This is a genomic window from Planctopirus sp. SH287 (assembly GCF_056500625.1).
Genome location: NZ_CM151403.1, coordinates 1 through 57,671, shown reverse-complemented (window position 1 = coordinate 57,671; position 57,671 = coordinate 1). Strand labels below are relative to the sequence as shown.

Below are 57,671 nucleotides of genomic sequence, written 5' to 3'. Positions count from 1 at the left end.
CTGGGCCAACGCGAGGTGTCGTTTTCTCAACAGGGGCAGGGGCAGCCGCAGACTTGCCTTTCACGAGAGGGCCTAACCCATCCAGTAAAGCGGGCAGGACTCCCAACGGTTGTTCCCCGGGAGCCTGTTTTGCAGCAAGAGCAGAACGGGAGAGCTGAAAGGTCTCCGCATTGATACCTCGCCAGTCCCGAGGTTGCTTGGGGAGTGGTTTCTCAAAGGCGACCATGCCGGGTGCCAGATCCAGTTCTCTCAGGTCATTTTGCTTCCAGAGTCGTTTCCAACGCTGGGCATCCACGGGAACATCAGCACTCCATGTCCGCACCAGAACATCTGGAGCAGGGCCTAGAGCGGTTTGAAGACTGAACCACTCGACCTTAGATGCCAGCTTGGTCAGCTCAGGAATTTCGATCAGTGCCATGGGTTGTTTTGGCCGGCCAAAGCCTTCTAATCGGCCAAGAATCGACCGCTCAAAATAGAGTCTGACACGGCCACCATCCCACATGGGGTCGTTGGCATCGACTGTTCGCGTAATCGGGGGATAGCGAAAATCGTCGGTGGATCCAAACAAACGTGTAATGCTTTCGCCAGCCAGCAGTGTGGACTGCCTGACATCTACCTGATGCCAATCCTTGCCAGATGAAGGGGCCGGTTCAATCTGTACTGTGGAGACACCACTGAGCACGCCAGACTGCTGCAGAAGGAGAGACGACTGAATCCCTGTGATCGAAGCGAAGCGGCCGGGCGATTGCGCTATCGACTGCATGAACGCCGCACCAAGTTCCCCTTTCCCGCTCCCTTCAATGTGCAGGACATCGCGTGGTTGCCAATCGTCGGTCATGCCGCCGTCAATCTCGACGTTGCGGCAGATCAGTGTGCCCCTTCTGGCGAAAAAATAAGCAGACGGAGCCGGACGAGAGGAGCCAACGCCTCGGAAAGTCGCATGTCGGATTTCCAGCGAGCCTCCGTCAATCTCGATTAACGCGCGCTTATCGCCTGAAGGTTTGGGCTGGAGGATCAGCGGAGCTTTATCGCTGGGGCGTGTGAATGTGAGAATTAACTGACGATTCTTCAAGACAACGGGAGTCATGGGGCGAATCCCGAAGCCACTGATTTCCAGATGTCCATTTTGAGGCAAATCAGTTCTTGAAAGAAGTTGCCCCAGGTCATTCCCATAATTTGCCAGATCTAACTGGGTGGGCTTGGGATCTGGCCGCTGATCCAGTTGCTGGCGAAGTCCTTGAATGGGGGCCAGTCCTCGTAACCAACCGCGATCAGACATCGCCGGTACGGAAAGCAGCGACATATCACAACCAAGAACCGAGCCATCTTTGGGATGAGGAAGATTGGGCAAAGAGGCTGTCTCGAGCCACGCCGTTGTCCATTGATCCGCAGGCTGGTTTTCCAGGTCGGCTTCTGGCCAGGGCAATGTCTGAACGGAACCCTGAAAGTCTGTGGAAAAGAAGCGCCGCCAGGTTCCTGAATCGTTCACTTGCAGGCCATTTGCATCTCCAGATTCATAGAGCTTCGATAGCCCTTGTGTGAGCACCTGCTGGCATTCCACGGTCATCCCGATCAGACGTGAATCTTCCAGCTTTCGATTGGGATTTTGTGGCCAGCGCAAGGCCTGAATCATGGCGCTGTTTTTACGATCGCCGGGGTTTCCGAAAATACTGTCTGCCAGGCCGATCCAAAGACCTGAGATGGCCGTCGGTGAGGCGGGGGAGGCGACATCAATCGCGGCGCCACCTGTCACGGCTGTGACATGACGAAGTTCCAGTGCCCGCTGGATGATCGAAGGAGCTTCTATCTGACCTGAGGTGCTTAATGTCGAATTCTCGTTATTGACAACAATCAGCGGGGAATTCAGTGATAGCAGTGCTGACTGGCGGATCACGGCATGCCAGGACTCCCCCGAAAGAGTCAGTCCTGTGAGATTCGTCCCACGAGTGATGGTGGATTCGATCAGGCATTCACCACCACGTTCAAAAGTGGCACCTTTCGCGGAACTCTTCCAGGAAATTGCACCAAGATGGGGCGAACGGGATGACGATTGATTTGTGACTGAGTCGGGAGTTGTTGAAGAATCGGTGTTATTGTTCGCCGCCTGATTCTCAGGGGAAAGAGCGGTCAATGAACATCGCGTCACGGCCAGACGAGGGGCCGACACTTCAATCAGTGAGCGTAAGGAGGAACGATTGGAGGCGGAATCGATCATCCAGTGGATCTGGTCGATTTTGACCATTTCGGCGTTGAGACTTAAGCCGATGGTCTCTGCGCGAGTTGCTTCAATCCCTGCTTGAGATGTGGCTCCGGCGCGTGATCCCGTGGCACTACCCGGCGCGACAGGTCGGACAAACTGGACGGTGGCTGGCCCGTCATCGCCCATGATCAGAAAGCGATTGGTGCGGATTTCCAAACCCATTGGCAAGTCATGTCGTTCTTTGGATGACAAACGAATGACAGCACCGGCTGGTGTGACCTTTCGTAGAGCTTCATGGAGGGTTTTTGCCGTTCCTGCCCCTTTGGCATTCGCCGAAACCGTAATCACCGGTAAACCTGTGATCGAAAACGGTTCAAGCACCCATCGTGGCAGTGTTTCTAATTGAGGAATCGCAGCTACGGGAGTTGCCGGGGAGTTTCCAGGAGCATTCTGAATGACTGGCGGCTTTGTCGTGGCCACTGCCGAAGGATCAGTGCTGTTGTTACCGGAAGGCGTGGTTGTTTCACCTGCCGAAGGATTCATCGCGTTACCGTCCGATGGCGCGCCATTAATCTGGACGACACCATCGGCTGGAGTACCCGCTTCAGGGGCAAACGGGGAGTCACTCCGGGCGATGCTCCCATTGCTGGGGCCGAACCCCAGGTTCCCACCAAATTCTGCAATGGTTTTGCCAAACCAGAAGACTAAACCCAGACCAACAATCACACCCAATGGAACCAGTAGTTTTTTCACATCAAATGAGACAACGGCCTCATCAGCAGGAGCGGTGGCTGGTTGTCGGCGAGGGGGCAATGTCGATTGCCGGCCGGTTTCAGTGACAGTTCGTGTGCCGCCACTGGCCCCTTTGGTCTCGCCTCCCGTTCCTTTGGCATCGCCACTGGTGTTGCTGACGCGCTGCCGGCTTGATGAACTTGCTGCCGCGACTGCTAATTCATCAGATTCACGTTCTTTCGCAACTTCACGGGCAATTTCTTCTGCCGCGCTGGTGCGTTTTATTGCGGGAGAATTGAGATCGTCGAGCAGATCTGCCGGTGTCTGATACCGATCGGCAGGCTTTTTGGACATCATTCTCTGAATGACTGCCACAAATCCTTCCGGAATTTCCGGATTCAAATCACGAGGATCCGGGATCGGTTGCGTGGCATGCGCGTGCAGCTTGTTCGTTACGGCGCCAGCAGGATAAGGAGCCTGCCCCGTGAGCATGTGATACCACGTGCATCCCAGCGAATAGATATCACTTCGGGTATCGGCCAGCTTACTGTTGCGGGCTTGTTCCGGCGCCATGTAATCAACAGTTCCGACCGTCGTACCTGCCCGCGTGATATTTGTTTCCAGCGTTTCATCGATGGAGCGGGCCAACCCCAGGTCTGTCAATTTGACGACCCCATCCCGACGGATCATCAGATTGGATGGCTTGATATCGCGGTGAACGATGTTTTTTTCATGCGCATGCTGGAGCGCCTGTGCAGTTTGCTTGATGATCTCCCAGGATCTGCGTGGCGAGATTCTGCCTCGCTTTTGAATCAGATCAAACACATCTGGCCCGTCGACAAACTCCATCGCGATGTAAAGCAGCCCTTCGAGTTCACCGCTGTCATAGACCGTGACGATGTTGTCATGCCGCAGCTGGGCGGCAGCCTGCGCTTCGGCGCGAAATCGCTTTACAAGAATGGGATTCTGCGCTTTGTCTTCGGGCAGAATCTTGATGGCGGCCAGCCGTTTAAGCTCAGTGTCTTTTGCCAGAAAGACAGTGCCCATGCCTCCCTGGCCCAACTTCCGTTCAATTTTGTAGCGACCAAGCTCTTTCAGATGATCTAAACGTTCGCGGGCCGAGTAAATCGGGATCGCGATCGGTGTCGCATCTTTGGGCGACATCTCGGCAGAATTTGGCGGAGACGCTGGTTTATCGCCGGACATGACTCGTCCAGAGGAGAAAAAAGGAGGATAGCGGGATGTGAATGACCCCGATGAATCCACCTGTCAAATCAGATGAAAGACAGTTTTGTTGGCATTCATTCATCAGTCTGTTCTACTTGGCGGTTTGAAACAAGCTCCTCATCTCAGGAAGTCTTGAATCAGGCGGGACAGCAAATATTTTTGTCGCAGAAAACACACATGATCCCGAGGGTTCTCTGGGTAAAAAAGAACCTTAAGAAATCGTTGGCAAGTCTCAGTAACAAGAGATGATCCAGCCGGGTTCCCACTGCGTTCACCTTCTCAATCGCCGGAAACACACTCTTTTTTTGGTGTTATTTTTCTCACGGGACATTTGTGAGTGTCACTCGGAGAGAGGCTGCCCCTCAGCGAAAGAGGAGTTCTTCTGAATGGGCCGGCTGGAATACTTGAGCCAATTTTCCCGTGAGATGCAAAAAAACGGAAAGACAGGTCTCTTCCCAAGGGCATTCCCTACGTCTGCTGCAATCTCCCAAGATGTTGCGGCTGCTAAAATGACGCCGTAATTCTTGATTGTGCCAATACTTACATTTCTTGAGATTGTGGCTGCCGTGTTGATTTGTGAAAATTGGCCGAGAGTCACTTCGTGTTGCGATTCGGCAACGTATGCTGGTAGCACAGAGGCTTCGTGGGCGTCGCTATCGATATTTGCGAGGAGTAGACAAAGTGAGACACTACTGGCTGGTCCTTGGTCTTGTTGTCGCTATCGCACCGGCGTATCAGCCTGCGATTGCTCAGAATCTGCCGACCGATCTTGGTCTCCCGCTTGCCATTGAGCAGTTGGCGATTGCCCAGGTGCCAGCAGGTCTTTCGGCTTCGGGACAGTTCTATAACCGCGAAATTAAAGACGAGGCTGGCACTCATAAATACAGCGTCTTTTTGCCCAAAGGCTATAATCCCAGCCAACGCTACCCGACAGTCCTCTTTCTTCATGGAGCGGGAGAGTTAGGGAACGATGGGCTGCGCCAGTTGACTGTGGGTCTGGGGCCTGTGGTGGCTTCCCGTCGCGACACATTTCCGATGATTGTCGTCTTTCCCCAGAGTGATGATGACTCGGGACGCCTGACCGGAGGCTGGCTGGCAGGAACCCCCAGTGCTGAACGTGCCATGGCGATCTTGAATGCTGCCAGCAAAGACTTTGCGATTGATCCCAAGAAGGTGACATTGGCCGGTTGGTCGATGGGTGGCTTTGGTGCCTGGTCGCTGGCAGAAAAGTACCCGGAAAAGTTTCAGGGGTTGCTCGCCGTTTCTGCGGGAGGAGATCCTGCTCAGGTCGGTTCGTTGAAAAAGCTGCCGGTCTGGGCGTTGCATGGTGCTAAGGACAAGCTTGTGCCGCTCGCCAGTGGCAAAGCGTTGGCCGACGCCTTAAACGCGGATGGTGGTGACGCCACGTTCACAGAACTTCCCGATTCAGGGCATGACCTGACCAACGAAGTTTTTAATAATGAGACGGTTCTTGCCTGGCTTCAGAATCCTGCGTCGAAGCCGGTGTATGCTCCGACGACTAAAGCGGCTCAGGCCCGTCTGGTGGCTACGCAGGCCGCTCGTCCTTTTGTCCCCGCGATTGAAATCCCTCAGGCACTTTCGGTTCGCCTGGGGAATCATGTCCTGGATAGTATTGGAGCCACGGCCCCTCAACTGGTGGGCAACAACGGCATGATCGTGGGCCGGATCCGCGATCTATTCGATTCGACGACCGCTTCCGGGCGACAGTTCAGCGTCCAGTTTTCTAACCTCAGCTATAGCGGGCGGTTAGAGCGTGCCGTCATTCAAGGGGTGGCACCGGAACGACTGCGAATTCAGCTGGCCCTGAGAAACATGGCGCTGACGATTGGTGGGACGTATATCACTGGTGCCCGTCATTCGGCCCAGGCCAGTCCCATTGGAATTTACATCGGCTACAATCGCCCCGAATGGCTGACTGTCGATGTTCGCCCTTTCATTGAAAATGGCCGCATTCGTTTTCAGCCCTTAAACGTTTTCTTCAGTATTGCTCCTGACAACTGGGCGATCTCTCAGCCCGGCAACGTCACCGCTCGCGGATTTGGTCTGACTGAAGAGATGGTTCGCGAAAACCTGATGAGTGGTCTGTATCGCAGCCGGGGACGAATTGAAAACGAAGTCCGTGGTGCGGCTCCTACGATCATTGCCGAATTGGAAAACCAACTGAATCTCAACTCTTTTGGTGATGCCAGTGCTCTGGTTTCTTCGGCATGGCCACTCCCTACGGCTGCTCCTCAAGTCCGGTTGTTGCCTCAGGAAATTAGCACTGATGCTCAGGGGATTTCACTGGTGATGGCGGTTCAGGCCGCCTCGTTGGATCCACTGGCCAAACCAAAGACAATTCAGAAGGAAGCCAGCGGCGAATTAACCGCGGCAAAGATCGAAATGTCTCCTGACCTGCGAGTCAGTGTTTCACCCAAGGTGCTTGGGCCGCTGACGCAGCTCGCCATTGACGCGGGTCTGTCACGGGTCAACGTGCTGGATACACCGGAACCCTCTTTTGCCAAGCTGGCTGATCAGGAATTTCTCAAAACCATCATGCCGGATCTGGCCCGCCTCCCCGCCGGTTGGGAAGCCAATACAGAGTTTGTGCTAACGGAACCGATTCAACTGGTGACTGCGGGGAAGATCGAGGGAGCTTTGGAACCCTCGGATTCAGTCTCGCCCCCGTTGCTGTTAAAGATCAATCACGCCTTGTTGAAAGTCTCGACAAGGCCAGGATCGACCGGGAAATTCCAGCCCGTGGCGCAGTTTGATCTCCAGATCGCCATGCCTGTGCAGGTCATTCTGAACGATCTCCCCAATGGAACGACAACGCTTACTTTAAGCTATCCGGGCATGTCGACCGTCAAAGCTGAAGGAACATTCGCCAGCAGCTATCAACCGGAAAACAAGGACATTGATAACGCCTTGCTGGCGGATCAACTCTCCTCCTCCTGGACGAAATGGATTTCCACTGGTGACGGTTCCGCCACCATGGTTCCAAAGATGCAATTGGGTCTGGCCAGCTATCAACTTCGCAAAGTGAGTGCCTCTGACCAGGAGATTTCCGGTACGCTCGAGATGCCAAGCATTCGCATCGCGAATAAAGCGGCTATCCCCTTCACTTATGAAACCAAAGCACCCACAGGGCCATGGGGCGGCCCCTTCACTCTGAAGCCAGGCGAGACTCATCGCTACCGCATTCCCTATCCGTTGACCTATCGCAGCCTGGTCGACTCGAAATATGAAACGTACACCCTGGGAACCGGTTCACGGTCGGAGTATCGCGAGCCTCGCGGCGGTGGCCAACCTCGACTGTTTGAAGCCGCAAAGTAACCCCGTGCATCTGTGGTATGCCTTCAACTCCGGGCTTTCGTGCCATGCTCACGGCTCAAAGCCGCAAGCATGGCACGAAAGCAGTTCAGATTGGGAATAAGTCGCGCTGAATTCTGTTGGGATGGATGTCAAATCAGCGTTCGATCGATCAGCGTTCGATCGATCATGGGCTTTAAGTCGGTGCCTCGAATGGGTGACATCTCAATTTGTGTGGCCTTCAAATCACGAAGCGCCCATTCCAACGGAGCCAGTCGTTCATCTCCGATGAGAATCAGGCTGGCCTGAGGATGCCGTCGCCGCAGATCTTCCATCAAAAGGAGGCATCGTTCCGGGCGGTTGCGAAGATCGACAATGGCACATCGGACGCTTTTCTCGAAGTCAGCCGGCTCGGTCATTGTGGCTGGCCGATCATCAGAGAGACCTTTCCCACGCGATTCTTTTCCAGCAAGAATTATGATCGGGCTTCCTGCGTATTGACGCTTCAGCTCCGGGAGAAACCATGGTTTCGGTTCGTACACCAAAACATGTGTCATTTCTCATTCCTCTCGTTTTTAAGACCGTCTGAAGATTGTCATCGCGGGATGTCAGCCGAGAAACTCGTTTCTGGCTCTGTCTGACAATAGCCAAGACTTGCTGTGCATGGCAAAATCACGCCAGTCGATTGACGCATCGATTTCTAAAGACTTCTCCAGACACGGTGACTTCCCCTGACACGAGAGAGAGAAGACCGCGTGGTCAGCTACGTTGTCATTCAGCGCAATCCTCACTCAGGCACGCGCCGCAGATCACATCATATCCTGGAATTGATCCAGGGGCTGAAAGCAGCGGGTCTGATTCCACGTCTGTTTTCAAGCCGTGCGCGACTGGATGCTTTCGTGGAGGCACATACAGGAACATCTTCCCTGCGGGCGATGGTCGCCGCAGGGGGTGACGGAACGGTTGATGATCTCCTGAATCGCCATCCAGAAATTCCGCTGGCGATATTGCCATTGGGAACCGAAAACCTGCTGGCCAAGTATCTGGGATTTCGTCGAGATGGCACATGGCTGTCACAGCAAATTGCCCGTGGAGCCGTTCGCCAGATGGATTTAGCCCGGGCGAATGGCCGGCTGTTCTGCACTGTGGCCAGCATTGGATTTGATGCCTCAATCGTGCATGACGTGCATGCCAACCGTGCCGGACATGCCAACCGCTGGAGTTATTTTTTTGCATTTCTCAGGCATCTGTTTTCCTATCGTCTGACGCCGCTGCTGGTCACAGTCCAGACACGAGAAGGAACGCAGACGTTTCCTGCGACACAGGTTTTCATCAGCAATGTGCCCCAATATGCGATGCAATTACCGGTCGGGAGGGGCGGAGACGAGGCGGATGGTCTGCTGGAAGTTCAAATCATGAACCTGCCCCATCTGCCGGCGTTACTCTGGGCGCTGGCCTGGCTGTTTCTTGGGCGCAACTCAGGTGTTCGGCGACAAGCGACAGATGTCATGGTCACGGTTCAATCATCCCAATCGCCTTCAATTGCATTGGCAACGAATAAAAAAAACGACCAGGTTGCCGCGGAAGTTGATGGAGATCCCGCAGAAACCACGCCTGTCCACCTGACCATATTGCCCCAGGCACTTACGATGATTGAAACTCGTGCTGCCGTCAATCAGCCCCAGACTTCCCATTCTTTACTTCGGTTGCAACAGGGAACTGGCCAGAACCTTTCCATTGAAGTTCCGGCTCACTCGCTATCGCCTGCACCTCCTTCGTTATAGATTCTCCCCGTTGTTGCGATTTAATTCTCAAGAGCAGCTTTATACAGGCAAGGATGCAAGGTATGTCAAAACCTGTGAACAACCCGATTTCGATCGGTTCGTACCGCTGTGGCAAAGGTCAGCCACTCCTGTTCGTGATTGGGCCTTGCGTGATTGAAACGCAGGATTTGATTGATCGCGTCTCAGGAACACTGGCCGAACTGGTCGCCAAAAAAAACCTGCAGATCGTCTTCAAATCCAGTTTTGATAAAGCCAATCGCACCAGCGGCGACAGTTTCCGTGGCCCTGGTTTGAAAAACGGTCTGGAGATTCTGGCCCGCGTCAAAGAAAAGACGGGTTTGCCAATCACAACCGATCTGCATGAACCTTCCCACGCGATTCCCGCAGCGGAGGTTTGTGACATTTTGCAGATTCCGGCTTTTCTGGCTCGTCAGACGGATTTAGTGGAAGCTGCTGCTCAGGCTGCCGCTATTCGCGCACGGGTTATCAATGTGAAGAAGCCCCAGTTTGTGGCGCCTGAAGATATGATCCATGCGGTCAATAAGTGCCGGTCGGTCGGTTGCGACAACGTGATTCTTACTGATCGGGGAACGATGTTCGGGTATGGGCGACTTGTCAATGACTTTCGCTGTGTGCCGGTCATGCAGGACTTTGGTGTCCCGGTCATGTTCGACGCGACGCATAGCGTGCAGATGCCCGGAGGGAGCACGACAGGCGGGAAAAGAGAGCTGGTGCCGTTCCTGGCCCGCGCCGCTGTGGCGTGTGGAGTGGATGCCGTCTTTATGGAGACGCATACGAACCCGAATGAAGCACTCAGCGATGGCCCCAATCAGGTCTTTCTCTCGGAACTCCCCGGCATTATCGATCAACTGGTTCGTATGAGAGAGTTGACTTTGGAACTCACCTCGGCCTGATAATGCCTGACACAGCCAGTGATGCCTTTTAGAAACGCCCTGTCAGCCTGGCAAGATCTGTACGCACAGAGACTGTGTGTGAGATCTCCAGGCTTAGCCCATGGCTTCGAGTGCGCTCAGCGAGATTTCCGAATCATCCATGACCGGCATGGTGCTAAGCCCTTTGGGTTCCAGCCGCCAGAGTCCGTCTGGCTGTTGTTCAAAGAACTGACGGAACCACAACATGCTCTGCACATTGGGCTGAGGATTGAGCAGATAAAACTGCACTTTCCGTTTTTCAAACCAGTCAAAGAGCATTCCAAAGAAGCCGCTGGGGATGTACTTCACAAAAGTCATATCCACAGCGATGTCGCGGTCGCGATCGCGTTCGATGATCTGAGTCAGACCTTCCCGCAGGAGTGCGAGGTCGGCCCCGTCCCAGATTTCCATTTCACCGATATGCAGCAGGGTATGTCCGGCTTGCGATTCGATTCGCATCCGTTTGAAGAAGCGCTCAACCTTCATGGTGGCGTCGTCCGTCACGTGTCCCGCCTTGCGTATTCGTTCATTTGAGCGAGCAATCATGGAATTTCCTGAACAGCAAACGTTGGGCCAGAACAACACAAGACACCAATTGCCAACAAAAATGTCGCTGGCATGCAACTTTAGCATTGGAATTGAGGCGTGTCGGAAAACACTGCATTTGTTGCGTGTTGAATTTGCCGAACAGATTGTTGTGACAGGCAAACAGCCGCACTTAATCGCTCGAAGTGTTCCTCTCTGTATTTACGGCTTATTCCGCAAAACTGTTGGGGACTGCGAAATTGATTCAGATCGCATAAACTCTTTAAGCAGGTCATCTCTCAGGCAATGATCTGCCAATCGGCTTACGATGAAATCGCTGAGGATCAGCGGGTGGGTCGATGGGCCGGGAGGAATCCTAAACGTCTGAAGTATCAGGGAGATCGTGATGCCGCGCGGCCAACGTCTTACGGATTCCAACCCGGAATTTTCCCGCAGGCTGGCGTCACTGACAATGGAGCAAGCGCAGGAGCTTCTGGGGCCGGCCGGAGAACAGCTTCTCAAAGAAATTGCGGGAGAGACCCTCGATAGCGAACAGGCTTATCTCACTGATGGTCTTTATCGGGTCATGCTGCCTTACAAACGCAGTGACGGAAAAAACTCCCGTCGTAAGGTCGTGGTGGCGCTCAGGCCCGATCGTCGGCAGCCGCTGGGGATCAGCCTGACCTGCACAGCCTGTAGTGATGGCTGTGCTCATCAGGCCCTGGCATTGAACCATTTACTGACACATAAAGTGGAACTGGGATTGGAGGCTCCCTCCGCCGATACGGTCGTGCAGGTTGTTCCCGAATTGAGTGAGGATGAACTTCAAACGCGTGCCATCGCCGATCGCAAGGAGCGTGCTCGTGTTGAATCCATGGAAATCCGGGCCTTGCAACCTCAGTCGATCTGGAGTGATTACCTTGTCACCAGCAAGAAAAGCAGCCGCACCTACCGGGTGGCCTTGCGAGGGATGGAACCCGGTGACTCTTATTGCAACTGTCCCGATTTTCGCACCAATACGTTGGGACTCTGCAAGCATCTGTTGCGGGTGCAGGATCACGTCAAAAGAGTTTTCAAGGCCGAAGAGCGTACGCTCCGGTTTGTGCCGGAGGAAATTGCTGTCCATCTGGTCTATGGGGAGCAAATCGAAGTCCGTCTGTTGATCCCAACGGGATTGCCGCCAGAACTCGACACGTTATTAGAACCTTACCGAGGGAAACCTGTGGCTGATTTGAGCCATCTGGTTCAGACGCTGGCCAAAATTCGTGTGGCCAATGTTCCCTTCGTCATCTTTCCAGACGCTGAAGAATATTTGCAACAATGCTTTGATCGTCGCCGCATGGAAACGATCACGGATTCGATTCGCACTGCCGCGGAAACTCATCCCTGGTGCGAGGAATTGCTGTCATCCCCGCTGCTACCTTATCAACTGGAAGGAGCGGCGTTTCTGGCATGCGCGGGCCGGGCGATCCTCGCAGATGAAATGGGATTGGGCAAAACGGTTCAGGCTTTGGCCGCGATTGAAATTCTGTTTCGAGAGCTGGAGATTTCCAAAGTTCTGGTGGTCTGTCCTGCTTCTGTCAAAGCTCAATGGCGCAATGAAATTCAACGCTTCACCCCTCATGAAGTGCAAGTGGTGGGTGGCACTGCCGAATTGCGGAGTGAGCAGTATGGCCAGGCGATGTTCACAATTTGCAACTATGAGCAAGTCTTAAGAGATCATGCGGCTATCTCATCGCACCGCTGGGATGTTGTCCTGCTTGATGAAGGGCAACGGATCAAGAACTGGGAAACTCGCACGTCGCAGGTGATTAAAAGTTTGCGATCCCGCTTCGCCTTTGTGCTGACCGGAACCCCGCTGGAAAACCGGCTGGATGATCTTTATTCGATCATGCAGTTTATTGATGGCCGTCGGCTTTCCCCGGCATTCCGCTTCTTCTCACGTCACAAAATGATCGACCAGAAGGGGCGCTTTGTTGGCTATCGGAACCTCGATGAACTTCGTGAGCGGCTTTCCCCCGTTCTGCTGCGGCGCACTCGCCTACAGGTTCGCCAGCAGTTACCACCCTGCCGCGTTGACCAGATTCTCATTGCTCCCACGCCACAGCAGCGGCAGGTTCACGCCCGGCATCTGGCGCAGGTCTCGCGGATTGCCCGCAAACCCCATCTCCATGAACTTGATCTCATGCTGCTCAGGAAGGAATTGCTCTATTGCCGTCTGGCGGCCGATAGTCCGGAACTGGTTGATGATCAGGTGGTTGGAGAATCTTCCAAGCTGGATCGGCTGGCGGAAATGTTCGACGAGATGTTTGAAGGACATTTTGAAAAGGCGATTGTCTTTTCCGAATGGACACGCATGCTTGACTTGATTGAACCGCTGCTGGATACCCGCCAGTTGCCGTATGTCCGAATTGATGGCAGTGTTCCTCAGCGGGAACGAGCGGCAATCATCACTCAGTTTGAAGATGACCCTGGCACGCGGTTGCTTCTGGCAACAAACGCGGCAGCGACTGGTTTGAATCTTCAAGCCGCAACGATTGTGGTGAATGTTGATCTTCCCTGGAACCCGGCTGTCCTGGCACAGCGGATTGCGCGTGCCCATCGCATGGGGCAAGATAAGCCGGTGCAGGTGTATGTTCTGGTGACAGAAGAGACGTTTGAAGAGCGCCTGCTGAAAACGCTGGATGATAAAGAACAGCTCGCGCGCGCTGCGCTGGATGAAAACGCTGAAATCAATGAAGTCTGGCTGACATCATCAGCTGACTCTCTTCGCCGGGAAATCCAGAGTCTTCTGGAAGATGAGCCTGCCAACGAAACCCGGCAAGGCACGGGGCAACAGGCACCGTTTGGTTCGATGGTGGAAAGTGCCACCTCAGCCCAAATTTTAGCGATTCGTCGCCGCTTGCAGCATTATCTGGAAAAAGATTCACAAGGCCGTTGGCAGCTGAGAATCCCGCTGGCCAGTGATCAGGCACTGGATGAACTTGCGACGACATTCCAGCAATGGGTGGGAGAAGCCGTGGAGTAATACGCTTTCCAGAAACCAACTGCGAGTTGAAGGATGCATCCCCTTGCGGCCCCTTGCGTCCCCTTGCGGGGTTTGGGCCTATCGGCCGGGACGTGGGCAAAGATCCGCAGGCTCGTTGGCCTGCTAGCCGGTTGTTGATTCGCGTTTGGGTCTTACGCCGTCCCCTCTCGGGGTTTGGGGCGGCGTATAAGGGTCAGTCGTTCATCCACGAATGGGGCTTACGCCGCCAGGACGGTGGTTCTTGTTGGGGGTGAGGGCGAGCCGGAGCTTAAATAGCGATTCGAAGATACTCCAAATCAATAGGCATCCCAGGCACGCTTCTCTATTGAGAACGCCCATTGAAAAATCCCTCACCCGGCCCCTGTCGGGGTTTGGGGCGGCGTATGAAGGCCGGTTGTTTGTTCACGAATGGGGCTTACGCCGCCAGGGGGCCGGAATGGGGAAGAAGGGTACGATTTCGCGCAACAAGGGGTGATGGGGTAGAGAGGCTTCGTTTTGGGTGCACCTCGCAGGTTGAGGTCTTTTTCGCCTGTGATTCCGGACAGAAGGCTCTCTCTCGGCTCGGTCAGGGCCACCCTTTGCCAATGGGGAGTCATTCCTATTGGCGGAAGCGCCGATTGTGGACGCTTCCCTCGAATTCGAGACTGACAAACAGTTCATCAAAGGTGAGTTGCTCACGCAAAACGCTTCTGATCAAAACTGAATGTTTTTTATTGGCACTTATTCATTCGCCACTTCTTGTGACGGGGGAATGCCAACACAATCACGTTTGATTCAGATAACACTGAATCAGACAGGCCGACGGCATCATGCCTGCGAGGGCGACTTCGTGGAGTGATGTTTCGTGGTGGCCCTGATCGATGCTTGAGGTTGTAGGGAGATGGTGGGTTGCGCAAAGCCTTAACCCACCCTACTGTTTAATAACGGTCTCTGGCTGCTTGAGCGTTGGGAGTTGGTGCATTGCGCTGCGCTTCATGCACCCTGCTTAGATACTTATGACAGGTTACTTGGCACCTGCTGTTTGCTGGACTTTCCCGCCATCGTTCATCCGGGGATCAATTCCCAGTGGATAGTCGGTCTCAATGATGGCGCTGGCCAGGATTTCGTCGAGGACTTTCTTCGGGTCAGGCAGATGGGTCGGCTCGATTTTTTTGTAGATTTCCTGCTGGACATCAGCAAACGACTTCATCCCGGCGGTTTCGCGGTCTTCCACGAGAATGGCGTGGTAAGCCCGACCAGAAATAAAGACATCGCTCAACTCGCCAACCTTGGTTGTAAAGAGCAAATTTTCCAGAGTGGAATCGCTGAGACTTCCTTTTTGTGTCCAGTCCCATGCCCCGCCTTCTTTAGCAGTGACGCCGTCGGAATACCTGGCGGCGACTTCAGCGAACGGGGTGCCTGACGCGATGTCTTCCAGAGCCTGTTTCATCTTCTGGCGAGCCTGTTCCTGGTCATTCTTCAAGAATGAGCATTGAATCTGTCGCCACTTGACGCGTGCCGAGATGCGGAACTCCTCGGGATGTGATTCGTAGTATTCAATGAGATGTTTGCGGTCGATGGGTTCGGGTTTGCCAGATTTGACCGCCAGATATTCCATGGCGATGCGATTGTTATGAAACGACTGGCGGACATCATCCAGGCAGGTGCCGCGTTTGTTGAGTTCGTATTCCAGCTCGGGCTTGGTCTGAACGTTGAGTTGTGCCTTCAGCTTGGCCATTTCCTTTTCAAAGGCTCCGTCGAGATAGCCGACCAGCTGTTTTTGCTGTTCCGGTTTGAGGTCGGCCTTCATCCGTTCGACAATGAGCTGTCGTTCCACATGTGCCCGCAGGTTCTGAGCGATGATATTCTCGCGGAGAACGGCGAACTTCTCGGGAGGGAGTTTGGTGCGTGCCTGTGCCAGGACTTCGCCATAACGCTCGAGAACTTCACTGGCAAAGATGGGGGCGCCATTCACACGAGCGACAATTTGAGCGCCGTAAACGACATCATCGTTCTGGGCCAGAATCGTGTCTTCTGCGGAAACCTGCACAATCTCGTTGGCAGCCGCTTCTTTAATCTTCATCGAGCCATCGGCCAGAGCACGGTCAGCGGCATCAGCTCGCTGGTCGTTGAATGAAACACGCCGGGGCGGTGGCGCCATCACGGGGTTGTCGTACTTCTTCGTAAACGTATTACAGCCAGCCAACGCGACCAGCGAGATGGTCGTCATCATCAGGCAGAGCAGTAAGGGCAGCGGTCGACATCGCATGGGAAGGCGCAGCCCGTCAAGTGTTCATGGGAAAGGGGGAAACGTGACCGAACGGCTGTTCGGGAAGGTGGGGGATCGTAGATCGATCAAAAAAACCTTGCAATCCCGAGTTTTGGGTCGCAAAGCCTGATGTTTCAGCCGTTTCTGCCGATTCCTGTCAATTTCTGGCCTGAAGTTAAGCACTTAACGAGTGAACCACCCAATGATGCGGTGTTTCCCGTAATCAACAGGCTGTTGAAAAAAAACGTCATTCTGTTCCGCGATCCTCAGAAATGTGAACTAGGGTTTCTGCGTACTTGCGGCAGACTTCACCGGGCATTTCGTTCTTGTATGCACTTCAATCAATGCCATGTTTCATGCTGGTGGCGATGGTAGCGACTGTGAGGGTCGCTCTCAGATTCACGACAAACAGGCTTAGTGGGGTTGTATCTCACCCCAGATTGAAATTGCATTCGGCAGGAAGTTCCGGTCGAAGCCAGAAGCGAGACTTTGTATTCAACAGGACGACCGCGCAGGCGCATTTTCCCATCGCGTATGGCGGGCCAAGCAGATGACGGAGCGCTTTCAACCCCCGAAAGGCATTGTGCGATGACGAGAATCAACACGAATATTGATGCGCTGCGTGGTTTGCGAAACTTGCAGAAAGCAACCGGCCAGCAGAACACCGCCTTGACCCGGTTGTCAACCGGTGTGAAGGTCAACGGTGGTCGGGACAACCCCGCCGGTCTGTTTGCAGGTGAGCGTCTGCGGCTTCAGACGACAACGATCGAAAAATCGATCTCCAACAGCAATCGCGCCAACAACGTTCTTTCCACAGCCGATGCGGCTCTGGGAGAAATCAGCGGTCAGCTCAACAAGCTCCGCGGGCTGGTTCAGGAAGGCTTGAACGTGGGCGCTCTGTCATCGAGCGAAACCACCGCCAACCAGGGGGAAATCGACGAAATCCTCTCAGCGATCAACCGGATCTCGTCGAACACCACATTCGCTGGTGACAAGCTGATTGACGGCAGCAAAGGCTTCCAGACATCGGTCGCGGTTTCCGACCTGAACAAGTTCAGTGATTTTCAGGTCAATCAGGCCGTTTTCGGTTCACGAACCAGCATCGCTCTGAACGCCACTGTGAACAGTGCTGCCGAGAAGGCCTCACTTCGTTACAGCGGTGGTGCTTTGACTGCGGCTGCGACCGTGGAAATTGGTGGTTCCAAAGGGAACCAGGCCATCTCCCTGGGCGGCAGCAGCAACGTCACGAACGTTGCTGACGCGATTAATGACGTCGCTGATACCACCGGTGTTAAGGCCACCGTTGTTGGCGGTTATGAACTGACCGTCAACGCCACTGCTAACACCGTCACCCAGGGATCTGTCCTCTTCACCGATGCCCGTCGCACCGACGAGTTGGGAACCAACGCCTCACTCGGCGGCACTGTTTCAATCACTTACGTTGAAGCGACTGTTGCTAACACGGGTACAAGCGTTGCCGTTACGGGAACGACGAACCGCACCATCACAGTGACACTGGGAACAGACAACACCAATACTGTGATTGGTAACGCGGATCATGTCATAGCCGCCATCGCTGCCGATGAAACGGCCAGTTCACTGGTTACGGCTTCTGTTGCTCCAACCTTCGCCGGTACTGATGTCCAATCAGCTGCTGCTGCGGCAACGCTCACTGGCGGTGTTGACCAGGGTGTGCTGCGACTGGGCGATAACCGCACCGTGGGTTCCAATGGCACTCTCAGCGTGGTGGTTGATGCCACCGGGAACAGCCAGACTGCCGGGGTCTCGGTGGGTGCCGCTGACAACGACGGCAACCAGGTGATTACCATTACTGCCGCGACAGACGGAACCGGTAACGTTCTTTCAACGCTGGCCGACATCGCAGCTCTGATCAATGACGACGAAGATGCTTCGGCAATTCTGTTGGCTTCGACACGAGGTGATTCCACATCACTTGCCTCGGAAGTCACCAGCACCGCCCTGAGCACGACCAACGGGGACATTATCCTCGAAAGTTCTGAATACGGTTCCAAGGCCAAGGTCAACGTCACGTCCCTCTCTGGCAGCTTCCAGACGACAGGCAAGAACGACACCACCTACACGACTCGTGATTTCGGAACAGATATCGCTGTCACAATCAACGGTCAGGCGGCTCTGGGAGATGGTTTGAAAGCCAGCTTCCGCACAGCCAGCGTGGCGGCCTCGCTGACGTTCTCATCAACCTCGAACGTTGAAGATGAGACAGCCACTTTGAACATTGTGGGTGGTGGGGCACTCTTCCAGATTGGTGAGCAAGCCACCACGGCCGGTCAGGTTGGTCTGGGGATTGAAGCCGTCAATACTTCCCGCCTGGGTGGTATCACCGGCAAGCTCTCTGAACTTGGTTCAGGTGGCGGGAAGAGCCTTGAAGATGTTCGCAAGAGCCTCGATGGTTCCGGCCCGAAGATCTCCTACGAAGATCTGGTCAGCATCATTGATGAATCTCTCGAACGCGTGACAACCCTCCGCTCGCAGATTGGTGCCGTTCAGTCGAACGTGATTGACACCAACATCTCGACTCTGGGTGTGGCTCTGGAAAACATTTCTGCTTCTCGCAGCGAAATTATCGATACCGACTTCGCCGCAGAAACGGCTGCTCTTCAGAAGGCCCAGGTACTGGTTCAGGCTGGTATCTCGGTGCTCTCAATTGCCAATCAGGGGCCGAGCACGATCGCCCAGCTTCTCCGATAATACCTTTCATCCGGCTTTGGCCGGTGAATTGGGCAAGACAATCCATAAGGCACGCACTCCTGTTCTCAGGGATGCGTGCCTTGTGGCATTTATGAGATTCCATGAGGCCTCACTCTCATTGGAGGTAAGGCAAAATCAGCGGGAATCTCAGGGAACCTCGGTGCCCTCGCCTGATGGTTTGCGGAGTTTTCTGTCTGATGTTCTCCCTGATGGACTGGCTGTAACGGCTTTCGCTGTCATGAGATGGGGAGATTTGAAAATTCGTGGGGATCAAAAATACTGGGCAATCGCCATTTTTAATTGACACTGAGACTCAGTCTCATTAATGTTATGGCGGCTCTGCTGTCATGTCTCCTAAAATGAGTAAGCCCATCGCTGAAAACACTTCAAAACTGTTGATAGGCACTCATTCGGCAATGTTTGAGTTACGCCACACGTTGCCTCACAACGGTATTTGATGCCAGCAAAACCATGACAACAAGTGGCCTCCCCCGGAATAACTTTCTACAGAGAGACAGGAGAAACTGGATGTTGATGTTGACTCCCCGGCACTTGCTGGATTTCTGTGATTGCGACTGTTTGCTCAAAACCGCCGAGACTCTCTTCGCCAACGGTCACTACCCCCAGGCTCATCGTGAATTGCATCGTTTGCTGGCGGCTGATCGCTCCTCATCAATCGGTTGGCACTTACTGGGTCGGATCTATCTGAAGTGGGAGCAGTACCCGACAGCCATCAATTGTTTTGATGAATCTCTGAAGATTTCGGAACAACTGGTGGTTCATCTGGATCGCGCCGAGGCTTATTGTCTGGCGGGACAGCATGAGCAGGCTCGGGAAATCTATCGGTCAATCACTTCAATTGAGACCGACGACCCGCAGGCTCTTTTGCGAGTGGCTCGTGGCATGTTTGTCACCGGGGACACAGGCCAGGCGATTATCCATGCGCGCAGAGCTTCTGTGATCGATAATTCCTGCTCTGACGCGTTTTTTGACCTGTCCTGTTATCTCGCTGTGGTCGGGGCGCCACCGGCGCTTGTCGAGGCCAATGGTCGCCATGCGATATTCCTGGATGGGGAAAATCCCACTTATCGCATCGGCCTGGCGCACTATCTCCGCCGGCTGGGACGGTTGTTTGATGCTTCGTCGCTCATTCGCGTTTTAACGGGCGAGCAGATACGTCAGCAGACATGCCGCTGTTGCCTGGAATTGCTGGAAGATCTCTTTGGAATTCTGGCTGACAACCGCTTACGACTGGTCTGTCAATCGCGGCTTCGGGAACTGGGCTATGGCAACATGAGCCTGGGTCTCTCAGGGGATCTTAATGTCACTGGCTCATCCCACCGTCTGAATTGAAAACACGGCCTGTGTTGATTTCAGGGTGAAAGCTGACAACCACTGATGACTGGTTTGTGGATGCTTCAGGCCCTTTCGTTAGTTTGACAGGTTGTTCTTGAGAAGTGTGCAGGGAGGAAGCCCTTGAATAAAACTATTTAACCGAGCCACGTACTCGTCTGTGATCCAGTTGTGATGGTCGATTCCTTCCAGTCGCACAAATTGCTTGGGTTCATGGGCGGCTTTGAAGAGTTTTTTCCCCTGAGAAAATGCGATCACACGGTCATGGGTACCATGGCTTTGGAGGAGCGGGCAGCGAGAGTTTTTGATGGCTCTGACAGAGTTCAGTCGAGATTTAGGAACCACCATCGACAGGATGAAATAATGTTGCCAGGCCACCCGCCGCATGGAGGAAAACGTGCTTTGCAGGATCAGCGCCCGCGCTGGTGCCGCGGCAGCTAACTGGACGGCCACCGCCCCGCCCAGCGATTCTCCCATCAACACAATATCGTGCTCCTGGACATTGGCTAGCTGAGCGAGTTTCGTACGGGCAGCTTGCGCATCAAGCACTACGCTGGCGGCAGTCGGGACGCCCTCACTGCGACCGTAGCCACGGTAATCCAGCATCAAAACAGAGACGCCCAGGCTTTGCAGAATCTTTAGCCATTCCACACGATAGGCAATGTTTCCGCCGTTACCATGGGTGATCAGCACCACGGCCCGAGGGTTTTCGCAAGGGCAATACCAGGCGTTCAATCGGGTTCCATCCGCCGAGTTGATCCAGACTTCCTGATAGTTCAGCCCGACGGGATGCCAGATTCCCAAGGGATATTTCACAGGGCGGAACAGAAACCGTTCGTCCATCGACGGACGTGGAGAGACGGAGGTTTCCTTCTCGCGAAGACCGCGAAAATACCTCCGATAAATCGTGAAACCAAAGAACGCGGCTAACACCATTCGCCGGATCTTTCGGCGCAAACCCATTACGCAATCTCCCGGACAATCTGCTCGTCAATAAATCCTCCTGCAATGTCACAGTTTAAAAATCGGGTTTCGTCTGTTGTCGGATTTCGCCTGTTTTTAAGGCCGACAACAGAGGACGTTGCGGCGACATCAACCCGAAAACAAAGCCGTGACACGGCACTCCAGATGATTTCAACTAACAAGATACACTGGTTAGACGCCGTTCACCAAGGGGCGAAGTGATGTCGTGAGACCAAACGGCCTGTTGCCGGAACGGAGTTGCTGTGGTGTACTCAGCTGTTGTTTACTCAGCGGTGGTGTACTCAATGGTGGACTTCAGCAGTTTGCTTCAACAGTGATGGTTGATCGACAGAGTGAGGATTGGGCGGAGGAACGCATTGATGAAAGTGACTCTTTGGTTGACGTCCCTGCTTTTCGGGCTTGTCGTTGACAACAGCCTGTGTGATGTGCAGGCTGCTGAAAAGGCGAAAAGGCCGAACCTCATTTGGATTATGGCCGATGATCTGGGTTATGGCGAACTGGGTTGCTTTGGCCAGAGTGTGATTGCCACGCCACACATCGATGAGATGGCTCGCGAGGGACTGCGGCTCACACACTTTTATGCGGGGGCCACGGTTTGTGCGCCGTCTCGAAGTGTGCTGATGACGGGTCAGCATCATGGCCATACACGAGTTCGCGGCAATGCAGGCAGTGGCAATCCCATGGCTCAGGCGCTGCGTCCCGAGGATGTCACTGTGGCCAGGATTCTTCAGCAAGCCGGGTATCAAACGGCTCTGGTTGGTAAGTGGGGACTGGGAGATGTGGGCGGAGCGGAGACGGGCCTGCCATTAAAACAAGGCTTTGATGAATTCTTTGGCTATCTGCATCAAGGGCATGCTCACAACCACTTTCCGGATTATCTCTGGCGGGATGAAAGCCGGGTCTCACTTCCGAATAAGGTCGTGGCCATGGGCGAGAAAGGGGCCGGTTATGCGACGGAAGCCGTGTTGTATGCCGATGACCTGTTCGCTGATGAAGCCGTTCGCTATGTGACAGCACACAAGGATGCACCGTTTTTTCTATACTGGAGCATGGTTGTTCCGCATGCGAACAACGAGCGAACCCGCGCCATGAAAGATGGTGCCGAGGTGCCTGATTATGGCCCCTATACTGATAAAGACTGGCCGGCTCCCGATAAGGGCCAGGCTGCCATGATCACCCGGATGGATGGCTATGTCGGACGTCTGCTCAAGACTCTCAAAGAGCAGGGCCTGGCAGAAAACACCCTGGTGATTTTCACCAGTGACAATGGCCCGCATAACGAAAGCCATCATAACCTGAAACGATTTCAACCCGGCGGGCCTTACAGCGGGATCAAACGCAGTTTGACAGATGGGGGTATTCGCGTGCCGTTCATTGCTTGGTGGCCGGGAAAAATTGCTGCGGGAACAACGTCGGAGCATGTGGCTTACTTTGGCGACTGGATGGCAACTGCGGCCGAGCTTGCGGGAACAACCGCCCCGGCTGGGTGTGATTCTCTCAGCCTTGTTCCGACATTTTCAGGAAAGCCGGCGGATCAGAAGTCTCATGAATTTCTCTACTGGGAGTTCCATGAAGGAGGCTTCCGGCAAGCGGCGCTCTACAAGGGACGCTGGAAAGGGATCCGTCAGCAAGGGCCAAATCAGCCTCTGCGGCTCTATGATCAGCAGCAAGATCCGAGCGAACAAACTGACGTCGCGAGCGAACACCCTGAAATCGTGAAAGCCATCGACAACTATCTTTCCACGGCCCGGACTGAATCTTCTGACTGGCCGGTGAAATGGCAGCAGGGAAATCAAAAAAGAAGGCCATAGGCCCAGCAAGGCCCTGATGTTCGGGCTGAGTTGCGACTGTGTCAGCTCAGTCTGCCGTCGTTTCAACTGGTGGGAGATTTCGAGGAAATAGTCCCCCTTCGATGGTTGCGACGGCATTGTCGAGGAACTCTTCGTCGCTGGCCGGCTTGCCGAATCGGTGTGAGTAATAATGCCGGTTATCGAGCCAGAAGAAGACCACGCCAACGATAGTCAGACTCAGGATCTGAGGATCCAGATCTTTCCGGATTAATCCCTGCTCCTGGGAAACATTGATCCGCTGGCAGAGCAGATCCAGCAAGTCGGGTTCTCCCGGCCAGGGCTGCACATCGCCGTCCACGCGTGTGCGGGCGCACAACTTCATGACCAGTTCGTTCTCGCCGGCGTAAGTGATGATCCGCTTCATCTCGGCCCGCAGATTGAGCGGTCGATCCACGGCACGGGCTGCTGCTGGAAACCGTTCGGCATAGCCCTCAACGGCGCGTCGTTTTACCTCGGAATAGAGCGATTCTTTGCTGCCAAAATGGTGCAGGATTAAGGGATGAGACACGCCCGATTCACGGGAGATATCCCGCAGAGAAGTATCGGTGAAACCGTGCTGGGCAAACAAGCTCAGCGCTGCGTCGAGGACGGCCGTCCGCACCGCTTTGGGGTCACGAGTTCGCGGCGTGCCTGAAGACAAGGGTAGTGCTCCCGTTTTGTTTGTACAGGCAAAATGCTAGACCGCCATGGGGTGCTGGTCAACAGGTCTCGAAGAAACATCATTTCAGAAAAAATTCGCCGAACCTGGCGGGACGCGCCTTGTCGAGTTTTCCGGTTAAGCGAATCAGGCAAGCCGGCGTGCTCTCTTCTTCCGGCATAATTCAGGCAATTCAGGTAATCATCCGGGATTGACTCAAGCTGAGGCAATGCTACCATGTTGACCAGTTGGTCAATAGCGTCGGCTGTCTGGTTTTTCTTGAGAGGGAATTTGTGGTCACCGCTACCCGTGGTCTATTCTTATTGATGCTTGCGCTCATTGTTGGCTGCGCGAAGCCAAACGCTTTCCAGAAACCGCCGCCACCTGAAGTCACCGTGATTCTTCCCGTGGAGCGAACGGTCACTGAGTACTTAGAATTCAGCGGCATGACACAGCCGATGGAATCTGTCGAGATTCGTGCTCGCGTCAAAGGCTTCTTGAAAGAGCGGCATTTTGAGGAAGGGGCCGAAGTCAAAAAAGGTCAGTTGCTCTTTGTGATCGACGAGGAGACTTTTCAGATTCAGCTCGATTCCGCCGAGACGAGTTTGAAAGAAGCGGAAGTCGCCTTGCAGCAGGCAGAGGCTTCCAAGGCTCGTGAAGTGGCTCAGGCCAATGTCAATCTCAGTGACTCTCAACTGGATCTGGCACATCAGGAAGAAGCCCGCGTCGCCCGTCTGCATAAGCAGAACGTCACAACCAAAGCCGAAATGGATCAGGTTGCCGCAACGCGTAAATCACGAGAAGCGGAGTTGGAGTCAGCCAGGGCGAATCTGGAACAAGCCATTGCGGTGTATGAGACTTCGATTCTGAGTGCGAAAGCCAGAATCGCGACCGCCCGAATTGCCGTACAGAACGCGACTCTTGATCTGAGCTATTGTCGTATGGAATCCCCTATTGACGGACGAATCAGCCGGGTGGGTGTGGATATTGGAAATCTGGTCGGCGACAGGGAAGCCTCAGTGTTAGCGACCATCGTGCGGATGGATCCGATCTACGCCTATGCGACGATCAGCGAGAACGACATTCTACGAACGCCTTCACTGATTCATCTGAGCGGGCCGACCAAAAACGGGAAGGCCCGTGAACCGGTGGCTGTCGAACTGGGACTGGCCAATCAGGAAGGATTTCCCTATTCCGGCCAGATCAATTATTCGGATCCGACGTTGGATTCCGGGACAGGAACATTGGGAACCCGTGGTGTCTTTGACAACACGGATCGTTCGCTATTGCCTGGGATGTTTGTCCGGATGCGCGTTCCGATAAAGACCCGTAGCGACGCCCTGCTGGTTCCCGAAAGGGCCTTGGGGACGGATCAGTCGGGACAGTACGTGCTGGTGGTGAATGCGGAAAACAAAGTGGAGTACCGCCCGGTGAAAATCGGCGTGTCTCAGGAAGGCTTGCGCGTTATCGATGGGCCTGTCGCCATTGGTGACAAAGTCATTGTCGAAGGTCTGCTGCGGGCACGTCCGGGATCTGTGGTTGTCCCCCAATTCGCGAAAGAGCCTTCGCAGGCAACGGCCTCTGCAACAGCAACTGGAACAGTCTCTGCAACGGCTGCGATGACCAAGTCATCAGCTCAATAAACCCGGAGGCTTGGAGAGACAAAATTCTCCGCCTCTGTATTTTCAGTCCTCCCGCCTCTTTTCCGTGCAGGCTCTTATGTTTTCCAAGTTTTTCATCGAGCGGCCGATTTTTGCAAACGTGATCGCCATCGTCACCATGCTGATTGGCATTGTGTCGGTTCAGTCGCTGCCGATCGAGCAGTATCCTGAGATCACGCCACCGACGGTTCAGGTCTCGGCGAACTATCCGGGGGCTAATGCTGAAGTCCTGTCGGATACCGTCGCCGGGCCGATTGAGCAGGAGGTAAACGGTGTTGAAGACATGCTCTATATGGCTTCAACCTGTTCCAGCAATGGTCAGTACACACTGACCGTGACGTTTGAAGTGGGAACCGATCTCGATGAAGCCCAGGTGCTGGTGCAGAACCGTGTGGCAGTGGCCATGCCCCGGTTGCCACAGGAAGTCCAGCGGCAAGGAGTGACCACCAAGAAGCAATCGACCAACATTACATTGGTTGCTTCTCTCATCTCACCCGACGGCACTTACGATGACCTTTACCTCAGCAATTTTGCCACACTGCGCGTGAAAGATGCTTTGACTCGTGTCGAGGGTGTTGGCGACGTCCAGGTCATCGGTGGCGGTACGTACGGCATGCGTATCTGGGTCAATCCGGATGCACTCAAAGCCCGAAATCTGGTGATGGATGATGTTCTGGCAGCGATCAGCGAGCAGAACATTCAGGTGGCTGCTGGTCAGGTGGGTCAGGCTCCCACACCGAAGGAACAGGGCTTTCAATTTAACGTCTCGGTTCAGGGACGATTGAGTGATCCCAAGCAGTTTGAAGAGATCATTATTAAATCGGTCGACGATGATCGCTCTGGGATGCGCGTCACGCGAGTTAAAGATATCGCCCGTGTGGAACTGGGTGCTCAAACGTATGACCAGTGGTGCGAGATTGCCGGCCTTCCCGCTGCGAGTCTGCTCGTCTATCAGCTCCCCGGTGCCAATGCGCTGGCCGTGGCTGAAAATGTCAAACATGCGATGCACGAACTGGAACGAAATTTCCCCGAGGGAATCAAAGGGATCATCCCGTTCGACACCACAATCTTCGTCGAGGAATCGATTCACGAAGTCTATAAGACGCTCCTGGAAGCGGGCGTTCTGGTGTTGATTGTTATTCTCGTCTTTCTTCAGGACTGGCGGGCCACGCTGATTCCGGCAACGACAGTGCCGGTGACGATCATCGGGGCTTTTGCGGCAATGGCTGCGCTCGGTTTCTCGATCAACATGCTGACGTTGTTTGGCCTGGTGCTGGCGATCGGCATTGTCGTCGACGACGCCATTGTGATTGTGGAAAACGCCGCACATCACATCGATCACGGCAAGATGAACCCGAAAGACGCGACGATCAAGGCGATGGGCGAAGTCATCGGCCCCGTGATGGGCATTACCTTTGTGCTGATGGCCGTCTTCTTACCCACGGCTTTTCTGGGCGGTATTACCGGACAACTTTACCGACAGTTTGCACTGACTATTGCCGCAACGGCGGTCATCAGTGCCATCAACGCCGTCACGCTGAAGCCCGCTCAGTGCGCGGTCTATTTGCGGCCAACATCGACGAAAAAGAATTTCTTCTACCGTGGCTTCAATCGCGTTTACAGCTGGTTTGAAGCTATTTACGTCGCGATCATCAGTGTCGCTGTTCGCCAGATTGCTTTGACCATGGTGTTGTTCATTGGACTGGTGGGGCTGACGGCCTATTTGTTTGTGCAATTGCCGACGGGCTTCGTGCCTACGGAAGATCAGGGATATGCCATTGTCGCCATTCAATTGCCGGATGCCGCATCGCAGGAACGAACTCGTGAAGTGACCCGGAAGGTCAATGCCATCCTGAAGGATACGCCTGGTGTCAAATCCTGGTTCCTTCTGGGAGGGATGTCACTGCTCGATGGTTCGGTCACGTCGAATGCCGCCACGATGTTTTTGACATACACCCCGTTTGAAGAACGGGCGAAAGACCCGGCTCTCAGCCAAGGGGCGATTCTGGGCAGCCTGATGGGCAAGATGCAATCAGTGCGGGAAGCCATGGTTCTGGTCTTTCCTCCCCCCGGTATTCGCGGCCTGGGGGTGGCTGGCGGCTTTGAAATGAAGATCGAAGACCGTGGCGGCGTGGGATTAAACGAATTGCAGCAGGTTGTGCAGGAAATGGTGGCTGATGCAGGTTCACAGTCGAACCTGGCAGGCGTGAACTCCACTTTCCGTTCGGGGGTGCCCCAGATCTATGTCGACATCGATCGCCTTAAGGCCAAGAGCTTGGGCGTGCCGCTCAATTCGATCTTTAACACCATGCAGGCGGCTCTGGGTTCCGCTTATGTCAATGACTTCAACAAGTTTGGCAAGACCTATCAGGTTCGCGTTCAAGCCGATCAACAGTTCCGATTACAACCGGAAGACATCCGACGGCTGGAAGTCCGTAATCGCACGGGCGAAATGATTCCTCTCGGCACGCTGGCCACAATCCGTAAAACGCTCGGCCCTCAAATTGTGCCGCGATACAACCTTTACCCATCGGCCACGATCAACGGCGGGCCAGCCCCTGGAGTCAGCTCAGGGCAGGCCTTGCTGCTAATGGAGGAGATGGCCCGCAACAAGCTGCCGCAGTCGATGGACTATGAATGGACGGCCATGGCGTTTCAGGAAAAACGTGTTGGCTCGCAGGCGATCTATGTCTTTGCTTTGGGCGTGCTGATGGTTTATCTGGTGCTGGCTGCTCAGTACGAAAGCTGGCTCATGCCGGCAGCGGTGATCATGGTGGTGCCGCTGGCACTGCTGGGGACGGTGATTGCCGTGGCTTATCGCGGGATGGATAACAATATCTATACCCAGATCGGCATTGTGCTGATTATTGCGCTGGCCAGTAAGAACGCCATTCTGATTGTGGAGTTCGCCCGTGAACTCAGGTCGCACGGCAAGTCGATTCTCGAAGCGGCTGTGCAGGCATCACGCCAGCGATTCCGACCGATTCTGATGACCTCGTTCGCGTTTATTTTAGGGATTGTGCCTCTGATCAATGCCACGGGGGCCGGTGCCGCCAGTCGCCGGGCTTTAGGAACGGCTGTCTTCGGCGGGATGATTGCCGCGACAGTCCTGGCGGTATTCTTTGTGCCGGTCTTCTATGTGCTGATGCAGTATCTGTCCGAATACTTCACTCCGAAAAAGAAGCCCGAAGACCACGGCCACCCTGTTGAACCACCAGCGAACGGACACCATCAGAACGGCACCGTGCCACAGTTGGCCACTGCGACTAACGGACAGGTGCACGCCTCGGTCAATTAGGCTGCAAGCCGGTTATCAAGCAGGAAAGAATCAAAACGTTCTACTGCATTGTCAAAGGATAAAATTCGGGTCTCTTCTGTTGCTAAGTCCGACAACGGAGGACGTGGCGGCGACATCAACCCGAAGACAAAGCCGTGACACGGCACTACGGATTTGTTATGGGAAAGTCTGTCCGGTCAAGCCCTTCGTCGCCCGGCACTGCCGCTGATTCTGCCTTGTGTCCCTCATTCCTTGACGGTGTCAAAAGATCAGAGGGCGAAGGCTCAGAAAGCAAATCACCGGGGGACGAACTTACAGAGGGCGAACTGACAGTGCTTTCCCGAACGATGAGATGCCCCGTGATAGCCACTCTGACCGGGGAAGCATCGGGGTGAGCCATGCGATCCCGCATGACACCCAACGCCCGCCGGCTGATCTCGTAATCGGAAAACGCGTAGGTTGTCACTCCAATGGAAAAAGTGTTGCCAAGCGGGCGATCTTCAAACCCTGCAATCGCCAGTTCTTCGGGAATTCTGATCCGGCGGTGTAGTAGCTCAAAGATCAGCCCCACCGCGGTGTAATCCTGATAGCAAATCACGGCGTCAGCACCCTGATTCAAAATCCGGGTGGTGAGATCGGCGGTGGCGGCCTTGGCAGGCAAGTCGGAGGCTTCTGTAATAATCAATGGGGAGAGATTGCCGCAATCCACGGCCAGAGCCAGGAGATACCCCGCCAGTCGGGATTCGTGACTGCTGGTAGGTGACCCGATGATAAACGCGATTTTACGACGGCCAAGAGCATACAAGTGCCTGGTCAACTCGCGGCCGGCGGCCATATCGTCATAGCCCACAATATCATGTGTCGTTGTGATTGTGCTTCGCAGCCCCCGCTCGACCAGAACGACCGGCATGCCGGCAATCTGGCAGGCATCAAGAAACCGCTTGTCCTGTTCGGCCATCAATCGGGATTTTCTGGATGGAAGAAAGAAGACCCCTTTGATTCCCGCAGCGCGCGCTTCGCGAATGTCACGCCGCATCTGTGGCTCTGGCGTTTCGTCGTTGAACCACATCAGATCGGTGCGAATTCGCGTGCCTTCTCGCTGAAATGCGGTATCCCATTCACTCTCAAACGAAGCCGGGATGTGCGACCGCCAGGGGCCTGCCGTCAGACGCTGGCACAGTGCCCATGAAACGGCCGTTTCTGTTTGCGGACGAACATAACAGCCCGAGCGTTCAACGGTTTCAATCAAGCCCCAGTTGGTGAGTTCCTGAATAGCCTTCGAGGCCGTGACAACCGACGTCTGGTACTGGCGGGCAAGAATTCTCACGCCCGGCATTCGACCCACGGCCCACGAACCCTCCCGGATCTCTTTCTCAATCAGACGAGCGATTTCAATATGCTTTTCCACAAAACAGTCTCTTAAACCAGGGCTTCTGAGTGGCCAGCTTTTTTAATCCCGGCACACATTGAGGGTATCAGGTTTGTCTCAAAACAGTATCTGATTCTGTCGGGAATCTGTTCTGTTTTTGTGGCAAACTGTTTACTCGAAGTTTGATGACAGTTTCATGTGAATCATGATTTTGTTGTGCACAGGCCGGGGCATTGAAGATCTGTAATGACCGGGGACTCAGTACCGACATTCCGCGACTCAAACAGGAGACACGGTCAGAATCGTGAAATCCTGATGAAGAGAGGTGGACTGACGTTTCTCTTTCTTGAAAGAGAGGTAAATTGCCGGACTGATCAGAAGGTCGGCAGGCTTCATTCGCTCCCTGCAGTCTCGACAGGGGAGGCATTGAGCCGTGGGATCTCTCATTCAGCAGGAACTTACGCCATGTCTGGTGCGCAAGGCTTATTACCAAAGGATCGGCGATCACAAGCTGTCGCTCACTGGCGTTTGCCCCTCATGGCCATGGGGATTTGTTGCCAATTGGTCATGATTTCAGGTTGTGAGCAACCGGCTCCACCGCCAGCGGCACCTCCTGTGACGGAATTCCGCCGTGATCCCGATCCCGCACCGATCGTGACACCAGTCATGGAGCCTCCAGTCGTGGCTCCCGTGGTTCCTGAAGTCAAAGAGCCTGAGGTTCCTCCAGAGCCAAAGATCATTGTGGCCCGAGCGAACGGCGCCCGTGCCTTCCCCACAACAGATAAAGGTCGGGCCGGTATACAGTTTCAGGTGGAATTTGAATTCCAGGAGCGCTACACCGATTTGAGTGCCGTTGAAGTCACTCTGGTTGACAACCGCAACAACTCCTTTTCGCTCAATCCGACCCGGGAAGGGACGCTCTGCCGGGTCACAAAATTCGTTGTTGACGCATCTCCCAAAGGGGCTCCCTATTTCGCGATTCTGAAATACAAACGGTCTGGGGAAACGGAATGGGTGGAAGCTTGCCGTGCCCGGTTTTAATCAGGGCGGTTTGCGAGCGTGGCATACTGACGAAAGCGTAAAGTGGTAGCCGGCAGGGTTCTCTGCTAGGCTCCCGGTATCGTCTGGTTTGAGCATCTCACAAGATGTTCACCACAATGAAGATGACAAAACTGAAAGGAATGGGTTAGGCTTAGGTTTTTGGAAATGCTTCGCGCCCGAACTTTTTCAGGTAATGTTTGCTAATGCGTAATCTCTTCGCCGGCCTCCATCAGTTCCACAGTGAAGTCTTCGAGAAAGACCGGAGTTTTTTTGAAAAGCTGTCTTCTGAGCAGAAGCCCGTCGCCCTGTTTGTGGGATGTTCGGATTCGCGAGTAGTTCCCGATTTGATCATGATGACCAATCCGGGCGAGCTGTTTATTTTGCGAAATGCCGGCAACATGGTTCCCCCGTTCGGAGCGTCCACAGGAGGCGAAGCTGCGACCATCGAGTTTGGCGTTTCGGCCCTGGGTGTCAGCGACATTATTGTCTGCGGCCATACCCAGTGCGGCGCGATTAAGGCACTCCTGGATCGACCATCGACTGACAAACTGCCCATGGTTCGCCAGTGGTTGCAACACGCCGAAACCACCCGGCGGATCATGGAAGAAAACTATCCGGCCCTCTCTCCCAGTGAACGCTATGAAGTCGCGATTCAGGAGCACGTGCTGGTTCAGTTGGAAAACCTGCAAACGCATCCTTCGGTGGCAGTCAAACTTCAACGTCGCGAGATCAGCCTGCACGGTTGGATCTACCAGTTGGAAACGGGACAGGTTCACGCCTTTTCACCCAAGACCGGCATCTTTGAGCCGCTGGTTGGTGAAAAGCGTATGGACTCCGCTTCGCTGGCTAGCCCCGTCACCGCGAATGTCGTGGCGCCAGCCAGTCCGTCATCAGCCGTCAGCGCCCCTCAGGGTGAATCCCCATCACAGGGTCACACTCATTCTTGAGCAGATTCGTTCTTGTGCCGTTTCGTCCGGTTGCCACTGCCACGTGAATGCCATGATGGGCGATTGATCGATTGGTAGCGTGCTCTTTCGGGAATTGTGACTCAGGTCTGTGAGACGTCGTAAATGTCTTCCACATCCACTCCAGCAGGGACAAATTCCGAGCCATCCACCCGGTTGACTCCTGAATCGCTGCAAATCCGCTGGCGAGGTTTCGTTCCCGCTCTGCTCGCTGCCGTCATTTTGGTGGGTCTGGGGTTAGCCGCTCTGGGATACTGGGGAGGGGTCTCTGGATTGTGGTGCAGCATCCTGCTGGGAACAACTCTCGGACTGACATTAACCGTCGCCGGCATGAGTTGGGCGGGCACCATCGCTCTGGCAGAAGACCCGGTGCGCGGAATGCTGTTTGTGCTGATCCCCCCCTATACCCTCTGGCGTGCCGTTGTCCGCTTCGACATCTTCTGGCAACCCATGCTTGTCTTTTTGCTGGGAACGATCATGGCGTTTGGCTCCGTGGTGCTTGCCACTCAGGCGATTGAGACGTCGATTGGTCGGTAGCGGGTAGCCCAAGTTGCTTCGCAATCTGGGCCACCCTGCGTCATAACGCCTTGCAGCACCTGCTGTTGGGTCACTCTTTTCCATAAGGCGTCTGCCTGAAGGCCGAATCCGGGGGCCTGGGCACGATTCCTGATCTTGGGATTTTCTCCTTCTCGCTTGCGGAAAGTCCCTGCTCTTGAATAATAGCTGGCATTGAGACTCAGTCTCATCAGGGACAGCCAGGTAAAGATTCTCCCAAGCCACCCCTGAAACAGTTGTTACTTCGCCGTGAAGTCATACTGGTTTCATCAAGGGTTGTTTCTGGAGATTTCTAATGCCCCGCCCGTCAGCACGCCGAGGGTTCACCCTCATTGAATTGCTTGTCGTCATTGCCATCATCGCCATTTTAATCGCCCTGCTCCTCCCCGCCGTCCAGCAAGCCCGAGAAGCCGCCCGCCGCACACAGTGCCGCAATAACATGAAACAGTTAGCACTGGCGATGCATAACTACCATGATGTCGCAAACCGACTTCCCCCTGGCTATGACAACCAGCTAAAGAGCGTATTTACGGCAGGTCTACCCTTCATTGATCAAGCCAATTCCTATAATAAGTATGACTTCAATCGCTACTATACGGATCCAATCAACGTCGCTGTCATTAATCAGCCCATCCCCGCATTTTTGTGCCCATCAATGGTAATTCCCCGCTCAGTTCCTGAGCCTGCTTGTGGCGCAGGAGAAGTTGGCGCCGCTACTAGCTATGGAGCCAGTGCGGGTTCTTTATTGCGAGGCTCAGGCAGCAATGGAATGTTTTCGCAGGACGCCATTGGCGGCGCTGACGGTGGTGTGCAATTCCGTGATGTGACTGATGGGCTTTCCAATACATTCATGTTCGGTGAATACAACTTCAAGCTTGCTGAGTACCTGTGGACAAGCAGCAGTTGCGCTGCTGATCCAACAAAGGTTGGTCAACCACGCTGGGGGAATCATCGCTGGGGTGTTGGCTATGCCAACATGACGACAGGAACGACAGCGTATCCCGTTGGCATTACCGTTGGCACTGGAACAACAACCGGCATGTGGCGCAGCGATCATACTGGCGGCTTGCACTATGCACTAGGTGACGGCTCTGTCCGATTCGTCAGCTACAACATCAATAAGGCCATTCTGGATGGACTGGCAACACGAGCAGGTGCCGAGGTGATTGGCGAGTTCTAAATGCCAGTAGTCGCTTCAGTTTTCAATGTCTTCCCGAGTCTTTCGCAATACCTGGTAAGAGGCTTTGGAGCTGCGTTCGCCGTTCAGAAATGGTGGTTGACTGTGTTGCTACGAACGATGTGTGAGTTGAGATATCGCTGTGGAATTCTGTCGCTTTGGATGTTGATCGCATTCTTTCAATCAGGCTGCCAAAGCAGCACGAGTGCAACTCCGGATCCGTTACGATGCGCCATCTCGGGCGAAGTGATGCTTGATGGAAAACCCCTTAGCGATGCCACAATCGCTTTCGTTTCCATCGATAGTCAAGACCTTCAAACAACGAGTGGTGCTATTAAGGACGGCAAATTTTCTCTGCCGGAATCGAATGGCCCGTTTCCTGGAATTAATCGCGTGATGGTGCTTCCCATTGAAGTCGAAGAGGGTGAAGCGGTAGAACGATTGAAACGGGCTAATGGTAAACCAGTTTCACTTGACAAGGTAACGATTCCAACAGCCTATGGTCGTGCCTCCAAAATGACCGTGGACATATCTATGATGAGGGAAAATTCATTCACGTTGCAGATTACTTCTAAAGGTGATCCAGGAACCATTAGCACGACCAAGTGACGCTAGAAACATAGATATCGACTTGAAGGCGTATTGCATTCGCTATCGACCGAAATGTGCCTCTAAGTCGTGGCCATCAGGACATCGTAATTTTAAGCCTTGGAAACCTGGTGGCTATTCTGCGGGGTTTCTTAAAGACAGCGAGATTTTCAAAGACTGTGAGACAAGAAATGAGAAGCGTTTTCCCAAGTTATGCTCGATCTTTAGCAGCGTTGCTATTACTGGCGGCTCTCCCGCTTTCTGCACAGGCCCACTTCCTGTTTGTTCTCGATGGCAAGCAGTCCAAGGATGGGAAGGTGCATGTTTATTTTGGTGAAGAAGCCGCACCGGATAATCCCGCCCTGCTCACCAGGGTCATGCAATCGGTGATCTTCGAAGCCAACCTGCATGACGATGTCGTCAAGACCGTGAAGCTTAATCACGTCAAAGGGGAAAACTCCCTCGAAGCGACTCCCAGCCCCAAGGCCACCAACGCTGGTGTCTATTGCGATTACGGCGTCATGTCCAAGGGGGGAGCCGAGCCTTACCTCCTGCGATATTGCGGTCGCTCACAAACCATCGCCAACCGTGATGGTGGCAAGATTATCGGCGATAAAGAGCTTCTGCCGCTGGAAGTCGTTGTTCAGCGAACCCCCGAAGGCTTCGTGGCTCTCACCTACTGGCATGGTCAGCCAGCTGAAGGGGTTGAACTGGTTGTTAACAGTGAAATCCTGCAAGCTCGTAAAGAAGGCGAATCCCGCATCGAAGGGACTTCCAACGCCAAGGGTGAAATCGCTCTGGGCAAGCTTGAAGATGGTGTGTACTCATTGCGTGCCAAAAAGACCATCGACGAAGCGGGCAAGCTCGGCGATAAGGAATACAAGTCCGTTCGCCTTTACAGCACCAATTCACTCGTGATCAAGCCCGCCACCAGCCAGCCAAAACCGGCTGCTGCCACCGGTGCTCTCCCCGAGCTTCCCAAGGGCATCACCAGCTTCGGCGGGGCCATTGCTGGTAACACGATCTATGTTTACGGCGGTCATATGGGTGGCGCGCATCACTACGCCAAGGGCGAACTCTCAACCCAACTGCTCTCGCTTGACCTGAAGAATCCTAAAGAATGGCAAGTCCTCGGTGCTGGCCCGGAACGTGCCGGCCTGACGATGGTTGCTGTCGGCAATGATGTTTATCGCATCGGTGGTTTTTCTGCTGAAAACGCTCCCGGTGAAGACGACAACCTCCGCAGCTCGAATGATTTCGCCCGCTGGGATGCTGCTGCCAAGGCATGGGCATCTCTCCCCTCATTGCCAGAAGGCCGCTCATCGCTCGACGCCGTGGCCATCGGCAACACGATTTACGTGATCGGTGGTTGGGAACTCAAGGGAAGCGGCAACGGCGCCACCTGGCACACAACCGCCTGGAAGTTCGATATCGCTGCCCAGACACCTGCCTGGAAGGAAATCGCCAACCCACCTTTCCAGCGTCGTGCCCTCTCGACTGCTGTCCATAACGGCAAGATTTATGTGTTCGGCGGTATGCAGAACAAGGGCGGCCCCACCACCAAAGTCGCGATCTATGACCCAGCCGCCAATAGCTGGAGCGATGGCCCGGAGATTCCCGGCAAAGGGATGGAAGGCTTCGGCAGTTCCTCATTCGCGATTGATGGCTCGCTCTATGTCAGTGTCATGTCGGGTAAGGTCTACAAGCTGACGGCTGATGGGGCGAACTGGGAGCAGGTTCACCAGCTCAACCAGCCCCGTTTCTTCCACCGCATGCTGCCAACCAATGACCATAAATTGGTCTTTGTGGGTGGTGCCAGCATGGAAAACGGCAAGGCCGATCTCGTTGAAGTCCTGGAACTGAAGGGCGACGGAGCACAGTAACTCTCCATGCTTTGCATCAATTCGTCATACCAATTGGTATGAATGCCTGCGGGGTCAGCTGAATTTTTCAGCTGGCCCTTTTTTCGTTGGCGTCGTGCCAATAACAGGAGGGAGGGAACCTGGTTGTTAAGTCCGACAACGAAGGACGTGGCTCGCGTTGAACCCCCAGAGAAAGCCGTGATAAGACACTGACCCATCAGAAGTGAACAAATCAGGGGCCTGGCGTGTCTTGTTGAGTTCAAGGGCCGCTGTAAAGCGGATGATTGTGGCCATAAATGGGCTTTCAACCGGAAACGTAGCCATCGCAAGACACTGGCCAACCACGGCGAGGCTGCCACGAATGGGGTTGCCTGCTAAGATAGAGTGTGTGCTGAAAGCAACTTGTGATATGGGCGTCATGGTGAACAAGGCGAGGCTGACAAGGCGTTTTACACGCTTGTTCAGTATAATGGTTCTCGGGTTGCTTTGAGTCATCAATGTTAAGGATGGCGGGGCACTTGGGAGAGATCTTGTCGCTCGTATGAAAATCAAACAGAACTTATAAGCTCTCATCAAACGATCCGTGCTGGCCGGAAGCGACGAAACACTTGACGTTTTCCGGCAGGCGCAGCAGGTTTTTAGGCAAACTTCGACACAACTTTTGTGAATTGGCTGATCTGACGCATGGTTGACACTTCCCGCCCCGGCTTATTCGAGACCCTTCTTGAGGATCGTATTCTCGTCATCGATGGCGCGATGGGATCGATGATCCATACGTTTAATCCGACGGAAGAGGATTACCGGGGCGAGCGATTCAAGCAGCATCCCATCGATCTGAAGAACGCCAGTGACGTGCTGGTGCTGACTCAGCCCGCAATGATTGCAGATATTCATAAACAATATCTGGCAGCCGGTGCGGACATCATTGAAACGGATTCGTTCAACGCGAATATCGTGTCGATGGAGGAGTTTGGCCTGGCAGATCTGACCTATGAAATCAACAAAACCGCTGCTGAGTTAGCGCGATCCTGCGCGGACGAGTTCACAAAGAAGAACACCGCTAAGCCACGTTTTGTCGCAGGGAGTATTGGCCCTACGAAAGTTCAGTTGTCGTTCAATGCCGACAAACCCGGCTATCGCCCCGTGACGTTCGACCAGATGGTTGACTCGTATGCGTTGCAGGTCAAAGGACTGATCGATGGCGGGGCCGATCTTCTGTTGCCGGAAACGTCGTTCGATACGCTGAACATGAAGTCATGTTTGTACGCGATTGAAAAGGTGTTCAAAGAATCGGGTCGAACCTTGCCTGTGATGATTTCGGGCACGATCTTTCAGGGAGGGGTCACGCTCACCGGCCAGACGATGGAAGCCTTCTGGGCGGCGGTCTCGCATTTTCCCTCCACCAGTGTGGGGTTGAATTGTGCATTGGGGCCAGCACAGATGCGTCCCTACGTCGAGACGTTGTCGAATATTGCGCCGCGATATATCAGCGTCTATCCGAACGCCGGGATGCCGGACGGAATGGGCGGATTTGATGCGACTCCTGAGGATGTGGCCCGAAATATCCGTGACTTTGCCAAGAACGGCTGGGTCAATATTGTGGGCGGCTGCTGCGGGACGACGCCGACATTTATTCGGGAGATTTCCGAAGCGGTGGCTGATCAGAAGCCTCGCAAAATCCCCCAGGTGCCGCATTGGTCGACCTATAGCGGGTCGCACTTGCTTGAGTTACGCACCAGCAATATTGAGGCAGAAACAACTCCCGAGACCCCGCGTCAGTTCCTGATGATCGGGGAGCGGACGAACGTCACAGGGTCAAAGAAGTTTGCCCGACTGATTCGAGAGAAAAAGTACGAAGAAGCTCTTTCGGTTGCCAGGCAGCAGGTCGAAAGCGGCGCGAACATGATCGACGTCAATATGGACGAAGGTCTGCTCGATAGTGCCGTCGAGATGGTAAATTTCCTGAACCTGATTTCCGATGATCCGGATATCAACAAAGTTCCGGTGATGGTCGACAGTTCAAAGTTCAGCGTCATTGAAGCGGGGCTGCGATGTCTGGCTGGCAAGGGCGTGGTCAACTCGATCAGCATGAAAGAAGGAGAGGCGAAGTTTCTGGAACAAGCCGCCATCATCCGCAGCTTTGGTGCGGCGGTTGTGGTCATGGCGTTCGATGAAGAAGGTCAGGCGGCCGAGAAAGACCGCAAGGTCGCGATCTGCCAGCGGGCTTATCAACTGCTGACCGAACAGGCGGGATTCCCTCCGGAAGATATTATTTTCGATGCGAACATCCTGACCGTGGGAACGGGGATGGAAGAGCATGCGAACTATGCCGTCGAGTTCATTGAAGCCGTTCGAGAAATCAAAGCGACCTGCCCTTATTGCCGAACCAGCGGCGGGGTCAGCAACGTTTCGTTTTCGTTCCGTGGGAACGAGCATGTCCGTGAAGCGATGAACGCCGCGTTCCTTTATCACGCCATTCAGGCGGGCCTCGATATGGGGATTGTCAACGCGGGTCAACTGGCGGTCTATGACGAAATTGACAAGGAACTGCTGGAATACGTGGAAGATGTGCTGCTGAACCGGCGGGAAGATGCGACCGAGCGGCTGATTGCTTATTCCGAAGAACTGAAAAATCGCGCGACAGGCAAGGTGGATGGCCCGGCTGCCGTGGAAGAGTGGCGTCTGGGGACTGTCGAGGAGCGTCTCAGTCATGCGCTGCTGAAGGGGATCACTGATTACATCGAAGCAGATACCGAAGAGGCCCGGCAAAAGTACGCCCGCCCGCTGGAGATCATTCAAGGCCCGCTCATGGACGGCATGAATGTCGTCGGCAATCTCTTCGGACAGGGCAAGATGTTCCTGCCGCAGGTGGTGAAGAGTGCCCGCGTGATGAAGAAGTCCGTGGCTTATCTTCAACCTTTCATGGAAGAAGAGAAGCAGGCACTGGCAGGCGGCGACCCAGCGGCAGCCGCAGCGACATCCCGTGGCAAGATCCTCATCGCCACGGTCAAAGGGGATGTTCACGATATCGGCAAGAATATCGTCGCGGTGGTGCTGCGCTGTAACAACTTTGAAGTGATTGATCTGGGAGTGATGGTCTCCTGTGAGAGGATTCTGGAGACGGCGAAGGCAGAAGGCGTGCAGGTCATCGGTCTCTCTGGTCTGATCACACCGTCGCTGGATGAGATGACGCAGGTGGCTCGAGAGATGCAGGCACAGGGCTTTCATCTCCCGCTGCTCATCGGCGGGGCGACCACCAGCGCGAAGCATACCGCGGTGAAAATTGCCCCTCACTATCAGCATCCCGTCGTGCATGTGGTCGATGCGTCGCTTTCGGTGCCGGTGGTGGAAGACTTGCTGGATGACGATCGTCGTGCGGCCTTCATTGAGAAGAATCTGGCGGCACAGGAACGTGATCGGGCGATGTATGGTCATGGGCAAAAACGGACGCTGGTTCCCTTCAGTGAAGCGTGTGAGCGTCGATTTGTGACAGACTGGGCCAACGTAAGGATCGACACGCCTGCGTTTCTGGGAACAAAAACGCTCCAGGCTTTGCCGCTGGAGACACTGGTTCCTTACATCGACTGGTCGCCCTTCTTCATGACGTGGGAGTTGCGTGGCAAGTTCCCCAAAATTTTTACGGATGAAGTGGTCGGAGCCGAAGCAAAGCGGGTTTATGACGACGCCCGGCGTCTGCTCGACCGGATTGTCAACGAGAAACTGCTGACGGCCAACGGCGTGTATGGCTTCTGGCCGGCACAGGCCGATGGCGAAGATGTGGTGGTCTATGCTCCGGAAGATGTGGCGTCATCCTCGCCACGCATCATCGAGAAGTTCCCCATGTTGCGGCAGCAATGGGAGCGGCCGGGACAGAAAGACTTCCGTTCACTGGTGGACTATATCGCGCCGATTTCCAGTGGCCGGATGGACTATCTGGGAGCGTTCGCTGTGACAACCGGGATTGGTTGCGATGAACTGGCCGATGATTTTCTGCATCGTCAGCACGATGACTATCAGTCAATCATGACGAAGGCACTGGCCGATCGTCTGGCAGAAGCCTTTGCTGAATATCTGCACGAGCAGGCGCGGCTGGCGTGGGGTTACGGCAAAGAAGAAGCCCTCACACAAGACGACCTCATCGACGAAAAGTATCGCGGCATTCGCCCGGCTTATGGCTATCAGGCCTGCCCCGACCACACGGAAAAAAAAGGTCTCTTTGATCTGCTCGATGCCACCCGACAGACGACAATCTATCTGACAGAAAGCTATGCCATGCACCCCGGTGCTGCGGTAAGTGGGCTTTATTTCGCACATCCCCAGTCGCGGTTCTTCTCTGTCGACCGCATTACAAAGGATCAGGTCGAAGATTACGCCCGCAGGAAAGAGATGTCGGTGAAAGAGATTGAACGCTGGCTGGCACCAAATCTGGGATATGACAACTGATCATGACTCCTCGCTCATTCTGATGAGAGAGGCTGCGTGAGGGCAAGTTCATCGTTTGACGGCGCTGCTGCCAGTTTTTCGGTGTTACGGATTGGCCAGTGTGGGTGTGCTGGTATTGGACGCTGGAGAGCCAAAGTTCAGACCGTCGATGAAGTCAAGATCGTCGTTGCCGAATTTTTCCAGCAGTGCCGAATCCAGTGAGAACAACAGTGAAGTCTGCCTGCCGGTAGGCTCTGCAACCAGGAAATAAATCCAGGTGAGGGCTTGTTCTTTTTGTTGTCCCTGGACAACCACGCGGTAGACAAACCGGCCATTCTTGGTGGGAATGACTTCTTTTTTAGGGACTGTTTTGAGCCGCTCGCCCAGTGCGGTACGGATATCGGACTCAAAGCTGGCTTCAGGGAGATGGCTGCCAGCAGCGGCACTGGCGAGTGGCGCAATATTGCATTGGGCAATGAACTGGCCATCTTTAATACGCCGGAAAATGGCAACCTGCTGAGTTTCATGATAGAGCTGCCAGTGGCGGCCATGCAGCACTGTCAGGCCCCAGGGAGCGTCGAAACGAACTCGCATCTGTTGTGTGGTCGGGAGTTGCGTGGCCTCATCCACAAAACGCTGTTCTCCCACACGACCAGGGATCTGAGCAGGCCGGCGTCGGAGCCGCAGGCGGGCGGTGATGTCGAGGCCAGGACTGATGGCTCCGATAGCGCGTTTTTCAATCTGAGAGAGTTCAGCTTCAGCGATCGACTTTGTGGTGATGTCGTAATCGAGATTGCCTTCAACGCTGACTTTGGTCGTGGCACCGTCGATGGCGCCGCTCAATTCACCTACGAAACTTATGCGGGCCAGATTTCCATTGAGTGCGACATAAGTGCAGGTCAGTTTTTGCTCAACAACCGCTTCCACGGCCATGAACATCGGGAGCACCCAGTAGTCTGGATTCCAGCTTTCCCCGACCTTGATGTCTCGCCCTGGAAGCAGAGCGATGAGTGAAAGGGTGTCGCCGGGTGTCTGGAGAAGCTCCATTTCATCGGTGGTCATGGGGCCGCCAAGGCTATACAGTTCGACCCCTTCGGTGCGTCCCTGAGCGACAATCAGGCGCAGCGTATCGGCCAGCTGGCGGCGGGAGGCTTCTCCACCGACAACGATTTCTGCCGTGGTTTGCTCATATTCCCGCAATGATCGCAGTGCTTCTGCATCACGTCCCGGGCCAAGAAGACGGCGTTCACGGTAAGAGATGCCTGCCGTCAGTTTGAGAGGGAGTGGAAGTGCCCCCCCTTTGTCGTCACGAGTTTGAACTTGCCCGTTGACTTCAATCCGAGCACCAACACCAAAGACACGGAAGTCGTCGGCGGGTTCTTCCAGACGAGTGATGACCTCGTCTTGACCTTGAGCCTCTGCCAGACTCCGGGTCAGCCATCCTCCCACTGCCATCACGGCACAGGTCTGAAGGGCCGAGCGGCGTGAAAGCGCAGGCATGTTGCCAGAATTGTCGCAAATGTGGATGAAGCCGTCTTGCATGGCGAAGTGTTTCCTGGCGAACGGCCCTGGTCAGTCATGTTTCCATGGGCAAGCTTCTCTGGGACAGCCTGATGATCCTTGCCGCGATCACGTCAATTTTTGATGACTTATCGATGCGGTGATGTTTCTATCGAAAGCTACTGCATTGTCAAAGTATAAAATTCGGGTCTCTTCTGTTGTTAAGTCCGACAGCGGATGACATTGCGGCGACATCAACCCGAAGGCAAAGCCGTGATACGGCGCTAGGGGCCTAAGCGGGACTCATTCCGCAGTTGATCGGCTCGCTGGAGAAGATCTTCACTGGGAGTGATTTGTTTGACCTGCATGTTATAGGAAAGCCGTCGGCGATCAGTGATGCGGTGAGGGAGCAGGTTGTCTGAGAAAAAGTCAATCCCTGGCCATTGATACCAGGGGGCGGGGACGGGCTGTTTGACCTTGAGGGTTTCGTAGCCGTCTTTAATCAATGTAATTTCACGGGTGCCGTAATAGGTGAAGTCGACGCCAACGGGGGTGTAGCCAACCTCCTGACCTTCGAGCAGCACCAGAGCGCCCGGAGGATTGGATTGCACCATCAGGCGGCGACTGACGCAGCCAGTCTGGAGCAGTGCCCAGACACAGCAGAGTGCCAGCCAAAGCGTTTGATGTCGAAGAAAAGGTGTCGCCACGATCAGCATCCATGCTTCTAGTGCCGTGTCACGGCTTTCTCTCAGAGCTTCCTCCGCAGTATCGTCCTCCGATATCGGACGCAACCACCTGATCAGCCCCATTCTTCAAGTTTGAAAACCAATAGTAGGAATCATCCAATTGACCGCGTAACATAGCGGAAAGTGGCAAACGGCGCGAAGAGCGTCTGTTTTTTCTCCACAAGCGGTTTCCTTGTAATCAGTTACGCACTTTCGGGAAGCGGAATGTATCGTATTGGCATGGGGCATGACCGTCATCGGCTGGTTGCGGGAAAACCATTGTGGCTAGGTGGGCTGGAGATTCCCTTTGAACTCGGGCTGGATGGTCACAGCGACGCCGACGTGCTGCTCCACGCGGTAACCGATGCCCTGCTGGGGGCGTTAGCTCTGGGGGATATTGGCGAGTGGTTCCCAAACACCGATGAAGCCTGGCGCGGCGCTTCATCGGATCGGTTTGTGGTGGCGGCACGAAACGCCATTCAAGAACGCGGGTGGGAGATTGCCAATCTCGATGCCACCATCCACGCCGAGCGACCCAAGCTTTCGGCCTACAAGCGAGCCATCGCAGACAGACTGTCCGAATTACTGGACGTTACTTCCGAACAGGTGAGCGTGAAGGCCAAAACGGGTGAAAAAGTTGGCCCCGTTGGTCGCGGTGAGTGTATTGATGCGGATGTCATCATCTTGCTAATGAAAACGAAAACACCCTGAACCCCGCCCCTCGCAAAGAGAGACGCCCGTGAACTTTTCTTGAGTGGTCTCGTGTGATGCGGCGTTAGCTGCGGGAGGCCTTGTAAAGATTGAGTGCCGCGTGTGCCTGCCCTTGATGATGAGCTTCATGCCAGCCCAGCACTTGCAACACACGCTCGAGGTTCCAGCCACGGTCTTTAAGCGGTTCCGGGATCACATCCAGATCGTCATCACGAAATGTGGAGAGGGAGTTGAACAGATGCTGCCGGGATTCACTGAGCACAGTACGAATCTGGTCAGCGTCTGGAAAATCTTCGTCAGGCGTGCTGCCCCCACGGAATCGTGGAACCAGTTCGGCAAAAGCGGCTGGTCGTGACATTAATCGCTCTGTGGCGAAGAGTTCCTCAGTGACGGCGATATGAGTCAACTGCCAGGCAAAATGGGCACGGTCAGGGCCAGGCCGCCAACCGAGAATCGCCCCGCTAGGGTCGAGCTTCAAGATCTCGTCAAACGTCGCCAATGTCTTGGTTCGTGCGAAGATCAACTGGGATTGGTAAACCTGAATAACGCTGGTGGGAGTTCGCACGTGGATTATCCTTTTGCAGAGAAGTCTTTATCTTGATGTGCGTTCTCGACAAACTCAAGTCGAGGCATCTGGCAGATTTGTCAAATACTCCGCGAATACAGCATGAGGTCAGGTCAAGCGTGCAGGATTACGCCGAGTCAATCAGTTATCTCCTGAATCGAGTGAATTACGAGCGTTCCCATGCTGATGCGCTGCGGGGAGAAACGCTCAAGCTGGATCGCATGCAGCGGTTGTTGGAACTTCTGGGGAACCCTCACCATCAAATTCCCGTGGTGCATATCGCAGGAACGAAAGGCAAAGGCTCCACCTCCACCATGGTGGCCAATTTTCTTCAGGGGGCCGGGCTGTGCGTGGGGCTGTTCACCTCCCCCCACATTCATCGGTTGGAAGAACGCCTTACGGTCAATGGCAAGCTTCCCCGCGAGGAAGAAGTGGTTTCTTTGGTCGAGCAACTCAAGCCAATCATTGCCCGGATGGATGCCGAAGGGCCGGAGTGGCATGTCACTTATTTTGAAGCCATCACGGCCATGGCCTGGCTGCATAACATCAACCATCAAGTTGATATTGCCGTGCTGGAAGTTGGGCTGGGCGGGAGGTTGGACTCCACCAATGTCTGCCAGCCATTGGTGACTGTAATTACCAATATCAGCCGGGATCACACCGCGATTTTAGGAGCGACGACGGATCTGATCGCAGCTGAGAAGGCGGGAATCATCAAGCCGCAGGTTCCAGTCATCAGTGGAGTGATGGATCCGCTGGCCCGCCCTGTCATTGCGCGTGTGGCAGCGCAGCGTCAGGCCCCTTTATGGCAGTTAGAGCAAAATCTGTTCTCCCGCTCGCTGGAACGTACCGTTAAAGAGGAATGTGCGGTTGAAGAAGGCGCCGGTGTCAGAGACGGATTACGACGGATAGAAATTTCGGCCACAGACTGTCCGGCTATGCCGCAACAATTTCTGGAGTGCACCGTTCCTCTTCTTGGCAAGCATCAGGAAATGAACACGGCCATCGCACTGCTCGCCGGGGTGCTGGCTTATGACCGCTGGCGGAACCAGCAAGTGACCGCATCCTTGAAGAATTCGACTTTCCCCTGGCCGGCGATGATAGCGAGCCTGGAAAAAACAGTCTGGCCGGGACGTATTGAAGTGCTCGGGGGAACGCCGACGATTGTGCTCGATGCGGCTCATAACTGGGCGTCGATGAATGCCTTGTTTCGGACATTAGATGAAGAATTCCCCCAGTCAAAGCGAACGGTGATTCTGGGGACAACGCGCGACAAGGATCTCTTCGGTCTGATGCGTTTAGCCATGGCCTCATCGCATCGACTCATTCTGACGAAGTATCACGAGAATCCCCGCGGTACCAGCGTGCGGGAGTTATCCCTTCTGGCCCGTACGATCAGTGATACCCCGGTTCTGACGACAGAAACACCGGAGGAGGCTCTGGCACTCGCTCGCAACCTTTGTACTCACTCGAATGATCTGGTGGTTATCACGGGTTCATTCTTTCTGATTGCCGAGGTGCGAGAGACGTTAATTTCAGGACAATCAGCAGGCCATGGTTCTGTCAGTGTCTGAAGATCACCTCAACTTAAGCAGCAGATCATGAGTACCTCCCCGGCCGATTTTGAACTGATCACATGGCCCGACTTTGAAAAAGTGGAACTGCGGGTGGGAACCATCCTGCAGGCGGAGCCGTTTCCTGAAGCAAGGAAACCTGCTTATCGACTCATAATCGACTTTGGCGCAGAGATTGGCACAAGACGATCCAGCGCTCAGATCACCACGCTCTATGAAGTAGGGCAACTGGTTGGTAAGCAGATTGTGGCGGTGGTGAATTTTCCTGCCAAGCAGATTGGGCCAATGCGATCAGAATGCCTGGTAACCGGCTTTTATCGGCCGGATGGTGCGGTGGTGCTCGCCGTTCCTGATCAACCGATTCCCAATGGCTCCAAGCTTGGTTAATACACATCACCCTGCCTGAAACCAGCTGTCACTCATCAACGGAAACTTTCTTGCCGGTGAGTTCCCCTTGAGGGTCAAGCACTTTACGAATCAGTCGCAATAGCTTAAGCCCCGTTTCATAACCGCGCGGCAATAGCAGGTGAGCCTGACGATCATCGACAATGCGCAACGTGAACGGCGTTTCGCTGACGAGTTTTTCGATCTTGCGTGGGAGTCGATAGCTGAAAGCACAATAACCCCCTTCAAGATGAATACGGTCAACCTGCCAGCGGCTTGCCAGAAGTTGCAACTCTCTGATGTCAATCATCCGCATGGCAGGCTTGGGGATCGGGCCAAAGCGATCCTTGATTTCAGCTTCGTACTGACGCAGTTCGTCCAGTGAAATCACCTGCGACAGCTTGCGATACATCTCAATTTTCAGACGCCCCGGCGGGACATATTCACTGGGGATGAACGCTGAAATCGGCAGATCAATATCAACATGCCGATGCTCCTTGAGTGGTTCCCGCTTCAGCGCGCGGACGGCGTTTTCCAGCAATTGGCAATAAAGTTCATACCCAACGATTGCGATGTGCCCGCTTTGTTCTGTCCCCAGAATGTTTCCCGCCCCACGGATTTCCAGATCGCGCATCGAAATCTTGAAGCCCGCCCCCAGTTCACTGAATTCTTCAATGGCCTTGAGACGCTTGGTGGCCTGCGGGGAAAGAATCTTCCCCTCTTCGACCATCAGGTAGCAATAAGCCCGATGTTTGTAACGGCCGACACGCCCGCGAAGCTGGTGCATTTCCGCCAGCCCATAATGCTCGGCCTGATTGATGAAGATGGTGTTCGCGTTCGGAATATCCAATCCACTTTCGATGATAGTCGTCGCGACAAGGACATCGACATCCCCGCGCACGAAGCCCATCATGGCGCTTTCCATCTCATGCTCGTTCATCTGTCCATGAACGACGTCGACCTTCGCTTCGGGAACAATGGAACGAATCCGTTCTGCCATCGTCTGGATATTATAAACGCGATTATGGACGAAATAGATCTGCCCTCCCCGGTTCAATTCACGAACGATGGCTTGTCGGATGAGTGTGGGATCGAACCGGCAGATGCGTGTCTCGATGGCCATGCGGTCTTGTGGCGGTGTCTCCAGATTCGAGATATCCCGCACGCCGATTAACGAAAGATGGAGTGTGCGGGGAATAGGCGTTGCGCTGAGCGTGAGGATATCTGTCTGTGTGCGGAGTTTCTTGAGCCGTTCTTTCGCTTCGACACCGAACCGCTGCTCTTCGTCGATGATCAGGAGGCCCAGATCTTTGAAATGCACATCGGACTGGACGAGCCGATGGGTTCCAATCACCAGATCAACGGAGCCATCCATCAATCCGCTTAGCGTCAGTCGCTGTTCAGACTTGGTACGAAAACGGGAGAGCTGGCCGATGTTGATCGGAAACTCGGCAAAGCGGCTGGAAAAGCTGCGAAAATGCTGCTCGGCCAGCACGGTTGTGGGAACAAGAACGGCCACTTGCTTGCCGCCATCAACCGCTTTGAACGCAGCCCGCATGGCGACTTCCGTCTTACCAAAACCGACGTCACCGCAGATGAGTCGCTCCATGGGACGTCCACGTTCCATATCGACTTTAATCTCTGAGATGGCTTTCACCTGATCGAGTGTTTCGATGTATGGGAAAGACGCCTCAAACTCTTCCATCCAGTGACTGTCTGGCGGGAAGGCGATGCCCGGCTGCAACTCTCTTTCAGCTTGAAGCCGCAGCATGTCGCCGGCCATGTCGGTGACGGCTTCGGCGACTTTCTTTTTCTTCTGTGCCCAGGCTGTCCCCCCCAGTTTGGAAAGCTCCGGGGCTGTCTTTTGCCCGCCCACATATTTCTGCACCAGATGAATCAGCGCGACGGGAACAAACAGTTTCGCCCCGTCCTTGAATTCCAGGTGCATGTGCTCCTCGGACTGTTCACCTTTCGTGAGCAGTTGCATGCCCAGAAACCGCCCAATGCCATGTGACAGATGGACAATCAGATCTCCTTCGTTGAGATCCAGGAAGCTATCCAGCGCGCGGGTCTCGATCCGTGTTTTCACTGCTGTCCGACGAACTTCGATTCTTCCAAAAAGTTCGTTGTCGGAAAGCACGACGAGCCGTTCCCATGTCAGCCGGAAACCGCGAGTGATTGTTCCTTCACAAAGTTTGATGCGCCGCTGCTTGTCGGCGTCCAACGCCTGAAGAAGTTCTTGCATGCGCTCGAGTGCCGCCGCGTTGTGACACGCCAGCAGCACCTGCTCATCCGGTTGTAAGATCGTGCAAAGCTCTGCCAGGGCCTCGGTCTTGGGGCCGGTCAGCCGCTCGACGGATTCAACTTGAAGATGACAAGTCGTGTCGAAGCCATCGGCCAGAAGCGGCGCGATGTTCAGCGACGGATATTGCAGCATTTTTTCCAGCGACGACTCAACCGAGAACATTCCCCGTCGGTCGCCCAACCGTTCGAGATAGACCTTCGCCTCATTCCGAATATCGGCATGATCCACCAGCACCACAATCGTGCCGGCGGGCCAACTCTTTGAGAAGTGCTCCGTAGGGAAGAGGTCATCCAGCGACGTGGGGGCATTTTCCTGCGGCAGCTTACGGACATCCAGCACACTGACATCGACCTGCTGAAGATCCGCAATCTTGCGTTGTGTTTCGACATCGAACGTCCGGATCGATTCGATTTCGTCGCCGAAGAGTTCTATACGCAGCGGGTGTTCAAGATCGGCTGTCCAGAGGTCGACGATGCCGCCATGGATGCTGAACTCACCACGAGTTTCGATGGCCAGGACACGCTCGAACCCCTGAGAGATCAGCCACTGCGCGGTGGCTTCTGTCGGAAGCTCATCCCCCACTTTGAAGGTGCGCATCGACTGTTGTCGGGAGCTTCGCGCAGGAACCGGTTGAAGCGTGGCAGCTATCGACGTCAGGATGAGCGACGGGGGAGAGTCGCTTTCCAGTTGCTTCAAGACTCGCAACCGCTCGCCATAGACCGGGTCGCTGGTCGATTGTTCGCTGGGAAGCGATTCCCAGGCCGGAAATATCAGTGGTGATTTACCAAGAAAGCTGGCCAGATCACCCGCAAAATCTTCAATCTCTTTACTGCGAGGGACGATGGCAATGACAGGCCTGGGGGACGTTCCAGGCACCTCGCGAGCGACACAGGCTGTGGTGAGTGCGCAGCTTGATCCCCAGGCACCGTCAACGGTACCACTATTCCCCTGCTCCAGACTGGCCAGAATCTCGCGGATTCCCGCATGCTGGCTAAGCCTGGTGACCAGGGATGCCAGCGAGAGGTTGTCACTCACCATCGATCCCATTGAATTGCCCCGGCGGTTTCACGCGATCAATGGTGACTATTGAACACGGGCCGATGATGAGAAGAGTCTATCCTCCCGAAGCCGTTCGACCAATCTCACGAGCATTGATGTTGTGCCAGACCACGAATTCCCCTTAGAAAAGCAGGTATGCTGGCGCCAAAATGGCAAATTACCCCGCGATGGAAAGTGAGCTGGATGATGCGTGAGTGGACTCGTCGTCTTGTCGATGCCCAATTTCTGGCGCTGATATTGGCCGGCTTCTGCCTGGGAAGCAGCCCTCTTATCGCTGAGGACGCCCATGTGCTGGTTGACCAGTTTGGCGAAAAACATGCGGTCGGGGCCACCGGTAGCGGCATCACGATTCTCGTGACAGGTGACCGCAAAGCGATGAAAGTCTCGAAAGAACTGGGCATGCGGCTGCATACCACGTTCCATCCGACGGCTGCCGGGTTGGCTTCCTCAGAAGCGGTGAAAGCTCCCGTCAGACCCATTCCGGGAGCGCGGGGGCCATCACCCGATGTGAACGTCATTCCAGTCGCCTTGATGGGAGACAAGATCCCCGAGCCAATCCGCCCGCTGATTATCAAGCAGTTCAAAAATGGTTCGCCGGACTTTCCCGTCTGGCTGGATTTCGAGAACGTGATCAAGGAACAGTACGGCTTCAAAGAGGGAGCAACACACGTCCTCGTCTTTGATTCCCAGAGCCGTCTGCGATGGCAGGGGGAATGTTCACTTGAACAAGACCGGTTCAACGATCTGGCCACACGGATTGAAGCCCTGCGTGTCGAGCAGCTTCGCACCGACCGCTAGAGTCATGCTCATAAGTCGGGCGAATGATCTATGGTGTGTGCATTGTGTGTGATGGCGGGCAGTTCCTTATCGGATGACTGAATCTTGAACAACTTTCCGGAATCATCACACTCCGGCATGCTTATTTATTGATTCTTAGCAATCCATGCTTATGTTGTTGGCAGCAATGCTGCCTGCGACTCTTCAAAACACATTGCTCACGTGCACCCGGTTAGCTGTGCTTCATTAACTTGCCCTCGCACGTGCGTATGATCAATAACGCTAGTCTTCTGTTTGCTGGCCCATCGTTTGCTGCTTCTTGCCAGTATGATTCTTAGGTTTATTTAAGTCTTTCTCTGGAGTCTGGAATGCGACAGCGTGGTTTTACTCTCATTGAATTGCTGGTGGTGATTGCGATCATCGCCATTCTGATCGCTTTGCTGTTGCCTGCTGTGCAGCAAGCCCGCGAGGCGGCCCGCCGGACGCAATGCCGCAATAATCTCAAGCAATTGGGGCTAGCGCTTCACAATTACCACGACCGGGCCAACATGTTCCCGTATGGGGTGCGTCATGGCGTCCGCCTCAATCGAGATTGCTGGATGCAGCAGATCCTTCCCGAGTTCGACCAAGCACCTCTGTTCAACACCTACATGACACAGACAGCCTCCAACGTTCAGGATGTCTCCAATGCGGTCAAGCAAGTGAAAATCCCCGGCCTGATGTGCCCCTCGGATCCCTTCGCCGGGTCGTACTCGGGGATCCTTGCCCAGATCGGCTTTCACGGCAATTATGTCGTCTGCGCGGGCAACAACAGTGTCCCTATCAGTCCCTTCTCCGACACCCTTCCCGGCCTCAATGGTATTTTCTGGCACCATTCAAGCTGCAAATTCCGCGACATCACGGACGGGACTTCCAACACTTTCCTCGCCGGTGAAGCCCTGATTCGTTCCAACATCACGGCGGAAGCATGGGGGGATGCCGGCTGGTACTGGGGCGGTGCGAGCTTGGGATCCTACGCCTTTTCTTCAGCCAACACCCCCAATACCCCGGTGGTCGATCGCACCTATCGCTGCAAAGTAACGACCAACACGCGGGCCCCGTGCGTCTCCAACAACGGCGGCGGCAACGCCGAGAATTACGCCCGCAGCATGCATACCGGCGGAGTGCATATCCTCATGGCCGACGGTGCCGTTCGGTTTATTTCAAACAATGTTGACCGAGGGACTTTTCAGGGATTGGGGACACGCGCAGGTAATGAGACAAACGGAGAATACTAATCCACATCCCTATTGAGAGCTGTGTTCTGGCGGCATAAAAATCAGGCTTGTTCAGAACAAATGACGTACAGACGCCGTCACACTGACCCGGAAACAGGGCTAAACATCTCCCGTAAAATCTCGGTTGTCGCGGTCTTATCGAGGCATCAGAGATTTCTCACAACGCAGTTCGTCATCTTGGAAATTTTGGTTGCCTTCAAACGAAGTCTGTGCGGGCCAAGAGCGGCTGAAAAAACTTAAGCCGCTCCTCAATACCGATGGCTTTGCCAGTCAATCAGTGCCTCAAGTCTTTGTTGTGGCCTTCTCCGTCGATTTTTCTTTTTCTCAAAATCACTGTCGCACAGATAGTTGTTTATCCTCATTTTCGCACTGGTTGCGTCTCATGCCACAGCAATTCGTTATTCGGAAAATAGTGTCCACGAGTTTTGTTCTGGGAGCTTCACTCCTGCTTCCGGGAGTTTGGGGTTGTGCTCCGGCTGTTGTGACCAGCAAAGTCTCTGGTACTGTCACCGTCAACGAGCAGCCTTTGGTTGTTGGGCAGATTGCGTTTCATCCTGCGGACGGCAAAGGGTCATCGGCAGCCGGACGAATCGAGTTTGGCGAGTATTCCCTGCAAGTTACTCCCGGTGAAAAGATCGTGGAAATCTTTGGTCAGCGAGAAGTGCCAGGAAAATTTGGCGCGGAACTGGTTGACGGCAAGAAAGTGCCACTGATCCAGGAGATCGTTCCGGCACGCTACAACACAAAAAGTGAGCTGCGAGTCACCGTGACCGCGACTCCAACAACACAGAATTTCTCACTGGATCCGAAGTAGACCCGATCTGATACGCATTCCCTTTTGAAATAGCGTTTGTGTGCCATGCTTGCGGCTTTGAGCCAGTAGGGCAGGCTCCCGCCTGCCGTCCTAAATAGCTTCCGGCATCTGGAAAGGCAGGCGGGAGCCTGCCCTACATGGGCTGAAAGCGTGAGAAGTCCATTCTGGCAATCATCACCAGAACCTAACTGACTCACGAGGTCTTCTTACGGGGCGTTTTTCTCGGTGCTGCGGCTTCTTCGTTGCCATCAGCAGGGGGTGAGAAAATGCGGTGGACGGAATCCACGAGCGATTCCATCGGGAACGGCTTGCGGAGGTAATCGTCTACTCCCAGCATTTCGGCATAGGCTTTGTGGCGACCGCCTTCGTTGGCCGTAATCATGATGACGCGGGGTTTCTTGGCCATTTTAGTAGGGCAGGCTCCCGCCTGCCGTCCTAAATGGCTTCCGACATCTGGAAAGGCAGGCGGGAGCCTGCCCTACATGGGCTGAAAGCGTGAGAAGTCCATTCTGGCAATCATCACCAGAACCTAACTGACTCACGAGGTTTTCTTGCGCGTCGTTTTTTTCGGTGCTGCGGCTTCTTCGTCGCCATCAGCAGGGGGTGAGAAAATGCGGTGAACGGAATCCACGAGCGATTCCATCGGGAACGGCTTGCGGAGGTAATCGTCTACTCCCAGCATTTCAGCATAAGCTTTGTGTCGACCGCCTTCGTTGGCCGTAATCATGATGACGCGGGGTTTCTTGGCCAATGTGCGGATGAATTCCAGCACCGGGAAGCCACCCATTCGAGGCATCATCATATCGGTAATGACCAGATCGGGACTCAGCGATTCAATGAGCCGCTGACCTTCCAGACCGTTAGGAGCCAGCGTCACGCGATAACCTGCGTGTTGAAGCACGATTTGCAGTGTCGAGGCAATTTCGCGATCGTCATCAATGATCAGAATCAGTTTTGCCTCGGCCATGACCGCTGCCCCTCTCTCAAGATTGGTTGCGTTTGCTGAATTGCCCCGTGTCTTAGCAGCATGATGCCTTACGATTTTTTGGGGCGATACATGTGAGTCGCTTGACCGAAGAAGGCTTCTGCCGACTCCATGATCGTTTCCGAAAGGGTGGGGTGGGCGTGAATACTATCGGCAAGGTCTCGAGCCACAGCCGCCATTTCCACAGCCACAACACCTTCCGCAATCATCTCGCCCGCTCCGACTCCGCACAATCCCACTCCGAGAACGCGTTCTGTTTTCGGATCAAAGACCAGCTTCGTCACGCCTTCATTGCGACCTAAAGTGGTGGCACGCCCCGATGCCGCCCACGAATAGCGGATCACCTTCACTTCAATTCCACGCTCTTTGGCCTCATGCTCCTGTAAACCGCACCAGGCGACTTCCGGATCGGTAAAGACGACAGCGGGGATGGCAATGTTGTCAAAGGCAGAGGCTTTCCCAAGCAATGTCTCGACAGCGACCTTCGCTTCCCGTGTCGCTTTATGAGCCAGCATTGGTTCACCAGCGACATCGCCAATCGCCAGGATCGAAGGGTCGCTGGTTCTCATGGATTTATCGACGACGACAAAGCCCTTCTCATTGACCTGAACCTGTGTTTTTTCCAAACCCAGATTCTTGCTGTTCGGGCGGCGCCCAATGGCCACCAGCACACGGTCAAATGTCTGCTTCGGGTCGACTCCTTCACCCGCCAGAGTGGCCTTGATCCCACCCCGAGCCGCTTCGAGGGCTTCAACCTTGGTGTTGAGGTGGATCTTGTGAAATTGCTTCTCCAACCTCTTGGCCAGGGGACGCACCAGATCGCGGTCAGCTCCCGGCAGCAGGTTGGGGGTCAGTTCCACGACGGTCACTTTCGAGCCGAGAGCCGCATAAACGGTGCCCATTTCCAGACCGATGTAACCGCCGCCCACGACCAGTAATGACCCGGGAATATCCTGAAGCTCGAGGGCACCTGTCGAATCCATGACTCGGGGATCACCAATGGCAAAGATCGGTGGCATGGCGGGCGATGACCCCGAGGCCAGGATGCAATGCTTATAAGTCACGGTGCTGGTCTTGCCGTCCGCCGACTTGAGTTCCAGTGTGTTGGAACCAGTAAAAGTGCCACGGGCTTTGATGAGTTGAACGCCGCGGGCGTGGCACAGTTCGGTCACACCACCACCCAGCTTATTCGTCACGCTCTGTTTCCAGGCCCGTAACTTGGCGATGTCGATCTTGGGTTTTGAAAACGTCAAACCCCATTCGCTGGCTTCATGAGATTCGTTAATCAGCTTGGCCACATGAAGCAGTGCCTTGGAGGGAATGCAACCACGATTAAGGCAGACGCCGCCGGGCTGAGTTCCTTCATCGACAAGGATCACTTTTAACCCATGATCAGCAGCTTCAAACGCTGCGGGATATCCTCCCGGCCCGCCGCCCAAAACCACCAGATCGGCTTCCAGATTGGCCATCATGTTGTTCCTTTATCGTGATCGTCTGAAGGTGGGCGTCTGTGAGAATTCTCGGGCAGGCCGAAGAAGTCTTGCGTCATCATCTGGTTACAGATCTCATCGTGGCAGAAATCGTCCGATGATGCCACAGAGACGACGCTGATGTGACCGGGATGACATGGCTGGGATGACGTGACCGGGATGATGCCACACGCAGAACCTGATCCCCGCTTCTCACAAGATAACAGCCAGCGGTTTGATTCCTCTCGTATATGGAGCGAGAGAATCAACCGGCCATCAGTTGTTGCTCAAGCGTGTCGAGAACTTCACGGATGTTCCACTCACGCCCCCCCATATGCAGCAGGGAATCGGTTCCCAGCCATTCCTGGACTTTCTTTTCGGCAGCCATCACGGTGCTATGGTTGCGACCGCCGAAATGCTGGCCAATTTCCTGATAGGCCGATTGAGTGTGCTTCCGGGCCAGAAACATGGCCAGCATCCGTGGTTGACTGACAGACCTTGCCCGGCTGGACGACTTCAATTCCCGTGGCTTGACTCCAAATAACGTGCAGATGGTCTGTTCGATATCGGTCAAACGCACCAGCTTGAGGCAATCGCGTTCAAGATCGGCCAGGATCTGTCGCGCTGTCGCCAGCCCGACTCGCCGCTCGCTCATGGTGTACCATGTGTGCAGGCAATTCAAAGCTCCTTCCAGTTCCCGAACATTGTTCCGGAATTTTTGAGCCACCCAGGCCAGGGCTTCGGGACTGATATCTGTCCCGAGGCGAGCGGCTTTTTGGTGCAAAATCCGTTCTCGCGTGGCGACATCAGGGGATTCCAGGCGGCAGATTAGCCCGGACATGAACCGAGTCACCAGTTCATCCCCCAGCTTGGTCAGCAGCTTGGGATGACGGTCAGACGTCAGGACAATCGTGCGGCCACGATCCGCCAGTTCGGTGAACGTGTGCAGGAACTCTTCACGGATCACGCGGGTGTTATCGAGAAAGTCGACATCATCAATCAGCAGTGCGTCCACATTGCGGAACTTCTGCCGGAACGATGGCAACGTCTTATCTCGCAATGCCTGAGTAAAACAGTTCGCGAACTGTTCTGCCGTCATCATCAACACTGTCAGGTGCGGATGCTGGCGACGCAGTTGCCGGGCGATCCCTTCCAGAAGATGGGTCTTGCCAATACCCACATTACCGAAGAGATAGAGTGGATTAAACGGAGCCGGGACTTCCTCGCAGACCTTACGGGCAGCCGCAATCGCCAGTTCATTGCAAGAACCGGGGACAAGATCGGTCAGTTCCAGCGGACGCCGTGTCATCTTTGCGTTGGCGTGACGATGGTTCGCCGCACCTTTTGAACTGGCGCCCATGGTGGTGGCGTGGCTTGGTGGATTCTGGGTGGAACGTTGTGCGGCAGATTGGCTCGGCGAAGCGTGAGACAAATTTTCTGGCCGCGAACCTCGTGGTGAAGCAAGTTGTGAAATCTGTGGCGAGAATTCTGAACGCCAAAGTGAAGTGGCGGCAGGCGCTTCGGTGACGCTGATTGTCACCTCTTCGACAACTTCTGAAAGTTGTGAAACAGCTTCCTGCTTGCCAAGTTCGTCCATAGGTGGCTGTCGAGTTCCAGAGAAGGCCTGAACCACCGACTGCTGAGAAGTTGCTTCAGCCGGGTCGGAGATTCTGAGGTCTTCACCACGACTCTTCAAGCGAACAGACGCTTGCAATGGTCGCTTTATCCGAACCGACTTTTGCTTGTTAATAATTACGGTGGCGTTGACATCCGGGCCTGTTGTTGAATCTGTTGGCAAACCGGGGATGTCAACGACTGATACAGAGTTCTGAGGTGTGACGACAACCGCATTCAAAAGCGGGGTGCTGACCGTGACATTGTGAATCGGATCGGGCAAGCGGCAAGATTCTGCGACACGCAAGTCAACCGGCGCGACAACTTCTTTAATCGCTTCTTTAATGGCACCATCCGCTGTGTGTTCTAATGTTTCAGGTGCTGATCCTGTGGGTACTGATCCTGTGGATTGAGGAGTCACGGCTTTCTGGCAGTGTCCGTCCCAAGCAACAATACCGCCTGCCAGATATTCCCTCGCCAATTGTTCCAACAGAGGCTGGTACTCCCGTTGTAACCAGTTCCGAATGAAGTCGTCAGGGATATTGAAGGTCAGCCGATGTTGGGGATGGGTTGTTCCAGCGGCAACTCCTTCTGTGATCGCAAACGAAACTTTCTGGCTGAAGAACATTTCATAGCGAGATTTTCCCAGAGAGCGGGAAAGGGCCTCACAGAAAGACGCCATCCGCGCGGAAGCCCCCTGATTAAGAGCGATAGAAGCCGTGGGGGAAAGAGCGGGAGCCGGTGTTACCAGTGTCTTTGCTACCAGTGTCTTTGCTACTAATGTCTTTGCCACCGGAGGAGTGATGGCTGCGGCTTTTGTCGCGTTGACCGAGGTCGCCTGTGATGCAAATGTCGAGGCGGGCGGTGAGTCGTCCACTGCGAATCCTGCACGCGCCAGCACAGAACCCAGACTATGGACATCTCGTGGGCGGGCCGCCTTCCAGTTGGTAGACGGCCTGGCATGAGGATCAATCCCACGTTCGGCATTTCGCACGCGGACAGCCTCTGCCACTTGAGTCGCAATGGATTGAGCCGCAACGGAATTTGCCGTCACCGGTGCCCGTTCCTTCGTAGTGACGGCCTGTTCACGGACCGCTGACGGCGAAACCAGCAACTCGCTACGCAGTGCTTTGGAACGCTGCAAGCTGGCGCGATCAAGACCGGCGCGATGGTGACCGTCGGCCTGATGCTCCTTCATGGAACGGGTTCCTGCCGTGTGAGCAGTACCTGTTGCCACTTGAGAGAACTCAGTGACCGCGCGATTGTGGGAAGACCATCCGCTCAGTTTGACATCACGTAATCTGTCATCACCTGAGCTGTCATCGGGAGATGATGCATCGTGAGATGAGGTGTCGAGAGAGATGGCATGAGAAGCCGCGGTCTCGATCGTGTGTAAGGTTTGTCGTTCATCATGAATCATTCCGGGGTTCGCCAGCATCATGCCGGGTTGCAT

The 57,671-nt window shown here is 54.6% G+C and carries 36 protein-coding genes and 1 pseudogene (1 of these 37 running past the window's edge); 22 read left to right on the top strand and 15 right to left on the bottom strand.

What is annotated here, in order from left to right; genetic code table 11:
* Positions 1-4,138: the 5' portion of a serine/threonine-protein kinase gene (locus SH287x_RS00185; protein WP_479516378.1), read on the bottom strand. 8 nt of this gene lie to the left of the window's left edge; the window shows 4,138 of its 4,146 coding nt (coding positions 1-4,138); it begins with the start codon at positions 4,136-4,138; the stop codon falls past the left edge of the window.
* A gap of 702 nt (positions 4,139-4,840) precedes the next feature.
* On the opposite strand from SH287x_RS00185, the gene SH287x_RS00180 reads away from it, so the two are divergent.
* Complete coding sequence (locus SH287x_RS00180) at positions 4,841-7,495, top strand: carboxylesterase family protein (RefSeq protein ID WP_479516377.1); 2,655 nt, start codon at positions 4,841-4,843, stop codon at positions 7,493-7,495.
* Between the two features lie 128 nt (positions 7,496-7,623).
* Here the strand turns inward: SH287x_RS00180 and SH287x_RS00175 are convergent, their stop codons facing one another.
* A complete protein-coding gene (locus tag SH287x_RS00175) occupies positions 7,624-8,028 on the bottom strand; it encodes a hypothetical protein (RefSeq protein ID WP_479516376.1) in 405 nt (134 codons plus the stop codon).
* A gap of 198 nt (positions 8,029-8,226) precedes the next feature.
* Between SH287x_RS00175 and SH287x_RS00170 the strand changes: the two genes are divergently transcribed.
* Both SH287x_RS00170 and kdsA read left to right on the top strand, forming a co-directional pair.
* On the top strand, positions 8,227-9,255 hold the full coding sequence (locus SH287x_RS00170; protein WP_479516375.1) for a diacylglycerol/lipid kinase family protein: 1,029 nt from the start codon (positions 8,227-8,229) through the stop codon (positions 9,253-9,255).
* A gap of 62 nt (positions 9,256-9,317) precedes the next feature.
* Positions 9,318-10,169: a 3-deoxy-8-phosphooctulonate synthase gene (gene kdsA / locus SH287x_RS00165; RefSeq protein ID WP_479516374.1), complete on the top strand. Its 852-nt coding sequence runs from the start codon at positions 9,318-9,320 to the stop codon at positions 10,167-10,169.
* A 93-nt stretch (positions 10,170-10,262) separates the two neighbouring features.
* Here kdsA and SH287x_RS00160 read toward each other — a convergent pair whose 3' ends face one another.
* Positions 10,263-10,733 carry an STAS domain-containing protein gene (locus tag SH287x_RS00160; RefSeq protein WP_479516373.1) on the bottom strand — a complete coding sequence of 157 codons (471 nt, stop codon included), beginning with the start codon at positions 10,731-10,733 and terminating at the stop codon, positions 10,263-10,265.
* A 385-nt stretch (positions 10,734-11,118) separates the two neighbouring features.
* Between SH287x_RS00160 and SH287x_RS00155 the strand changes: the two genes are divergently transcribed.
* Entirely contained in the window at positions 11,119-13,740 is a 2,622-nt protein-coding gene (locus SH287x_RS00155) for a DEAD/DEAH box helicase (RefSeq protein ID WP_479516372.1), read from the top strand.
* Positions 13,741-14,743: 1,003 nt separating this feature from the next.
* Here SH287x_RS00155 and SH287x_RS00150 read toward each other — a convergent pair.
* Positions 14,744-15,988, bottom strand: coding sequence for a peptidylprolyl isomerase (locus tag SH287x_RS00150; protein ID WP_479516371.1), 1,245 nt, complete (start codon positions 15,986-15,988; stop codon positions 14,744-14,746).
* 588 nt (positions 15,989-16,576) lie between these two features.
* Here SH287x_RS00150 and SH287x_RS00145 point away from each other — a divergent pair.
* The gene (locus SH287x_RS00145) at positions 16,577-18,718 is read left to right on the top strand and encodes a flagellin N-terminal helical domain-containing protein (RefSeq protein WP_479516370.1); all 2,142 of its coding nucleotides are present in this window, start codon (positions 16,577-16,579) and stop codon (positions 18,716-18,718) included.
* A gap of 528 nt (positions 18,719-19,246) precedes the next feature.
* Positions 19,247-20,071, top strand: coding sequence for a tetratricopeptide repeat protein (locus SH287x_RS00140; protein ID WP_479516369.1), 825 nt, complete (start codon positions 19,247-19,249; stop codon positions 20,069-20,071).
* A gap of 78 nt (positions 20,072-20,149) precedes the next feature.
* On the opposite strand, the gene SH287x_RS00135 is transcribed toward SH287x_RS00140, so the two are convergent.
* Positions 20,150-21,034: an alpha/beta hydrolase gene (locus tag SH287x_RS00135; protein ID WP_479516367.1), complete on the bottom strand. Its 885-nt coding sequence runs from the start codon at positions 21,032-21,034 to the stop codon at positions 20,150-20,152.
* A 380-nt stretch (positions 21,035-21,414) separates the two neighbouring features.
* Between SH287x_RS00135 and SH287x_RS00130 the strand changes: the two genes are divergently transcribed.
* On the top strand, positions 21,415-22,866 hold the full coding sequence (locus SH287x_RS00130) for an arylsulfatase (protein WP_479516366.1): 1,452 nt from the start codon (positions 21,415-21,417) through the stop codon (positions 22,864-22,866).
* Between the two features lie 46 nt (positions 22,867-22,912).
* Here SH287x_RS00130 and SH287x_RS00125 read toward each other — a convergent pair whose 3' ends face one another.
* Positions 22,913-23,545 carry a TetR/AcrR family transcriptional regulator gene (locus tag SH287x_RS00125; RefSeq protein ID WP_479516364.1) on the bottom strand — a complete coding sequence of 211 codons (633 nt, stop codon included), beginning with the start codon at positions 23,543-23,545 and terminating at the stop codon, positions 22,913-22,915.
* A 323-nt stretch (positions 23,546-23,868) separates the two neighbouring features.
* On the opposite strand from SH287x_RS00125, the gene SH287x_RS00120 reads away from it, so the two are divergent.
* A complete protein-coding gene (locus SH287x_RS00120) occupies positions 23,869-25,185 on the top strand; it encodes an efflux RND transporter periplasmic adaptor subunit (protein WP_479516363.1) in 1,317 nt (438 codons plus the stop codon).
* 76 nt (positions 25,186-25,261) lie between these two features.
* Positions 25,262-28,501: an efflux RND transporter permease subunit gene (locus tag SH287x_RS00115; RefSeq protein WP_479516362.1), complete on the top strand. Its 3,240-nt coding sequence runs from the start codon at positions 25,262-25,264 to the stop codon at positions 28,499-28,501.
* A gap of 145 nt (positions 28,502-28,646) precedes the next feature.
* Here the strand turns inward: SH287x_RS00115 and SH287x_RS00110 are convergent, their stop codons facing one another.
* Positions 28,647-29,888 carry a GntR family transcriptional regulator gene (locus SH287x_RS00110; RefSeq protein WP_479516361.1) on the bottom strand — a complete coding sequence of 414 codons (1,242 nt, stop codon included), beginning with the start codon at positions 29,886-29,888 and terminating at the stop codon, positions 28,647-28,649.
* Between the two features lie 426 nt (positions 29,889-30,314).
* Here SH287x_RS00110 and SH287x_RS00105 point away from each other — a divergent pair, with 426 nt between their 5' ends.
* The 7 genes from SH287x_RS00105 to metH all read left to right on the top strand — a co-directional run bounded on the left by SH287x_RS00105 (position 30,315) and on the right by metH (position 40,480).
* Positions 30,315-30,890: a hypothetical protein gene (locus tag SH287x_RS00105; protein WP_479516360.1), complete on the top strand. Its 576-nt coding sequence runs from the start codon at positions 30,315-30,317 to the stop codon at positions 30,888-30,890.
* A gap of 203 nt (positions 30,891-31,093) precedes the next feature.
* Positions 31,094-31,837 (top strand): carbonic anhydrase, encoded by a 744-nt coding sequence (locus SH287x_RS00100; RefSeq protein WP_479516359.1) that lies wholly within the window; start codon positions 31,094-31,096, stop codon positions 31,835-31,837.
* Positions 31,838-31,960: 123 nt separating this feature from the next.
* Positions 31,961-32,392, top strand: coding sequence for a hypothetical protein (locus tag SH287x_RS00095; protein WP_479516358.1), 432 nt, complete (start codon positions 31,961-31,963; stop codon positions 32,390-32,392).
* Positions 32,393-32,705: 313 nt separating this feature from the next.
* Positions 32,706-33,590 (top strand): DUF1559 domain-containing protein, encoded by an 885-nt coding sequence (locus SH287x_RS00090; RefSeq protein WP_479516357.1) that lies wholly within the window; start codon positions 32,706-32,708, stop codon positions 33,588-33,590.
* Positions 33,591-34,196, top strand: coding sequence for a transthyretin-like family protein (locus tag SH287x_RS00085; protein WP_479516356.1), 606 nt, complete (start codon positions 33,591-33,593; stop codon positions 34,194-34,196). It abuts the gene before it with no gap.
* 170 nt (positions 34,197-34,366) lie between these two features.
* On the top strand, positions 34,367-36,058 hold the full coding sequence (locus SH287x_RS00080; RefSeq protein ID WP_479516355.1) for a Kelch repeat-containing protein: 1,692 nt from the start codon (positions 34,367-34,369) through the stop codon (positions 36,056-36,058).
* Between the two features lie 663 nt (positions 36,059-36,721).
* Complete coding sequence (metH, locus tag SH287x_RS00075; RefSeq protein WP_479516354.1) at positions 36,722-40,480, top strand: methionine synthase; 3,759 nt, start codon at positions 36,722-36,724, stop codon at positions 40,478-40,480.
* An 84-nt stretch (positions 40,481-40,564) separates the two neighbouring features.
* Here metH and SH287x_RS00070 read toward each other — a convergent pair whose 3' ends face one another.
* Complete coding sequence (locus tag SH287x_RS00070; RefSeq protein ID WP_479516353.1) at positions 40,565-42,001, bottom strand: hypothetical protein; 1,437 nt, start codon at positions 41,999-42,001, stop codon at positions 40,565-40,567.
* Positions 42,002-42,243: 242 nt separating this feature from the next.
* On the bottom strand, positions 42,244-42,666 hold the full coding sequence (locus SH287x_RS00065) for a PEGA domain-containing protein (RefSeq protein ID WP_479516351.1): 423 nt from the start codon (positions 42,664-42,666) through the stop codon (positions 42,244-42,246).
* 243 nt (positions 42,667-42,909) lie between these two features.
* Between SH287x_RS00065 and ispF the strand changes: the two genes are divergently transcribed.
* Positions 42,910-43,395 carry a 2-C-methyl-D-erythritol 2,4-cyclodiphosphate synthase gene (ispF, locus tag SH287x_RS00060; protein WP_479516350.1) on the top strand — a complete coding sequence of 162 codons (486 nt, stop codon included), beginning with the start codon at positions 42,910-42,912 and terminating at the stop codon, positions 43,393-43,395.
* 64 nt (positions 43,396-43,459) lie between these two features.
* On the opposite strand, the gene SH287x_RS00055 is transcribed toward ispF, so the two are convergent.
* The gene (locus SH287x_RS00055; protein ID WP_479516349.1) at positions 43,460-43,960 is read right to left on the bottom strand and encodes a DinB family protein; all 501 of its coding nucleotides are present in this window, start codon (positions 43,958-43,960) and stop codon (positions 43,460-43,462) included.
* A gap of 119 nt (positions 43,961-44,079) precedes the next feature.
* Here SH287x_RS00055 and SH287x_RS00050 point away from each other — a divergent pair, with 119 nt between their 5' ends.
* Together SH287x_RS00050 and SH287x_RS00045 are read left to right on the top strand one after the other, a co-directional pair.
* Positions 44,080-45,534, top strand: a complete 1,455-nt coding sequence (locus SH287x_RS00050; RefSeq protein WP_479516348.1) for a bifunctional folylpolyglutamate synthase/dihydrofolate synthase — start codon at positions 44,080-44,082, stop codon at positions 45,532-45,534.
* A gap of 27 nt (positions 45,535-45,561) precedes the next feature.
* Entirely contained in the window at positions 45,562-45,921 is a 360-nt protein-coding gene (locus SH287x_RS00045; RefSeq protein WP_479516347.1) for a tRNA-binding protein, read from the top strand.
* 28 nt (positions 45,922-45,949) lie between these two features.
* Here SH287x_RS00045 and mfd read toward each other — a convergent pair whose 3' ends face one another.
* Positions 45,950-49,270 carry a transcription-repair coupling factor gene (mfd, locus tag SH287x_RS00040; protein ID WP_479516346.1) on the bottom strand — a complete coding sequence of 1,107 codons (3,321 nt, stop codon included), beginning with the start codon at positions 49,268-49,270 and terminating at the stop codon, positions 45,950-45,952.
* A 195-nt stretch (positions 49,271-49,465) separates the two neighbouring features.
* On the opposite strand from mfd, the gene SH287x_RS00035 reads away from it, so the two are divergent.
* The 3 genes from SH287x_RS00035 to SH287x_RS00025 all read left to right on the top strand — a co-directional run bounded on the left by SH287x_RS00035 (position 49,466) and on the right by SH287x_RS00025 (position 52,150).
* Positions 49,466-50,080, top strand: coding sequence for a hypothetical protein (locus SH287x_RS00035; RefSeq protein WP_479516345.1), 615 nt, complete (start codon positions 49,466-49,468; stop codon positions 50,078-50,080).
* Between the two features lie 347 nt (positions 50,081-50,427).
* Complete coding sequence (locus tag SH287x_RS00030; RefSeq protein ID WP_479516344.1) at positions 50,428-51,336, top strand: DUF1559 domain-containing protein; 909 nt, start codon at positions 50,428-50,430, stop codon at positions 51,334-51,336.
* Positions 51,337-51,748: 412 nt separating this feature from the next.
* Positions 51,749-52,150 (top strand): hypothetical protein, encoded by a 402-nt coding sequence (locus SH287x_RS00025; protein ID WP_479516343.1) that lies wholly within the window; start codon positions 51,749-51,751, stop codon positions 52,148-52,150.
* Positions 52,151-52,343: 193 nt separating this feature from the next.
* Here the strand turns inward: SH287x_RS00025 and SH287x_RS00020 are convergent.
* The 4 genes and pseudogenes from SH287x_RS00020 to dnaA form a co-directional block, all read right to left on the bottom strand.
* Positions 52,344-52,544 (bottom strand): annotated as a pseudogene (locus SH287x_RS00020) (response regulator); the annotation flags it as partial.
* A 144-nt stretch (positions 52,545-52,688) separates the two neighbouring features.
* Positions 52,689-53,117, bottom strand: a complete 429-nt coding sequence (locus tag SH287x_RS00015) for a response regulator transcription factor (RefSeq protein WP_479516342.1) — start codon at positions 53,115-53,117, stop codon at positions 52,689-52,691.
* Positions 53,118-53,185: 68 nt separating this feature from the next.
* Positions 53,186-54,607 carry a dihydrolipoyl dehydrogenase gene (gene lpdA / locus SH287x_RS00010; protein ID WP_479516341.1) on the bottom strand — a complete coding sequence of 474 codons (1,422 nt, stop codon included), beginning with the start codon at positions 54,605-54,607 and terminating at the stop codon, positions 53,186-53,188.
* A gap of 262 nt (positions 54,608-54,869) precedes the next feature.
* Positions 54,870-57,671: a chromosomal replication initiator protein DnaA gene (gene dnaA / locus SH287x_RS00005; RefSeq protein WP_479516340.1), complete on the bottom strand. Its 2,802-nt coding sequence runs from the start codon at positions 57,669-57,671 to the stop codon at positions 54,870-54,872.

What these genes read in the sequence shown, in the direction of transcription:
- SH287x_RS00175 (WP_479516376.1), bottom strand. Translation starts at nt 8,028, where the DNA reads ATGACACATGTTTTGGTGTACGAACCGAAACCATGGTTTCTCCCGGAG.
- kdsA (WP_479516374.1), top strand. Translation starts at nt 9,318, where the DNA reads ATGTCAAAACCTGTGAACAACCCGATTTCGATCGGTTCGTACCGCTGT.
- SH287x_RS00160 (WP_479516373.1), bottom strand. Translation starts at nt 10,733, where the DNA reads ATGATTGCTCGCTCAAATGAACGAATACGCAAGGCGGGACACGTGACG.
- SH287x_RS00155 (WP_479516372.1), top strand. Translation starts at nt 11,119, where the DNA reads ATGCCGCGCGGCCAACGTCTTACGGATTCCAACCCGGAATTTTCCCGC.
- SH287x_RS00150 (WP_479516371.1), bottom strand. Translation starts at nt 15,988, where the DNA reads ATGCGATGTCGACCGCTGCCCTTACTGCTCTGCCTGATGATGACGACC.
- SH287x_RS00145 (WP_479516370.1), top strand. Translation starts at nt 16,577, where the DNA reads ATGACGAGAATCAACACGAATATTGATGCGCTGCGTGGTTTGCGAAAC.
- SH287x_RS00140 (WP_479516369.1), top strand. Translation starts at nt 19,247, where the DNA reads ATGTTGATGTTGACTCCCCGGCACTTGCTGGATTTCTGTGATTGCGAC.
- SH287x_RS00135 (WP_479516367.1), bottom strand. Translation starts at nt 21,034, where the DNA reads ATGGGTTTGCGCCGAAAGATCCGGCGAATGGTGTTAGCCGCGTTCTTT.
- SH287x_RS00130 (WP_479516366.1), top strand. Translation starts at nt 21,415, where the DNA reads ATGAAAGTGACTCTTTGGTTGACGTCCCTGCTTTTCGGGCTTGTCGTT.
- SH287x_RS00120 (WP_479516363.1), top strand. Translation starts at nt 23,869, where the DNA reads ATGCTTGCGCTCATTGTTGGCTGCGCGAAGCCAAACGCTTTCCAGAAA.
- SH287x_RS00115 (WP_479516362.1), top strand. Translation starts at nt 25,262, where the DNA reads ATGTTTTCCAAGTTTTTCATCGAGCGGCCGATTTTTGCAAACGTGATC.
- SH287x_RS00105 (WP_479516360.1), top strand. Translation starts at nt 30,315, where the DNA reads ATGTCTGGTGCGCAAGGCTTATTACCAAAGGATCGGCGATCACAAGCT.
- SH287x_RS00100 (WP_479516359.1), top strand. Translation starts at nt 31,094, where the DNA reads ATGCGTAATCTCTTCGCCGGCCTCCATCAGTTCCACAGTGAAGTCTTC.
- SH287x_RS00095 (WP_479516358.1), top strand. Translation starts at nt 31,961, where the DNA reads ATGTCTTCCACATCCACTCCAGCAGGGACAAATTCCGAGCCATCCACC.
- SH287x_RS00090 (WP_479516357.1), top strand. Translation starts at nt 32,706, where the DNA reads ATGCCCCGCCCGTCAGCACGCCGAGGGTTCACCCTCATTGAATTGCTT.
- SH287x_RS00085 (WP_479516356.1), top strand. Translation starts at nt 33,591, where the DNA reads ATGCCAGTAGTCGCTTCAGTTTTCAATGTCTTCCCGAGTCTTTCGCAA.
- SH287x_RS00080 (WP_479516355.1), top strand. Translation starts at nt 34,367, where the DNA reads ATGAGAAGCGTTTTCCCAAGTTATGCTCGATCTTTAGCAGCGTTGCTA.
- metH (WP_479516354.1), top strand. Translation starts at nt 36,722, where the DNA reads ATGGTTGACACTTCCCGCCCCGGCTTATTCGAGACCCTTCTTGAGGAT.
- SH287x_RS00070 (WP_479516353.1), bottom strand. Translation starts at nt 42,001, where the DNA reads ATGCAAGACGGCTTCATCCACATTTGCGACAATTCTGGCAACATGCCT.
- ispF (WP_479516350.1), top strand. Translation starts at nt 42,910, where the DNA reads ATGTATCGTATTGGCATGGGGCATGACCGTCATCGGCTGGTTGCGGGA.
- SH287x_RS00045 (WP_479516347.1), top strand. Translation starts at nt 45,562, where the DNA reads ATGAGTACCTCCCCGGCCGATTTTGAACTGATCACATGGCCCGACTTT.
- mfd (WP_479516346.1), bottom strand. Translation starts at nt 49,270, where the DNA reads ATGGGATCGATGGTGAGTGACAACCTCTCGCTGGCATCCCTGGTCACC.
- SH287x_RS00035 (WP_479516345.1), top strand. Translation starts at nt 49,466, where the DNA reads ATGATGCGTGAGTGGACTCGTCGTCTTGTCGATGCCCAATTTCTGGCG.
- SH287x_RS00030 (WP_479516344.1), top strand. Translation starts at nt 50,428, where the DNA reads ATGCGACAGCGTGGTTTTACTCTCATTGAATTGCTGGTGGTGATTGCG.
- SH287x_RS00015 (WP_479516342.1), bottom strand. Translation starts at nt 53,117, where the DNA reads ATGGCCGAGGCAAAACTGATTCTGATCATTGATGACGATCGCGAAATT.
- lpdA (WP_479516341.1), bottom strand. Translation starts at nt 54,607, where the DNA reads ATGATGGCCAATCTGGAAGCCGATCTGGTGGTTTTGGGCGGCGGGCCG.
- dnaA (WP_479516340.1), bottom strand. Translation starts at nt 57,671, where the DNA reads ATGCAACCCGGCATGATGCTGGCGAACCCCGGAATGATTCATGATGAA.